The organism is Acinetobacter sp. ESL0695 (genome assembly GCF_029392135.1).
GTDB lineage: Bacteria > Pseudomonadota > Gammaproteobacteria > Pseudomonadales > Moraxellaceae > Acinetobacter > Acinetobacter pollinis.
In genome coordinates, this window is sequence record NZ_CP113932.1 from 692,058 (window position 1) to 749,728 (window position 57,671).

Annotated in this window: 50 protein-coding genes (2 of these 50 cut by a window edge); 26 read left to right on the plus strand and 24 right to left on the minus strand. The window is 36.6% G+C overall.

What is annotated here, in order from left to right; genetic code table 11:
* Nucleotides 1-481: the 5' portion of a DeoR/GlpR family DNA-binding transcription regulator gene (locus OZX61_RS03320; protein ID WP_277095302.1), read on the minus strand. 278 nt of this gene lie to the left of the window's left edge; 481 of the gene's 759 nt are visible here — the first part of the coding sequence; it begins with the start codon at nt 479-481; its stop codon lies off the left edge, out of view.
* 168 nt (nt 482-649) lie between these two features.
* Here OZX61_RS03320 and OZX61_RS03325 point away from each other — a divergent pair, with 168 nt between their 5' ends.
* The 3 genes from OZX61_RS03325 to OZX61_RS03335 all read left to right on the plus strand — a co-directional run bounded on the left by OZX61_RS03325 (nt 650) and on the right by OZX61_RS03335 (nt 3,718).
* Nucleotides 650-1,999, plus strand: a complete 1,350-nt coding sequence (locus tag OZX61_RS03325; RefSeq protein WP_277095303.1) for an aspartate aminotransferase family protein — start codon at nt 650-652, stop codon at nt 1,997-1,999.
* Nucleotides 2,000-2,291: 292 nt separating this feature from the next.
* Complete coding sequence (locus OZX61_RS03330) at nt 2,292-2,885, plus strand: LysE family transporter (protein WP_277095304.1); 594 nt, start codon at nt 2,292-2,294, stop codon at nt 2,883-2,885.
* 47 nt (nt 2,886-2,932) lie between these two features.
* A complete protein-coding gene (locus OZX61_RS03335) occupies nt 2,933-3,718 on the plus strand; it encodes an alpha/beta hydrolase (protein ID WP_277095305.1) in 786 nt (261 codons plus the stop codon).
* Here OZX61_RS03335 and OZX61_RS03340 read toward each other — a convergent pair.
* Nucleotides 3,715-4,701: an aldo/keto reductase gene (locus OZX61_RS03340; RefSeq protein ID WP_277095306.1), complete on the minus strand. Its 987-nt coding sequence runs from the start codon at nt 4,699-4,701 to the stop codon at nt 3,715-3,717. The two genes, OZX61_RS03335 and OZX61_RS03340, sit on opposite strands and share 4 nt — an antisense overlap.
* A 95-nt stretch (nt 4,702-4,796) precedes the next feature.
* On the opposite strand from OZX61_RS03340, the gene OZX61_RS03345 reads away from it, so the two are divergent.
* On the plus strand, nt 4,797-5,702 hold the full coding sequence (locus OZX61_RS03345; protein ID WP_277095307.1) for a LysR family transcriptional regulator: 906 nt from the start codon (nt 4,797-4,799) through the stop codon (nt 5,700-5,702).
* Here OZX61_RS03345 and OZX61_RS03350 read toward each other — a convergent pair.
* The gene (locus OZX61_RS03350; protein WP_277095308.1) at nt 5,683-6,726 is read right to left on the minus strand and encodes an AraC family transcriptional regulator; all 1,044 of its coding nucleotides are present in this window, start codon (nt 6,724-6,726) and stop codon (nt 5,683-5,685) included. The genes OZX61_RS03345 and OZX61_RS03350 overlap by 20 nt on opposite strands.
* Nucleotides 6,727-6,791: 65 nt before the next feature.
* Complete coding sequence (locus tag OZX61_RS03355) at nt 6,792-7,793, minus strand: phosphotransferase (protein ID WP_277095309.1); 1,002 nt, start codon at nt 7,791-7,793, stop codon at nt 6,792-6,794.
* 171 nt (nt 7,794-7,964) lie between these two features.
* On the opposite strand from OZX61_RS03355, the gene eat reads away from it, so the two are divergent.
* Nucleotides 7,965-9,341: an ethanolamine permease gene (gene eat, locus OZX61_RS03360; RefSeq protein WP_277095310.1), complete on the plus strand. Its 1,377-nt coding sequence runs from the start codon at nt 7,965-7,967 to the stop codon at nt 9,339-9,341.
* 49 nt (nt 9,342-9,390) lie between these two features.
* On the opposite strand, the gene OZX61_RS03365 is transcribed toward eat, so the two are convergent.
* Both OZX61_RS03365 and OZX61_RS03370 read right to left on the minus strand, forming a co-directional pair.
* Complete coding sequence (locus tag OZX61_RS03365; RefSeq protein WP_195770595.1) at nt 9,391-10,167, minus strand: DUF481 domain-containing protein; 777 nt, start codon at nt 10,165-10,167, stop codon at nt 9,391-9,393.
* Between the two features lie 234 nt (nt 10,168-10,401).
* Complete coding sequence (locus tag OZX61_RS03370; protein WP_195770594.1) at nt 10,402-11,229, minus strand: SDR family oxidoreductase; 828 nt, start codon at nt 11,227-11,229, stop codon at nt 10,402-10,404.
* A gap of 235 nt (nt 11,230-11,464) precedes the next feature.
* On the opposite strand from OZX61_RS03370, the gene OZX61_RS03375 reads away from it, so the two are divergent.
* Nucleotides 11,465-12,532, plus strand: a complete 1,068-nt coding sequence (locus tag OZX61_RS03375) for a 4-phosphoerythronate dehydrogenase (RefSeq protein ID WP_277095311.1) — start codon at nt 11,465-11,467, stop codon at nt 12,530-12,532.
* Nucleotides 12,532-13,506 carry an EF-P lysine aminoacylase EpmA gene (gene epmA, locus OZX61_RS03380; protein WP_277095312.1) on the plus strand — a complete coding sequence of 325 codons (975 nt, stop codon included), beginning with the start codon at nt 12,532-12,534 and terminating at the stop codon, nt 13,504-13,506. The genes OZX61_RS03375 and epmA overlap by 1 nt, the downstream gene beginning before the upstream one ends.
* Before the next feature lie 71 nt (nt 13,507-13,577).
* Here epmA and OZX61_RS03385 read toward each other — a convergent pair whose 3' ends face one another.
* From OZX61_RS03385 to OZX61_RS03405, 5 genes are all read right to left on the minus strand, one after another.
* A complete protein-coding gene (locus OZX61_RS03385; RefSeq protein ID WP_277095313.1) occupies nt 13,578-14,822 on the minus strand; it encodes a multifunctional CCA addition/repair protein in 1,245 nt (414 codons plus the stop codon).
* Nucleotides 14,823-14,908: 86 nt separating this feature from the next.
* The gene (locus tag OZX61_RS03390; RefSeq protein WP_277095314.1) at nt 14,909-17,182 is read right to left on the minus strand and encodes an NADP-dependent malic enzyme; all 2,274 of its coding nucleotides are present in this window, start codon (nt 17,180-17,182) and stop codon (nt 14,909-14,911) included.
* 156 nt (nt 17,183-17,338) lie between these two features.
* On the minus strand, nt 17,339-20,191 hold the full coding sequence (locus OZX61_RS03395; RefSeq protein ID WP_277095315.1) for a GGDEF domain-containing phosphodiesterase: 2,853 nt from the start codon (nt 20,189-20,191) through the stop codon (nt 17,339-17,341).
* 100 nt (nt 20,192-20,291) lie between these two features.
* A complete protein-coding gene (locus tag OZX61_RS03400) occupies nt 20,292-21,017 on the minus strand; it encodes a 16S rRNA (uracil(1498)-N(3))-methyltransferase (protein WP_277095316.1) in 726 nt (241 codons plus the stop codon).
* A gap of 237 nt (nt 21,018-21,254) precedes the next feature.
* Complete coding sequence (locus OZX61_RS03405; RefSeq protein WP_277095317.1) at nt 21,255-22,406, minus strand: heparan-alpha-glucosaminide N-acetyltransferase domain-containing protein; 1,152 nt, start codon at nt 22,404-22,406, stop codon at nt 21,255-21,257.
* Nucleotides 22,407-22,566: 160 nt separating this feature from the next.
* On the opposite strand from OZX61_RS03405, the gene OZX61_RS03410 reads away from it, so the two are divergent.
* Nucleotides 22,567-23,016, plus strand: a complete 450-nt coding sequence (locus OZX61_RS03410; RefSeq protein ID WP_277095318.1) for a GNAT family N-acetyltransferase — start codon at nt 22,567-22,569, stop codon at nt 23,014-23,016.
* A 49-nt stretch (nt 23,017-23,065) separates the two neighbouring features.
* On the opposite strand, the gene OZX61_RS03415 is transcribed toward OZX61_RS03410, so the two are convergent.
* The gene (locus OZX61_RS03415) at nt 23,066-23,668 is read right to left on the minus strand and encodes a peptidoglycan amidohydrolase family protein (RefSeq protein WP_277095319.1); all 603 of its coding nucleotides are present in this window, start codon (nt 23,666-23,668) and stop codon (nt 23,066-23,068) included.
* Between the two features lie 363 nt (nt 23,669-24,031).
* Between OZX61_RS03415 and OZX61_RS03420 the strand changes: the two genes are divergently transcribed.
* Both OZX61_RS03420 and OZX61_RS03425 read left to right on the plus strand, forming a co-directional pair.
* Nucleotides 24,032-25,342, plus strand: coding sequence for an MFS transporter (locus OZX61_RS03420; protein ID WP_277095320.1), 1,311 nt, complete (start codon nt 24,032-24,034; stop codon nt 25,340-25,342).
* 41 nt (nt 25,343-25,383) lie between these two features.
* Complete coding sequence (locus OZX61_RS03425; RefSeq protein WP_277095321.1) at nt 25,384-26,724, plus strand: amidase family protein; 1,341 nt, start codon at nt 25,384-25,386, stop codon at nt 26,722-26,724.
* A 46-nt stretch (nt 26,725-26,770) separates the two neighbouring features.
* Here OZX61_RS03425 and lipA read toward each other — a convergent pair whose 3' ends face one another.
* Entirely contained in the window at nt 26,771-27,784 is a 1,014-nt protein-coding gene (lipA, locus tag OZX61_RS03430; RefSeq protein WP_195770583.1) for a lipoyl synthase, read from the minus strand.
* 209 nt (nt 27,785-27,993) lie between these two features.
* Between lipA and sthA the strand changes: the two genes are divergently transcribed.
* From sthA to OZX61_RS03450, 4 genes are all read left to right on the plus strand, one after another.
* Nucleotides 27,994-29,409: a Si-specific NAD(P)(+) transhydrogenase gene (sthA, locus tag OZX61_RS03435; RefSeq protein WP_277095322.1), complete on the plus strand. Its 1,416-nt coding sequence runs from the start codon at nt 27,994-27,996 to the stop codon at nt 29,407-29,409.
* Nucleotides 29,410-29,737: 328 nt separating this feature from the next.
* On the plus strand, nt 29,738-30,250 hold the full coding sequence (locus tag OZX61_RS03440; RefSeq protein ID WP_277095323.1) for a DUF4334 domain-containing protein: 513 nt from the start codon (nt 29,738-29,740) through the stop codon (nt 30,248-30,250).
* A 187-nt stretch (nt 30,251-30,437) separates the two neighbouring features.
* Nucleotides 30,438-30,935, plus strand: a complete 498-nt coding sequence (gene dps, locus OZX61_RS03445) for a DNA starvation/stationary phase protection protein Dps (RefSeq protein ID WP_195770580.1) — start codon at nt 30,438-30,440, stop codon at nt 30,933-30,935.
* A 148-nt stretch (nt 30,936-31,083) separates the two neighbouring features.
* Complete coding sequence (locus tag OZX61_RS03450) at nt 31,084-31,338, plus strand: hypothetical protein (RefSeq protein WP_277095325.1); 255 nt, start codon at nt 31,084-31,086, stop codon at nt 31,336-31,338.
* 2 nt (nt 31,339-31,340) lie between these two features.
* On the opposite strand, the gene rsmD is transcribed toward OZX61_RS03450, so the two are convergent.
* The 3 genes from rsmD to gdhA form a co-directional block, all read right to left on the minus strand.
* The gene (gene rsmD, locus OZX61_RS03455) at nt 31,341-31,895 is read right to left on the minus strand and encodes a 16S rRNA (guanine(966)-N(2))-methyltransferase RsmD (RefSeq protein ID WP_277095326.1); all 555 of its coding nucleotides are present in this window, start codon (nt 31,893-31,895) and stop codon (nt 31,341-31,343) included.
* A 7-nt stretch (nt 31,896-31,902) separates the two neighbouring features.
* Nucleotides 31,903-33,948: a penicillin-binding protein 2 gene (gene mrdA / locus OZX61_RS03460; RefSeq protein WP_195770577.1), complete on the minus strand. Its 2,046-nt coding sequence runs from the start codon at nt 33,946-33,948 to the stop codon at nt 31,903-31,905.
* Between the two features lie 185 nt (nt 33,949-34,133).
* Nucleotides 34,134-35,477, minus strand: coding sequence for an NADP-specific glutamate dehydrogenase (gene gdhA / locus OZX61_RS03465; protein WP_277095327.1), 1,344 nt, complete (start codon nt 35,475-35,477; stop codon nt 34,134-34,136).
* Between the two features lie 383 nt (nt 35,478-35,860).
* Here gdhA and OZX61_RS03470 point away from each other — a divergent pair, with 383 nt between their 5' ends.
* From OZX61_RS03470 to OZX61_RS03480, 3 genes are all read left to right on the plus strand, one after another.
* Nucleotides 35,861-37,177, plus strand: a complete 1,317-nt coding sequence (locus OZX61_RS03470) for a hypothetical protein (RefSeq protein ID WP_195770575.1) — start codon at nt 35,861-35,863, stop codon at nt 37,175-37,177.
* 75 nt (nt 37,178-37,252) lie between these two features.
* Nucleotides 37,253-37,906, plus strand: a complete 654-nt coding sequence (adk, locus tag OZX61_RS03475; protein WP_195770574.1) for an adenylate kinase — start codon at nt 37,253-37,255, stop codon at nt 37,904-37,906.
* 74 nt (nt 37,907-37,980) lie between these two features.
* On the plus strand, nt 37,981-38,151 hold the full coding sequence (locus OZX61_RS03480; RefSeq protein WP_195770573.1) for a hypothetical protein: 171 nt from the start codon (nt 37,981-37,983) through the stop codon (nt 38,149-38,151).
* A 3-nt stretch (nt 38,152-38,154) separates the two neighbouring features.
* Here OZX61_RS03480 and nth read toward each other — a convergent pair whose 3' ends face one another.
* From nth to OZX61_RS03495, 3 genes are all read right to left on the minus strand, one after another.
* Nucleotides 38,155-38,817, minus strand: coding sequence for an endonuclease III (gene nth, locus OZX61_RS03485; protein ID WP_195770572.1), 663 nt, complete (start codon nt 38,815-38,817; stop codon nt 38,155-38,157).
* A complete protein-coding gene (locus OZX61_RS03490) occupies nt 38,814-39,614 on the minus strand; it encodes an RnfABCDGE type electron transport complex subunit B (RefSeq protein ID WP_277095328.1) in 801 nt (266 codons plus the stop codon). Before OZX61_RS03490 ends, nth begins: the two co-directional genes overlap by 4 nt.
* A 121-nt stretch (nt 39,615-39,735) precedes the next feature.
* A complete protein-coding gene (locus tag OZX61_RS03495; RefSeq protein ID WP_277095329.1) occupies nt 39,736-40,515 on the minus strand; it encodes a ferredoxin--NADP reductase in 780 nt (259 codons plus the stop codon).
* Between the two features lie 99 nt (nt 40,516-40,614).
* Here OZX61_RS03495 and tsaA point away from each other — a divergent pair, with 99 nt between their 5' ends.
* Nucleotides 40,615-41,340, plus strand: a complete 726-nt coding sequence (tsaA, locus tag OZX61_RS03500) for a tRNA (N6-threonylcarbamoyladenosine(37)-N6)-methyltransferase TrmO (RefSeq protein WP_277095330.1) — start codon at nt 40,615-40,617, stop codon at nt 41,338-41,340.
* A 172-nt stretch (nt 41,341-41,512) separates the two neighbouring features.
* On the plus strand, nt 41,513-43,288 hold the full coding sequence (locus OZX61_RS03505) for a GspE/PulE family protein (RefSeq protein ID WP_277095331.1): 1,776 nt from the start codon (nt 41,513-41,515) through the stop codon (nt 43,286-43,288).
* Between the two features lie 75 nt (nt 43,289-43,363).
* Here the strand turns inward: OZX61_RS03505 and OZX61_RS03510 are convergent, their stop codons facing one another.
* Nucleotides 43,364-43,534 (minus strand): hemin uptake protein HemP, encoded by a 171-nt coding sequence (locus OZX61_RS03510; protein ID WP_023273815.1) that lies wholly within the window; start codon nt 43,532-43,534, stop codon nt 43,364-43,366.
* A 153-nt stretch (nt 43,535-43,687) separates the two neighbouring features.
* Between OZX61_RS03510 and OZX61_RS03515 the strand changes: the two genes are divergently transcribed.
* Complete coding sequence (locus tag OZX61_RS03515) at nt 43,688-44,575, plus strand: thiamine phosphate synthase (protein WP_277095332.1); 888 nt, start codon at nt 43,688-43,690, stop codon at nt 44,573-44,575.
* On the opposite strand, the gene OZX61_RS03520 is transcribed toward OZX61_RS03515, so the two are convergent.
* Together OZX61_RS03520 and mrcB are read right to left on the minus strand one after the other, a co-directional pair.
* Nucleotides 44,572-45,267 (minus strand): hypothetical protein, encoded by a 696-nt coding sequence (locus OZX61_RS03520; RefSeq protein WP_277095333.1) that lies wholly within the window; start codon nt 45,265-45,267, stop codon nt 44,572-44,574. The two genes, OZX61_RS03515 and OZX61_RS03520, sit on opposite strands and share 4 nt — an antisense overlap.
* Nucleotides 45,268-45,283: 16 nt before the next feature.
* Entirely contained in the window at nt 45,284-47,671 is a 2,388-nt protein-coding gene (gene mrcB, locus OZX61_RS03525) for a penicillin-binding protein 1B (RefSeq protein WP_277095334.1), read from the minus strand.
* Between the two features lie 190 nt (nt 47,672-47,861).
* On the opposite strand from mrcB, the gene OZX61_RS03530 reads away from it, so the two are divergent.
* Nucleotides 47,862-48,773: an NAD(+) kinase gene (locus tag OZX61_RS03530; protein WP_277095335.1), complete on the plus strand. Its 912-nt coding sequence runs from the start codon at nt 47,862-47,864 to the stop codon at nt 48,771-48,773.
* Entirely contained in the window at nt 48,770-49,027 is a 258-nt protein-coding gene (locus OZX61_RS03535; protein ID WP_195770563.1) for a DUF1315 family protein, read from the plus strand. The genes OZX61_RS03530 and OZX61_RS03535 overlap by 4 nt, the downstream gene beginning before the upstream one ends.
* Here the strand turns inward: OZX61_RS03535 and OZX61_RS03540 are convergent.
* Entirely contained in the window at nt 49,024-50,025 is a 1,002-nt protein-coding gene (locus OZX61_RS03540; RefSeq protein ID WP_277095336.1) for a glycosyl transferase family protein, read from the minus strand. The two genes, OZX61_RS03535 and OZX61_RS03540, sit on opposite strands and share 4 nt — an antisense overlap.
* Before the next feature lie 59 nt (nt 50,026-50,084).
* Complete coding sequence (locus tag OZX61_RS03545) at nt 50,085-50,996, minus strand: alpha/beta hydrolase-fold protein (RefSeq protein ID WP_277095337.1); 912 nt, start codon at nt 50,994-50,996, stop codon at nt 50,085-50,087.
* 160 nt (nt 50,997-51,156) lie between these two features.
* On the opposite strand from OZX61_RS03545, the gene pheA reads away from it, so the two are divergent.
* The 4 genes from pheA to OZX61_RS03565 form a co-directional block, all read left to right on the plus strand.
* On the plus strand, nt 51,157-52,263 hold the full coding sequence (gene pheA, locus OZX61_RS03550; protein ID WP_195770560.1) for a prephenate dehydratase: 1,107 nt from the start codon (nt 51,157-51,159) through the stop codon (nt 52,261-52,263).
* 65 nt (nt 52,264-52,328) lie between these two features.
* On the plus strand, nt 52,329-54,575 hold the full coding sequence (locus OZX61_RS03555; RefSeq protein ID WP_277095338.1) for a bifunctional prephenate dehydrogenase/3-phosphoshikimate 1-carboxyvinyltransferase: 2,247 nt from the start codon (nt 52,329-52,331) through the stop codon (nt 54,573-54,575).
* Nucleotides 54,576-54,753: 178 nt separating this feature from the next.
* Complete coding sequence (locus OZX61_RS03560; RefSeq protein WP_277095339.1) at nt 54,754-56,940, plus strand: TonB-dependent siderophore receptor; 2,187 nt, start codon at nt 54,754-54,756, stop codon at nt 56,938-56,940.
* 217 nt (nt 56,941-57,157) lie between these two features.
* Nucleotides 57,158-57,671 carry the start of a TonB-dependent siderophore receptor gene (locus OZX61_RS03565; RefSeq protein ID WP_277095340.1) on the plus strand. Its footprint extends 1,598 nt past the window's final position, so 514 of the gene's 2,112 nt are visible here — the first part of the coding sequence; it begins with the start codon at nt 57,158-57,160; its stop codon lies off the right edge, out of view.

Sequence of the window (57,671 nt, forward strand, 5' to 3'; positions counted from 1 at the left end):
GCTCACCTTGTGTTTGAGGCCGTTGGAAAATTTTTCCTCCCAAAAGAATAATTTCATGTTTTGCGGTAGTATTGTCTTGATTAGCCACCGTTAAATTAAAAACAGCTTGCAAACTATTGGTAATGATTGTTAGGCCTGAAAAATATCTTAGTTCATCTGCAAGAATAGAAGTTGTGCTACCCGCATCTAAAAAAATAGTGAGTCCAGGTTTTAAATGCTGTAACACTGCACGCGCAATATTTCTTTTTTCTTTAACCATTTGTGATTGACGAATCGTTAAAGGTGCTTCAGCAGTTACTTCATCTAGACATGTAATACCACCATGAACCCGTTTGAGTAGACCTAGTTTTTCTAGTTCTACAATATCTCTTCTGGCAGTTTCTCTAGAGATGTCTAATTCTTGCATAACACGTTCAGTGCTTAGATTTTTTAAGCTAGACAGAAGTCCAAGAATTCTTTGCTGCCGTTCTTGTTGTAGCATAATTTTCAAAATCTCAAAATATCTACTGCAAATCATACTGTCTCTACAGCATAAAATCGATCTTTTTTGTGTATAAAAAAGTATTTGTGTATTTTGTTGCATTTTATTAAAACTATATTTATATTGGAATGATTGAAAAACAATCTAAAGTGACAGCAGGTGAACTCGATGGTTACACGATCAACAATTATGGATACAAATAGTTTTCGAGCTGAGCATGCCGCTGCGCTTGATCATGAAACAAAAGCATTAACAGAAAAGAGAGGTGAGGTATTAGGCGAATCTTATCGTTTATTTTATAGAAATCCCGTACATCTTGTGAAAGGAAAGGGACAGTATTTGTGGGATGCAAAAGGTACGAAGTATCTTGATGTTTATAATAATGTTGCAAGTATTGGCCATTGCCATCCACGTGTTATTGAAGCTGTAACTGCACAAATGCAATGTTTAAATACACATACTCGATATTTACATGAAAATATTTTAAGCTACAGCGAAAATATATTAAAAACAATGCCTTCTGAGATAGATAGAGCAATGTATATGTGTACAGGTTCTGAAGCAAATGATTTAGCCATTCGTGTGGCACGTGAATATACAGGAGGGACTGGTATTATTGTTTCGCAAGAATCGTATCATGGTACCAGTGAGTTAACTTCTGGATGTTCACCTGCTTTGGGCACAGGACAAGTATTGGCCAACACAACAAGATGTGTACCTGCACCAGATCAATATCGCATTGTTACTGAAGATCTTGGACATTGGTTTGCAGATCAAATACAACGACAAATTGACGATATGCGTGCAAATGGAATTCAGTTTGCAGGATTTCTAGCCGATTCTATTTTCTCATCTGATGGTGTAATGTCTCATCCGATTGGTTTTCTGAAACAAGCAGTAGATGTTGTGCATAGAAACGGCGGTGTTTTTATTGCTGATGAGGTTCAACCAGGCTTTGGTCGAACTGGGGATGCATTTTGGGGCTTTGAGCGCCATGGCGTTGTACCAGATATCATAACAACAGGGAAACCAATGGGAAATGGTATTCCGGTGTCTGGACTATTTGCTAAACATGAGGTTTTATCTGCATTTAGCGATCAAATTCCATATTTTAATACATTCGGAGGTAATCCTGTATCTATGGCTGCAGCACAAGCTGTTTTAGATATTATACAGGAAGAGAAATTACAAGAGCATAGCGAAGAGGTTGGAGCAGTACTTAAGAAAGAACTTACGTATTTAATGAATAAACATGAATGCATAGGGGATGTACGGGGTGCTGGGTTGTTTATAGGATTTGAGTTAGTTACAGATAGAAATACCAAAAAACCTAATAAAAAACTCGCATTGAATGTCATTGAAGAGTTACGTAATCAACATCATATTTTGACTTCTGTAGCGGGACCTCATGGAAATGTATTGAAGTTACGTCCACCACTTGCATTTCAATATAGTGATATTGATTGGTTAGTAAATGCATTAGATCAGACATTATCTAATGTGAGAGTGTTTGATTAGTGTAATAAATATATTTCGAAAATGTGCATAAAGTATCATCTGATATTTGAATTTTGCTTTATTTTTATTCAACTGATGACAGCAATCTTCATTGATAACGTGGATTGCTTTTACTTAAAAGAATATCTTTTTTGAAAAAATAAGATATTGATATATAAATAAATTATTATTTTTTTTGTACTAAAAAATAATGCGAAAAAGATTATTTTATATATTTTCTTACATTTATAGGCTCGACAAAAGATACCAACTCAGTGATTAATAATAACAATCCAATAACGAAAAATATCGTATGATTACATTATTGTTTATTGGTTTGGTGGTCACAATTTTATTGACTCCCGGCCCAACAAATACATTACTAGCCTCGTCTGGTATTTATAGTGGCATTAAAAAATCTTGTAACTTAATTCCTTCTGAGGCATTGGGTTATCTCATTTCTATTTCCCTATGGGGTGTTCTAATACATTCTGTTTCAGCGACCGTACCATGGTTACCTGCTGTTTTGAAACTGATTAGCGCATGTTATATTTTTTATTTAGCCATTAAATTATGGCGTACTTCATCTGTCAGTCAAGAATTTACACAGCCTACAATTACACCTAAAACTTTATTTGTTGCAACACTCTTAAATCCAAAAGGATTATTATTTGCTTCGGCAATTTTTCCGCAGGCGGCTTGGACAAGTTTAGCTACTTATGGTTTACATATGTCAGCATTCATAATGCTTATTCTACCAATTGCATTTTTTTGGATTTGCGTCGGTTCTGTATTGGTATCAAATAAAATTGCTTGGTTAAATCAACAAAATTTACAGCGTACCGCATCCATTATTTTAATGAGCTTTTCGTTGCCATTAAGCTATTCTGCAATTACAGCAATTTAAAAACAGAGTCTACGGACTCTTTTTTAAGTTTTTAGAGAACACATAAAATGAAGAATAAAAAATCAATAATATTAATTCATGGTACATGGTGTAATGGAAACAGCTGGAGCAGTGACTTCATTGAGGCATTGGAATCTTTAGGCTTAACTGTATATACACCTAATTTAAGATACCATGATTTACCTTTAGTGGAAGGCGCAACAAAAATAGCTTCTTTGAGTCTCACAGATTATGTGAATGACTTGGTTGCTTTACTTCGTACTTTTTCCGAACCTGTTTATATATTAGGGCATTCGCTTGGAGGTCTGATCGCACAACTTTTGGTTGCTCGTGAACCTGAGCGGTGTCATGGACTAATATTATTGGGTCCTGCGCCCATGGCTGGGATATATGCACTTTATCCCACGATGATTCAAGCCTTTTATAAACATTTTATACAGTGGAAGTTTTGGAAAAAGCCTCTTATGCCGAACAAAACTACATTAGATCGGTATTGTATGAATTTACAGACTCAGAAAGTGAGAGATCAGTTTTACAATCATCTGGTTGCAGAATCGGGGCGAGCATATGCTGAAATGGCTTTATGGTTTTTTGACGCTAAAAAAGCTGCATATGTAGATACGAAAGTATTATTTGCACCAGTTTTGGTAATTAGTGGCAGTGAAGATAAGGTTGTCGTGTCTTCAATTGCAAAGGCCACTGCAAAAAAATACAAGCATGCAACTTATATTCTTTTGCAGGGTGCAGATCATATGTATATGATGGGGCATTCTTTATCTAAAACCATAAGCTATATTCAGACATGGCTAGAACAGCATAGATCTATTCATTAAACATCAATCATTTGAAGTTCTTTTTCATTATAGCGTGTACCTGAAATGTATTGTGGTTGAAAAATATTATCAATTTTTTGTATGTCTTCTTCCTCTATTATAATTTCACTTGCAGCAATATTGTCTTGTAAATGATTTATTTTACGAATTCCTGGAATAGGCACAAGATGCTCATATTTATGAAGCATCCACGCCAAAGCAAGCTGTGCATTTGAGCAATGATAAAATTTTGAAATGAGTTCTAGTGCTTCAATTAAATGCTGATTTTGCTTTATAGCTTCATCTTGAAATCTGGGTAAATTTTTTCTGAAATCGTGATTTTGTAAGGTTTCCATTTGAAGTTTACCTGTAAGAAAACCACGACCGAGTGGGCTGTATGGAACAAAACCTATATTTAAAGCAGTACATGTGGGTAATATTTTATGCTCAGCTTCCCTTGACCATAAAGAGTATTCGCTTTGTACAGCAGTAACTGGGTGAATCGCATGTGCTGTACGTAAAGTTTTTTCCGAAACTTCACATAATCCGATATGTTTTATTTTACCTTCATGAATTAAGTCGGCCATTGTTCCAATGACATCTTCAATAGGAATATTAGGGTCAACACGGTGCTGATAAAAAAGATCAATACTGTCACGTCCTAACCGCTTTAGGCTTTCTTCTGCTACTTTTCTAATATTTTTAGGATGGCTTGTTAAACCTGATATTTGTTCAATTCCTGATTTTGTAGGATCAAGTTGGAAACCGAATTTGGTTGCAATAAGTACATCTTTATGATTTCTTAATGCTTTATTCAGTAGTATTTCATTGGTGAAGGGACCATATACTTCGGCTGTATCAAAAAAATTTATTCCCAGATCTACGGCTTTATGCAGTATGTAAATTGCTTCTTTTTCTTCGAGTCCTCCATAAGATGAACTCATACCCATACAACCCATACCAATGCTAGAGATTTCTAAATTTCCAATTTGACGTTTTTTCATTGTTTATTTCCATAATTATGTTTTATTAAAGTACGTCTTGAAGGTTTTGTTTACAATTGAGTTAAATTAAATGGATTATTAAAAATAATTAAAGAATGAATAGTGCGCCTGAGTTTTCTCAAATCCAAGTTTTTATTGTCGTTGCTAAACATCTCAGTTTTGTACAAGCATCTAAAATATTAAATGTTACACCGCCTGCAGTTACTTTGGCGGTAAGTAATTTAGAACGCCGTTTATCTATAAGGTTATTTCATCGCTCTACACGTAGTGTGTCATTGACATTGGAGGGGGAAATTCTTTTAGAGAAAATGCTACCCATCTATGAAAATTATCTGTCAGCCTTTGAACAATTTACGACGAGTGAGCATGAGCCCAAAGGGAGGGTGAAAGTTAGTATTCCTCGTATTGTACAAGAATTATTTTTTGCAAAAATCTTTCTTCCTTTTAAAAAAAAGTATCCAAAAATTCATCTTGAAATCCTTGTTTCTGATGGTTTCGTGAATATTGTTGAGGAAGGTTTTGATTTTGGTATACGCTTTTATGAGTCTATTCCTCAAGACATGATAGCGATTCGTTTTGGTCGTGAGGTTGTAATGAGACCCTTTGCATCACCTAGTTTTTTAGAGCGATACGGTAGACCAAAAAGTATTGATGAGCTTTCAAAATTTAATTGTATACAGCGAAAATTTCCAAGTAGTGTGTATTATGCATGGGAATTTTTTGATGGAGAAAAATATATTAACAAAAGAACGAAGGGAAATTTATCAGTAAATACAGATAAAATGATGATAGAAGCGGCTTTAAATCATCTGGGAATTATTTATGTTTATGATAGTTTAGTGATTGATTATGAGAAAAATGGCTTGCTAGAGCCTATTTTAAATCAATACCAGTACCCACATGAGCCATTTTATCTGTACTACTCAAGTCGAGAAAATCTTTCTCATGCTTCACGCTGTTTCATTGACTGGGTAAAAAAAATTAGTGACGCCACTGCCTAGGGGTAATATGAAACCATCGCTTAAATGCTCTAGAAAATGCACTTAATTCAGAATAACCTAAGAGAAATGCAATCTCTGAAATTTGTATATGAGGTTGTTTAATATAGTTTTCAGCCATTTCACAGCGAACGCTGTCAACCAGTTTTGTAAAATTTGTGCCTTCGCTTTTAAGTTTACGTATGAAACAGGTAGTCGACATATGAAGATCATTTGCAATACGATCTAAACATGGTTCTCCCTTACTCAATGAAATTTGTATGCGTGAACGTGCCTGATTAACAATATCTTGCCGTTGCTGATTTTGATTTAATAATTTTAAAGTATCTTGAATGACTTTGAGCAAAATTGGATCGGCATCTGGCATTTTGACATAAGTATCAGATTTTTTAATTAAAATGGAGTTATAAGGTTGCTCAAAGTAAACAGGTGCATTAAATAGTTTACGGTGTTCCTGCCATTGAATAGGTCGTGCATGTTCAAAATGAACAGCCCGTGGTGAGTAATTTTGTCCCAATACGCCACGAATGACATTCATAAGCATACCTAAAGTAAGTTCTGCATCTTGTCGTCTGCATAGTATGGCACCGTGCTGTACTTGATAGTCAATGCGCCAACAATCTTGATGCTCGACAAATTGCATTAGTGTATCTTTTTGGTGAAAATGGAAGTAATTTGCGATATTTCTGAGTGCTGATGCTAAGTCTGGAGAGCATAACCCAATATAGCCAATCAGTCCTAAGGACTTAGGTTGAAACTGTTGGCCATATTCAAGCCCGAAATTATCACATCCAGAAAGAAAAGCAGCTTGTTCAAGCATTTGACAATAATTAGGTAATTGAATGCTTAGCGTAGGACTGTTTAATAGGTCTGGGTGAACACCATTGGTATCAAAGATATAGGCTGCATCTGCTCCTTTGTGTAAAATGAATTCATTAAGACCTGTTGCAGCAGCAGCCAACACCCCTAGATTCCCAGATTGGGTTTCAAAATGGGGAGTCTCTGCAATTGGGCGCATATAAATCATAATGAGGTGCTCTTGTCTTTATCTATAGTGAATAAAGCAAGATATATACCAATTCATAGTATATTTTATGCTGCACCTAGTGGCATCGCATTGTCACTTTTTAAATATTGTTTACATAATCTTATGGTTTCATTAACCCATTCATTTCCTAAACTTTTTGTCATTTCCGTATATGCATGTGAACCTGTCCATGCCAACATTTGAATTCGTCTTTGCATAATAAAACTTGGAATGAGGGCATATTCTAATTGACTAATATGAGCATTTTTTTCGTAACCATTTAACCACTGATCTACCCATTCTGGTGCATTAGGTAAGTGTTCATTAAAGCTAAGGGCGGCTGCTAAGTCATGCATAAACCAACTTAAACCGCAATCATCGAAATCAATTACACCGACCTGGTTGTTTTTTAATAAAAGGTTAGTAAGTCGCAAGTCTGCATGAATAAGTCCATAATATTGTGGAGATTTATCTAACTGATTCAGTTGATGTCCAATTTGAGAGACAGTTTCTTGAATTACTAGTTTATCTGTAGCAGTTAAACTGTTTACACTTGCCCAATTTCCCCAGTGTCCTTCTGAACCAATCATTGTTTCATGATTCCAAACAATACGATTGAACTGTTCAGGTCTTTTCCACATTTTACTGTGTTGGTGTAGTTGAGCAGTAATAGAACCCAGTTGTTTGAATGCTTGAGGATCAACATCTGTTGTTGGCATATCGCCTTGAACCCAATGAAATAAAACGGTATGTCTTTCAATGTTTGGTGCACAGCAGAGTGTAAGTACATATTCATTGTTTTGATTTGCAATAGGTTCTGGTACAGATATGCCTTCATTATTGAGTGCTTCGAGCCAAAGTAATTCACTATTTATATTTTCCTTAGAATGATAATTTGGTCGATGAATACGAAGTGCATATTTAGAATGAGAGGTATAAATGACAAAGGTTGCATTTTCAGACTGACACAACAATTTAAGCGTACCTTGATATTGTGGCTCATATTGCTTCATTGCTGATTCTGCCAATAGGTACAGGGTTTGTGTATCTAATATTTCATTTTGCATGTTGAACTCACATTGATATTTATAGATGACTTACAGCGTATGTGAGTTTGATTTTGTTTGACTTGACAATACGCACTAAAAAAATAGGCTTTACTGTCAAGTTTTAAATGAAATGACCACGCAATATACATATGGACGGTGTGTAAATATCTATATCTAAGGAAGTCGGTTATGAATCAAAAACTGAAACCAACACTGGGAACATTTCATTTGTGGGGAATCGCAGTCGGGTTGGTAATTTCCGGTGAATATTTCGGTTGGAGTTATGGGTGGGGAGTTGCTGGAACATTAGGATTCTTAGTCACTACCTTAATTATTGCGACAATGTACACTTGTTTTATCTTTAGCTTTACTGAGTTAACCACAGCTATTCCTCATGCAGGGGGACCTTTTGCATATAGCCGAAAAGCTTTTGGAGATACAGGTGGGTTTATTGCTGGAATTGCAACACTTATAGAATTTGTGTTTGCACCTCCTGCTATTGCGATGGCAATTGGTGCATATTTAAATGTACAGTATCCTGATTTAAATCCTAAATATGCGGCTGTAGCTGCGTACTTTATTTTCATGGGTTTAAATATTGTAGGTGTGCAGATTGCCGCAACATTTGAGCTAGTCGTAACAATTTTAGCAGTCATTGAATTGTTGGTTTTTGTTGGGGTTGTTCAACCGAGTTTTAGCTTTTCTAATTTCGTTTTAAATGGATGGGCAGGGCAAGCTCATTTTAGTTTAGACTCAGTATCTGGTATTTTTGCAGCAATTCCTTTTGCAATTTGGTTCTTTCTTGCCATAGAAGGTGCTGCAATGGCGGCAGAAGAAGCAAAAGATCCGAAAAAAACGATTCCAAGAGCATACATTAGCGGTATCTTTACCCTTGTCAGTCTTGCACTAATGGTTATGATTTTTGCAGGCGGTGTAGGCGATTGGAGTAAGTTATCTAATATTAATGATCCATTACCACAAGCAATGCGTGCTGTTGTTGGGCATAACTCTGCATGGATGCACATGCTAGTATGGATTGGATTATTTGGGTTGGTTGCAAGTTTTCATGGGATTATTTTAGGATATTCGCGTCAAATTTATGCACTTGGTAGGGCGGGATTTTTACCGCAAGGTTTAGCTAAATTATCCCGTTTTCATACTCCTTATCGTGCAATTATTGCAGGTGGTATTGTCGGTATTATTGCAATTTTTAGTGATAATATTATTCAAATTCAGGGCATGACACTAACAGCAGCCATTGTAACAATGGCTTGTTTCGGTGCATTATTAATGTACATTATGAGTATGCTGAGTTTATTTAAACTCCGTAAGAGTGCACCTGAACTAGAGCGCTCATTTTTAGCACCAGGCTATCCTATTATTCCAGCTATTGCCTTAGTCATTGCAACCATTTGCTTCTTATCTATGTTTTACTTTAACTTTACGATTGGAAAAATTTTCATTGGCTTTCTGGTTGTAAGCTATATTTATTTTTTAATGACGAAACGACAAAGAGCAATGAGTGAAGAGGCACAACTCACAGATAAAGGGATTGATATCGCATAGGTTTACCTATAAAAAAGGATGCTTAAGCATCCTTTTTTTATTAAATATTTTAGTACTTATAGTTAAGACCAAGCGAAAGTAAAGAGTCTCTACTGTTGCCAATATCTGCTTGAATATCTTTAATGTTATAACTTGCAGATGCTGCAAAGTGCTTTGTTAGATCAGTTGTAAGCGCCGTTCTTGAGCGGAATGTACGAGAATCTTGACCAAACTCATAGCCTAGATCTTGGTTGAAACGTACAGATGGCGTAATTTTATATTCGTAAAATGCTGCCAGTGTACCTACGAGTTCGTTTGTTGTATCTTGAGGTTCTACTTTCTCTTTACTAAAACGATAACCTGCACCAATTTCAGTAGAAAGAGATTGGCGGTCATCTTTTAGAATGTTAATTCCTAGACCACCTGTTGCACTAATTTGATAGTCAAAAGCACTGCTTAGATCTTTTTCAGCAGTTAATTTACCAAATTGATAGATTGTATCTGAACTGCTGTGAGAAAGTTTCCCAGCCAATAAATAGCGTTCGATATTGTTTGTTGCATTGTCGTCATGTGTACTTACTGCACTTGCAATAACTTCTTGACCCCAAATACCAGCTTGACGTTGAAATAATATACGCGCTGTTAAGTTTGTTTTATTGGTTGAACTACCATCTGTTGTTTTACTATTGTTGAAAAGGTATCCAATATCACCTTCTAAACGGAAAGGTTTGTCATTATCGACCTTAATTGTATTTGCCCCACCTGTACGCGTTGGTCCAAGATCAGCAGCGAAAAGTGATGAGCCTGCTAAAGTTGTTAAAATACCAATAATAATTCTCTTATGCATTTTAATCTCGTATTTTGATTTTGTTTGAGTAAAGATCATGAAATCTTTGAGTAATTGTGCTGTCATCTAAACCAATAAGCAAAAAAAATTACACAACTGATACATAGGTAGCTGAATTTTCTATTTATGAATAACTGAATAATAAATATACAATTATTGTGATCCAAGTTATACATATAAAAAAACGCTGTATGTCGTTAGAGACATACAGCATTTAATGATATTTGGGACAAACTAGCCGTTAACCATAATACCGCCATTAATATGCAGTGTTTGGCCAGTAACATAAGAGCCATCTTCACTTGCAAGGAAAACGAATCCTGGGCCAACTTCATGTGGTACGCCATAACGTTGCATAGAGGTGTCTTTACCCAAGTCATCTAACTTCGACTTATCTACATCGCTCCATGTACCTTGAATTGGTGTAAGGATCGGCCCCGGTGCAATTGCATTGACACGAATACCCTGATGTGCAACTTGGTTAGATAGTGCACGTGTAAAGCTGATCATTGCACCTTTAGTTGATGAATAGTCTACTAATTCTTTTAATCCGATATAAGCATTTACAGAAGCGACATTAATGATTGAGTCGCCATCTTTAAACTGTGGTAAGAAAATTTTACTTAGATAGAACATGGCATCTAAGTTAATATTAAACGTTTTTTTCCATTGTTCATCGGAAATATCTGCAAGATTGTTTTTCGGAAATTGTGCACCAGCGTTATTTACAAGTACGTCCACTTTTCCAAAATCACGTAATACATTGTTTGCAAATTCTTGAGTTTTTTCTTTGTCCCCAAGATCTACTTCATAGACGCGGCAAGTTCTTCCAAGTTTTTCAACCCAAGCTTTTAAAGAGGCAGCCTGTTCTTGCGAAGAAGTATAGCTCGTAATTGCAAGATCAGCCCCTTCAGTCGCTGCATGCATAGACATTGCACGACCAATACCTGTGCCCCCACCAGTAATTACAACTACTTTTCCTGCAAGCTTGCCTGTGCCTTTGTAGCTCTCACGAATAAAGTTTGTAACTTGTTCAACGCTTCTTAAATCAGGATTAGACATGAATGTCCTCCGTTATCATTTTCATTTAAAGTGTTATTTTGACTATAAAAATCTTTAAACCATTGAATGAGAAATAGTTTGAAGAATATTTATAAAATCGTTTTTTGCTATATAAACTCAAATATTAGTATAAAGGGTTCTCTAAAAAATTGGTGAGTTGTTAAAAAAACGAAACAATAGATTTATAGGTGGTTTATGATGGGGCATTCATATTTAAAATTTTAGGTGATGCTCAATGAAAATTGTTGCAGATGAGAACCTTGCTTTTGCATCATATTTTTTTTCAGATATTGCTGAAATTCAGTTACATGCAGGAAGGACATTACAAGCAGCCGATGTATTAGATAGCAATGCTTTGCTGGTGAGATCAGTCACCAACGTAAATAAAGTATTACTTGAGGGAAGTGATGTCAATTTTGTGGGAAGTGCAACGATTGGTACTGACCATTTAGATATTGATTATTTAAATGAAAAAAATATTCAGTGGGCAAATGCTGCGGGTTGTAATGCTCAAGCTGTTGCAGAATATGTAATTACAGCATTACTTCATTTAGATATAAAACGATTAGATGCAGAAGAAAATTTTACTTTAGGTATTGTCGGTTTGGGTAATGTAGGGCGTCGCTTATCTCATGTAGCTCAAAAGCTAGGTTGGAATGTGATTGCTTATGATCCTTTTGTACAATTGGAAACTGTTCAACAAGTATCATTTTCCGAGTTGGTACAAAACTCTAATGCCATTTCAATTCATGTACCTTTAACCAAAGTAGGTGAGTATCCAACCTATCATTTATTTAATAAAGACGTTTTTCGTCAGTTGCCCAAAGAAACGATTTTAATTAATAGTGCGCGTGGTTCTGTTATTTCTGAAGAAGCTTTGCTTGAAGATATAAAAAAGATAGGACGTTCGGTTGTACTCGATGTATTTGAATATGAGCCGAAGATTACGAAAGTGTTATTGGATCATGTTTCTTTAGTAACACCACATATTGCTGGTTATAGTCTGGAAGGTAAGGCACGTGGAACACAAATGGTATATGACGCATTTTGTAACCACTATCAAATGACACCAAATAAAGACTTTAGAACACAACTTCCTAAGTGTGAACAATATTTTAAACAGTCAGATGATTTAAAAGATGTCTTAAGAGCACATATATTTAAAATATATCCAATTTTAGAAGATGATCGTAGACTGCGTACTTGTTTAAAAGACGGTTTAATTGATCAACAAAGTTTTGATGAATTACGTAAAAATTATCCTCTACGCCGTGAATGGTCATCACATGGAGCACAAATATAATGACATTACATTATGCACCTACATGTGATCTTCAAGCATTAAGAGTACGCGCGAAAATGTATAACCAAATTCGTCAATTTTTTAATGAAAGAGATGTACTTGAGGTTGAAACTCCTGTGCTTTCTTCAGCAGGCGTAACGGATGTTCATTTGGCATCGATTTGTGCGCATAGAAATTTAGGCGGAAAACTGAATCACCATTATTTACAAACCTCTCCTGAGTTTGCCATGAAGCGTCTATTGGCCAGTGGTAGTGGGGCAATTTACCAAATTTGTAAAGTTTTTAGGGACGATGAACATGGCAAAAAACACAATAGTGAATTTACCATGTTAGAGTGGTATCGGCCTCATTTTTCGCTGAAAGATTTAATGCATGAGACTGCCGATTTACTACAAGTTTGTTTGTCTGACAAGTTTACAGAAATTAGACCAATTGTTTTAAGTTATAAACATGCTTTTCAGGATCGTTTAGACTTAAACCCTTTAAAAGCAACATTGCAAGAGTTAAGGGAAACAACGAAAAGAGTAGGTATTCATATTGATTTAGGGGACGACCGCCTAGCATACATAGATTTATTATTTTCCCATATTGTAGAGCCAAGTTTAGGTTTTGATACCCCTATTTTTTTAACAGATTTTCCACCAGAAATGGCCTCTTTGGCTAAGACGCGTATAGATGAAGATGGTGAAGAAGTTGCTGCTAGATTTGAGGTTTATATAGAAGGCTTAGAGTTGGCAAATGCATATGATGAATTAGTGGATGCAGAAGTATTACGTCGTCGTTTTGCAGAAGACAATAATGCACGTGAGAAAGAAGGACTAGTACGAATGCCCATCGATGAATACTTACTGGCAGCTTTACCTAATATGCCACCATGTGCAGGAATAGCGCTTGGTATCGACCGTCTATTAATGGTTGCACAAAGTAAGTTTAAAATTTCAGATGTCATCACATTTCCTGCGGAAATTGCTTAAGCTCCTCAAATATTCAATAAAACAGATCTAATTTGAAATGATTAGATCTGTTTTTTCAGCAATACACCAATTTATGGCTGAGCTTGTTTTGCAAGGAATGATGCTTTTAAGGTCTCTAATGCTTCAATACGGTAAGTAATTAGCATTTCACCAATGTCAGGGCCTTTAATATCTTTAGGGAGGTCACTGGCTTTGATTTGACGTACGCACTGAATTGCTTTGCGCATATATTCTGCTTGAGGGTAAGGTCTATTTTCTAAACCAAGTCGCCCACGTGCATCGCATTCGCATGCTTGAATAAACTCTTCTACTTTTTCAGGACGTCTTAAAACATCTAAACGTTGTAATAAGCGCCAGAGTGTACCTGGCTTGAGCGTTAGCGCCTGATGGCACATTAAATGTTCTTTACATACTGAAATTGCTAATTTTTTTGTATTGGTTGGAACTTTTAAGCGTTCACAAAGTTCAGTCACGGGTTTTACACCACGTGCCTCGTGCATAATATGTCGAGGTAGAACATCTTTGGGTGTGAGTGCTTTACCTAGGTCATGTACCAGTACAGCAAATCGTACATCTAAGCTATATTCATTTTTACAAGCTTGTTGTAAAGACATCAGTGTATGAATACCACAGTCAATCTCTGGGTGATATTCAGGGCGCTGTGGGATACCAAATAATGCATCTATTTCTGGGAAAAGCACGTTGAGTGCATCACATTCACGTAAAATTTCAAAATAAACATCTGCATTTTTTTCCAATAGCGCTCGGGATGTTTCTTTCCATACACGCTCAGGCGTGAGACTTTCTAGCTCTCCAGAGTGTGCTAATTGGCGCATAAGAGCAAGTGTTTCTGGCGCAATGGTAAAGCCATAGCTTGAATAACGTGCAGCAAAGCGGGCAATTCTTAATACACGTAAAGGGTCTTCTACGAATGCATCTGAAACATGACGAAGAATTTTATGCTCAATATCATATTGACCACGGTAAGGATCGTAGATTTGACCTGTGGCCTCGTCTTGAGCAATTGCATTAATGGTCAGATCACGCCGTAGTAAATCTTGTTCTAATGTAATATTTGAGTCGGTAATGAACTCAAACCCATGATAACCACGACCTTGCTTTCTTTCAGTTCGTGCCAGCGCATACTCTTCTTTGGTTTGAGGATGTAGAAAAACAGGGAAGTCTTTCCCTACGGGCTGATATCCTTGTTCAATCAACTGTTCAGGAGTTGCACCAACAACGACATAATCTTTTTCTTGATATGGGTGGCCAAGAAGCTGATCTCTGACAGCGCCACCAACTAAATAAACACGCATGAAAAAACCTCTATTCTTAGCATCATCATGCATCAGAATAGAGGTTTGTACAAGTCTGAAATTCAAACCTTTTTAGGTGAAATGTATTATTCGCCTTGTTGCTGTTGAATTTCTGTCACTGTTACTGCTGTCATATTTACTAAACGACGTGTTGTTGCTGTTGGTGTTAAAATATGAACAGGTTTTGCAGCACCTAAAAGAATAGGGCCTACAGTCACATTGTTACCTGCAGTTGACTTTAATAAATTAAAGGCAATATTTGCCGCATCTAAGTTTGGCATAATAAGTAGGTTTGCTGAACCTTTATAGCGTGAATTTGGGAATGCAAAATGACGAATATTTTCATCTAATGCAGCATCCCCATGCATTTCACCTTCTACAATCAGTTCAGGCGCACGCTCAGAAAGTAGTGCATAAACTTTACGCATTTTTTGTGCACTTTCGTCAGTCTGATTGCTACCAAAACTAGAGTGTGATAAAAGTGCAATACGTGGTTCTATACCAAAACGACGAACTTCTTCTGCAGCCATGATCGTCATTTCTGTCAATTGTTCTGCATTTGGATTGGTATTTACATAAGTATCTGCGATAAACAAATTACGATCGCCAAGCATGAGTGCATTGAGTGTAAAGAAGTTATTCATGCCTTCTTTTAGTCCAATGATATTGCTAACAAACTCTAAATGACGCTCGTAACTGCTATATGTACCGCAAAGCATACCGTCGGCTTTACCTGTTTTTACAAGCATAGAAGCAATAATGGTTGAACGACGGCGAGCTTCACGTTGTGCATACTCGACAGTAACACCCTTACGCTTCATTACATCGTGATAGTCTTTCCAGAACTCTTCATACTGCGGGTTGTTTTCTTGATCTACGATTTCAATGTTAATGCCATTGTGTAAACGTAAGCCAAGTTTTTGAATGTTCGCTTCAATGACTGCAGTACGACCTACTAAAATTGGACGTGCAATCCCTTCGTCAACAACGACTTGAGCAGCACGAAGAATACGTACGTCTTCACCTTCTGCATATGCAATACGTTTAGGTGCTTTCTTAGCCTGTGCAAAAATAGGCTTCATAATGAAAGCTGTATTGTATACAAACTCAGAAAGTTTTTGATGATATGTGTTCATATCTTCGATCGGGCGAGTTGCTACGCCTGAGTCCATCGCTGCTTGTGCAACAGCAGGCGCGATTTCTAGAATAAGACGTTGATCTAAAGGTCCCGGAATGAGATAGTCACGACCAAAAGCAGTTGGTTTTTCACCATAAGTGGTTGTGTCTGCTTCTACATGTGCCATACGTGCAATCGCATGTACGCATGCAACCTTCATTTCTTCATTGATTGTGGTTGCACCTACATCCAATGCACCACGGAAAATGTAAGGGAAACAAAGCGCGTTATTCACTTGGTTTGGATAGTCAGAGCGTCCTGTTGCCATAATGACATCTGAACGAACTTCGTGTGCATGTTCTGGTAAAATTTCAGGATCTGGATTGGCTAAAGCGAAGATAATTGGATCTTCAGCCATTTTCTTCACCATGTCTTGCGTTAAGATACCTGCTGCTGAAAGTCCTAAGAACATATCTGCATTTTCGATGACTTCATGCAATTTTGTTTCAGGAATATCTTGCATATAGCGCTGTTTAGAGGCATCTAAGTTTTCTCTAGACGTAGTGATCAGACCACGCGAGTCAGCAACAATAATATTTTCTTTTTTTGCACCTAATGCGCAAAGTAAGTCGAGGCAAGATAACGCTGCTGCGCCAGCACCTGATGCAATAATCTTTAAAGATTCAATTTTTTTGCCGTTCAGCTCTAATGCATTGAGTAATGCTGCACCAACAATAATACTTGTGCCATGTTGATCGTCATGGAACACAGGGATTTTCATACGTTCGCGTAGTTTTTTCTCAATATAGAAGCACTCTGGTGCCTTAATATCTTCTAAGTTAATCCCACCAAAAGTCGGCTCTAATGCTGCAACAATATCTACAATTTTATCAGGATCATTTTCATCAATTTCGATATCGAAAACATCGACACCTGCAAATTTTTTAAATAAAACCCCTTTACCTTCCATGACAGGTTTAGAAGCCAGTGGGCCAATATTACCAAGTCCTAGTACAGCCGTACCGTTACTGATAACGGCAACTAGATTACCACGTGCCGTGTATTTTGCAGCTGTAGATGGATCACGTGCGATTTCTAAGCAAGGTTCCGCAACACCTGGAGAGTAAGCAAGGGCTAAATCACGTTGGTTGCTGAGCTGTTTGCTTGGCGTAACGCTGATTTTTCCCGGTGTTGGAAATTCGTGATAATTTAAAGCTTGCTGTTTAAGTGTTTGATCGTCCATTTGAATCTCTTTAGTACAGTTTAATCCAGTGATCTAAGCCGCGCTGGAATATATACGATTTGAATATAGCATTAGTTAAAGCTTTAGCACAGCGATAAAGATACTAAAACTTGAAGTATAAATGACGATAAATAGACTTGCCTATGGCAAATTAAGTTACTGTTCTGACAAAAAGTGTTTTAAATAGTCGCTCGCATTGTTAGGTGATAAAGGCTTGGAGTAGATATAACCTTGTACAATATCGCATTCTTTTTGTCTAAAAAATTCGAGTTGCTCTTTTGTTTCTACGCCTTCAGCTACAATTTTCAGATCCATTGCTTTACCCATAGCAATAATCGCATTTAGAATTGCTTTCTGCGAAATTTGATCCATATTTTGTATAAATTGGCGATCTATTTTAATAATATCGAATGGAAATTCGGTTAAGTAAGCCAGTGAAGAGTAACCTGTTCCAAAATCATCTAAAGAGAGTGCAATATGCCTTTGCTTGAGTTGTTGAAGTAATGACTGAACATACAGTGTTTTTTCAATAAGTGATGATTCTGTAATTTCCAATTCAAGATATTTGCCATCTACCTGATATTTTTCAAGGAAAGTATCAATAATGTGTAAAAGTTGGCCTCTATAAAGTTGTTGCGGGTCTACATTAATAGAAATAGTAACAGGTGGAAGTCCTTCGAGTTCCCATGCTTTAAGTTGTTTTATAGACGCTTCAATAACATATCTACCAATATCTGAAATAAGGCTGGTCTGCTTGGCAAATGGTAAAAAATATGCAGGCGAAAGGAGCCCTTGTCTTGGATGGTTCCAACGAATAAGTGCTTCAAATCCAGAAATAATATGCTCTTTTAAATGAATTTTAGGTTGATAATAAACTTCTAACTCACCATTTTTAATAGCTTGTCTGAGTTCATTTTCTAAATTAAGATCTTGAATGTATGAACCATTTTTCTCTTGTGCGTAATACTGGACAGTATTGCCACCTAAATGTTGAGCTTGTCTAAGTGCATGGCTTGCATGATGGTTTAATTGATCAAAATCTAACGCATGCTCTGGATAAAGCGTAACACCAAGCGATACAGTTAAAATAAGTTCTTGCTCTTCAAAGGAGAATGGCTGTGCAAATCCAGCAATAATATCTCCACACAGTTGCTGAATACTTGGTCTTAAATGATTTAACTCATAGACAATTGCAAATTCTTCACGGTTTAGGTAAGCAATCATGAAAGCATGAGGATTAAGTGTCTTCAGCCTTTTTGCAACATGACGTAATAGCATTCCTGTTATTTTATTACCTAAGAACTCTTCGAGTGCATGAAATCTATCTATCGATAAATAAATAATCGCAACTTTCTTAATATTTTCACGGTGTGTTATTAGAAACTGATACAGCTTATAGTTGTAATAAAAGCGGTTAGGGAGCTGTGTAGTAACGTCATAGTTTTCAAGATAGTCTAGACGCTGTTCTTGCTGTTTATAATCTGTAAGATCTGAAATGATACCAATGTATTGAATAATATGTTCATCACGATCTTTAATCGCATGAATGTGGCATCGAATGCTAATTCTTTTACCAGACATAAATGTTTCTTCAAACTCTCCTTTGAACTGAGAATTTTTGAGTAATTCATCGGTAATGGAGTAATGAAGGCTACGTTGCTGTGTGTGATAATCATCTGTAATATCGAAAAGACCTCGACCAATAATTTGGTTCTTACTTAACCCTGTTATAGTACAAAAAAATGGATTGGCATCTGTATAATTTAAATTGGCATCCAATGTGATAATTCCAACATCAATATGCTGTGTAATCTGCACAGATTGCTCAATACGGTCTTGGTTGCGTTTTTCTTTTTCGATATTCTTGAAGATACCGAGCATTGTAATCGGTTCTTGAGTTTTCGTATGCGTACGAGTAACTTGTCCAACCAATGCGCCCCAAACCCATTGATTCTTATATTTAATGCGACATCGGCATTCAAAAAAATTCCTTTGCTTTGTAAAGTGTTTAGTAAGTTGGCTCACAAGGTTTTTTAAATCATTGACATGCACGATTTCAGATAATTGCATGGAAATAGTTGCATCATTTTGTAACTTGGAGAAAAACTGATTATTCACCTCTAGTGTGCTTTCTAAAATATTCCATTCCCATGTGTGTATAGCAGAAGTTCGATGGGTCAACTCCATGATAAAGCACTGTTTTTCAAAAAGTTGGTTGTAGTCATAAACATGCTGTTTCATGCCATGAATATATTGATTGATCAGATTTTCATTTTTTTGAGAAAGCTCTTTTTCTAAAGAATAGCTGGTATTGAGTTGTAAAGATAACTTCTGATTTATGCTTTGTAGTTTCTTTAATTTATTGTTGTGATACGTGGTTAAATTTTTTTGCTCAAGCATTCTCTTTGTGTGTTTTTTATGACCACGATTTACGCTAATTGCACATAAACAGACCATCATAAAAATGAAGTTGAGAGATACTGGAATAAAGGAATTACTAGGAGCTTCTTGTGTCGGTTGTATGAGTAGGATTGGAAAACACGTTGGCAAGACGACAAGAAAAAAATAAACCAACCGCTGTGTTAAATAGCTTAAAGATGATAGCAACACTGCTACGAGCAAAATAAGTACAATATAAAATATATCATGTACTTGAAGGTATTGGTGATGTAAGGGGATATAAATATATAATGTATATATAAGTAACCCTAAGCAGATACCAATACTTAGGCATATTATTTTATGAATAAAATAAAGATTTTGTGTATCAAACTGTTTTTTTAAACTAATTCTTATTCCAAGTAAACTTAAAAGTAATATAAAAAAATTAATTGAAATAGAGAAATTAATACAGTTGATATAATCTGGAAATCTAAAATTAAAATTAACCGCAATAAATATATTTACAATTAAAATGCTGTAAATAAAAGAAATAATAAGACGTGAAGAGTATTCAACTTGGTATGCTATTATTTCTTTTTGCTGTATATCATTTTGTCTAAATGACATTGCATATCCATAAGTAATAAGAGTATTAGTATTTATATTCTTCAATCGCGTATTATATTATTACCGAGCTTGAGAATATTTTTTTCTAATATCTACCTTATTATATTTCACCTTTAAAAGTAAAGTTTAAAATTGACAATGCGACAACAGGTGCGGTTTCTGTGCGCAAAACACGCTCTCCAATACACCAATTTTGAAAACCGTAAGTATTGGCTTGTAGAATTTCTGATTCAGAAAGCCCACCTTCTGGACCAATCAATAATGCAATCTGAGGCTTTTCTTGATCAAGTACTTGTTTTTGTTCTTTATTCGGCGCCAATACAAGACGGGTCGGTGGCAGTGGTTGTTCAAACCAATCATTTAAAGAGATAGGCGATAATACTTGTGGTACTTTGTTAAGCCCACATTGTTCGCATGCTGCAATTGCTACAGCTTGCCAATGGTCTATTTTCTTCTGATCTCTATCGTATTTCAAACGCATTTCACAGCGTTCACTTGTGAGAAGCTGAATAGTATGCACGCCTAACTCTACAGCTTTTTGAATAGCATAGTCCATTCGATCTCCCTTAGACATTACCTGTCCTAGAAGCGCCTGAAAGTTTGGCGTACGGTCATCTGCTAAATAAGTTTGAATCTGAACAAAAGCGTTCTTCTTATTTATTTCTACGAGCTCAACTGTATATTCTCCACCTTGACCATTGAAAAATATGGCTTGTTCCCCAACTTTTGCACGTAAAACACGTACCCAATGATGAAAAACCGTTTCTGTAAGTTCAATACGCTCACCTAAGTTTAATGTTGTATCGATATAAAAACGGTTACTCATAAGCTTTGAAACTCTGAAATATTAAGAAATATAGATAAAGATAATTCAAATAGTCAGCATACTGAATATTTGGTGTTTATAGTATAAAAATGTATGTGAGCTACGCTACCTCTAAAGGAGCGTTCGCACAACTTTAGTACAACCTTATATTTAGATAGAGTACTATAAATAAACATTTAGAGTGAAATGTATGAATCGCTTTAAAGAGTGCCACAAGAACACTCTTTAAAGACGGGTTTAAAAGTATTTTAAAAATGTAATGTGTTTATTTTGGTGTTTAAAGTGCGAAAAGGCCTTTACAGCAGGATAAAGCGCAATCGAAAGTAAAATACTGGTGATCCAAACCGAGCTGATATGACTGAAACCAAAGTATTTTTCATGATTTAAACCAAAGATACTTACGCAAATAAGATAAAGTAGTTTAAGTACAAATAAATGTAAAATATAGAAAAACATAGGTACAGAACCAAAAGTAATTAAGGGTTTTAGCCAGTTTTTATGTTCAAATTTTTCTAAAAATAGCAGGATAAGCAGTCCTATACCACCATTCCATAGAATAAAAAATAATGAAGGTGGATATTTCGTTAAGTTGAAAAAACTCATAAAAGTTTCTAAGGCTGTTGGCATATATTGCCATGAGTGATCACCATAAATGTTGATAAGCCTAAGAACAATAAATAGAAGAATACTAACAATAGCAGTGGTAAGAATATTTTTTCTGCGGTGCACTTGAGTAATATGCTTTTGGAACCATGTTCGTCCGAAGCAATATCCTATCAATATAAGTCCAATCCATGGTAATACAGGATAGGTTGTACGAATACGTAATCCATTTTCAAAGTTAATCCATCCTCGTTGGTGAAGAATATTCCAAAATGATTGTAGAATTTGGTTTTGAAATGTTACTGGATCAAGAAGATTATGCCCAAAAATAATAATTAATGCGATGAACCATTGCCATAGACGAGGTAAAGCAATAAGCCCTGCAAGACAGACCATACTAATTCCTATAGCCCAAATAACTTGTAAATAAATAGTTTGAGGGGGGAACTGTCCAGTCCATGCAAAATTAACTAATGTGAGCTCTAAAGCGATAAGAAATATTCCACGTTTTAATAAAAAAGATTGTGTCATCTTTAGGTTATTATTTTTTTGTTGGTATAAATATGCTGAAAGCCCAGTAAGTAATACAAAAACAGGTGCACATATATGAGCCAAAGTTCGACTCAAAAAGAGCATGGGCTCTGTTTCACTAATGACCATTGGATCGGGTACTTGATGATGTAAAAAAAAAGTTTCTCTTACGTGGTCGAGCATCATAATGAGAATGACAAAACCGCGAAGTGCATCTATAGCATATAGACGCTGTGAAAGTTGTTTGACTGACATGAGAAAAGTATAAATATACAAATAATATGTTATAAGATAACATAACACTATCTCTAATCCTATTTTATTTTTATATTCTAAATATTAAGCTATTGAAAATAATATATATTTAATCTACTGTAAGGAATTAACGAAAAATATAAATGAGACCAATACACCAATGCATACATTTGAAATAGAGAGCGAAAAAGATATTCATGATTTAGCTGAGTTATTTAATGCATATAGAGTGTTTTATAAGCAAGAAGACAATTTAGAAATTGCAAAAGCGTTTATAAAAGCACGATTAAAAAATAATGATTCAAAGTTTATTATTTATAAAAATGAGCAGGGTAAAGTAGTTGGTTTTATTCAGTTATATCCTATATTTTCTTCTGTTTCGATGAAAAAAGCATGGATTTTAAACGATTTATATGTAGATAGCTTATTTCGTAGACAAGGAATTGCTGAGTATTTAATGACACAAGCGATTCAATTGGCTAATACAACTGATGCAAAATTTCTAATGTTAGAAACGTGTGTCAGTAATACATCAGCACAGCGTCTTTATAAGAAGATGGGTTTTGCTGAGGATAAAGAAACATTATTTATGACATACAACTGTCAATAAAAGACAAAAGAAGTGCTATCTGCTTTTGTCTTTTATATTCTAAAACTGATTAGATTAAGCGATAGTACTTGTACGTTGCATTGCCACTATATACAGCATAACTATTTTGTCTAAAGTCAGAAACCCAATCTGAACCTGTATAGCCTGCAATATGACCGTATTCGTGAGATCGAGTACGACCAATAATATAGATATCACCTTTGCGTGGACTATCAAATGCCGGTGAAATTTGTCTATAGCCAATTTTTTCTAAGGTATGCCCCCAATCCGCAGCTGCAACAGGATGGTTTGTAACATTTGCTCCTGCAGATTCTAGCGCTAGTCGAACATGTCTAGCACATTTTTCTGTACTTTTACGACGTGCATTCACAGCCAATGTATGAGTAAACTTATTTACATTAATATGGTTATGACTGGCTTTGTTAGGTTGAACTTTTGCATTAAAGGTATGTTGATGCGCTCTCTTTTTCGCAGATTTTACGGTGTGTTTAGCAACAACCGTTTTTTTTGCTTTAGAGTGCGTAGAAGTGTGTTGCTTTTGCTTATGTTTACCACTGTTCTTACTTTTAGTGGCAGACGCGTGAGTATGGGCAACAATATGTGTAGGAGCACTATGATGAACGTGATCTTGGTGATGCGTATGGTGAATCATTGCAAAAACATTCCCGGTAACACATGGTACGGAGCAGAGGATTTCGTACCCAGCTAAGTTAAGGTTTATGGAATACTATAACATTGCTCAGAGACAAGCCATCTTAAATTGACCAAAAGAGAAAAAATGACGTTACAAAATGTTAAGGGTTTTATAATATAAAAAAAATATATATTAATTATTCAAATAATCTTTTAAAAAACAAAGTCTAATGCAATCTTACAGACTGTTATGTCTATTATATATAACTAAATTATATAAGAAAAAAAATGAGAGTAATATCTGGCATTTATATTGCATCGTATTTATTTAGAGAATATCACTATGTGTTGTAAAAATTAAATAGATAAAAAGAGGTGTGTAATGAAAGGAGATACAAAGTATCGTTACTCAATATTTATGCTTTTATTCACACTTATTCTAATTAACTATATTGATCGTGGTGCATTGCCATTCGCAATTAATGATATCGCCGTAGAATATGCTTTATCTAAAGTACAGATTGGTGCGGTACTCGGATATTTTGGATTTGGTTACCTAATTGGTGCACTTATAGGTGGTGGTCTTGCAGATCGCTTTGGAACTAAAAGAGTGTGGTTGTTTTTTGGTTTAGCATGGTCTGTTATTGAAATATTAACTGCATGGGCGGGAAATATCGGTACATTCTTCTTTGGTTCTGCACTAATGGGATTTGCTATGTTCAGGGTTTTATTTGGTATAGCAGAAGGGCCAGCATATCCATTATTAAATAAATCCATTTCCAATTGGTCTCCTAAAAGTGAACGCAGTTTTTCTTTGAGTTTGGGATTACTCAGTACACAGGTAGCTGGGTTGTTGACCGCACCAATTGCAGTTTTTCTTTTAATGTCAACACACAGCTGGCGAACAATGTTTATTGTTCTTGGTATTATTTCATTTGTATTTATGATTATTTTTTATTTTGTATTCCAAGATTTACCTGAAAATCATAAGAAAGTCACTGCAAATGAGTTAGCAGAAATTCAAAAAGATCGAGTAGATCATGCTGAAAAATTACCATGGTGGGCATTCTTTCAAAATCGTACATTAATATTAAATGCTTTTGGCTATTTTGCATTTTTGTATGTCACTTTCACAATTATGTCTTGGGGGCCTAAGTATCTACAAGATACCTTTCATTATAATCTGAACGCACTGTGGTATATGGCAATGATCCCATGGGTTGGATCAACAGTTACTGTTGTGCTTGGTGGATATGTGAGTGATTATTTATATCAAAAATACAGTTTAAAGATTGCTCGTAATACTTTTGCTGCTGTCATGCTGGCTTTAACGGCGATTTGCTTTGCAGTGGTGCCTTTAATGCATACAGCAACTACAATTATTATTTTTATCGCATTAGGTAATGCATGTAATGCCATGATTAATAATATCTATTATTCAGTAATTATGGATGTTTCTCCTTATCAAAATATTGGGGTTTTCTCAGGCGTTACACTTGCGATTGGAAATATCTCAGCTATTGTCTCACCCTTACTTTCTGGTTGGCTTGCACAATACTATTCATATCATGCTATTTTTTATGCAACGGCTTGTGTTGCTGGCTTGAGTGTATGTTGTATGGCAATGCTACAGCCTCATAAAAAAATTCAAGTGGATCTACCACAGAAACAAACTATTCCTGCCACTCATTGAAAGGTAAGGAAACCTATTCATTTTCTACTTTGGAGTAAATCGTGAAGGACTTACAAGATGCAATTTCAATCGCAATACAGTTTCAAAAAAGAACGCTTAATCCTGTTCAAGCTTTAGAAAATGCATTTGAAAAAATTCAGCATACAGAAAGTGTATATATAGAATGCTGTGAAAAACGTGCTTATCGTGAGGCGAAGGCTGCCAAAGAAAGATGGGATGCAGGACAACCACTCTCAATTTTCGATGGTATTCCAATATCATGGAAAGATTTATTTAATATTCAAGGGTATAAAACAACTGCAGGTTCGCCAGTTTTAAATGAAAGTGAAATAAAAACTTCAGATGCGAGTATGGTGGCGACATTAACACAACAAGGGATGGTAAATGTTGGTAAAACAAACTTATCAGAGTTTGCTTATTCTGGTTTAGGTTTAAATCCATATTTTGGTCATCCTAAAAATATATATGACCAAACATGTGTTTCGGGTGGATCATCTTCAGGTGCTGCAATTTCGGTAGGTGTTGGTACCGTACCGATTGCGATGGGCTCAGATACAGCAGGTTCTATTCGCATACCGGCTGCGTTCAATGGTCTGGTTGGATATAGAAGTAGTTATACGCGTTATGCAAAAGATGGCGTATTTGAGCTTGCCAAAACTTTAGATACTTTAGGGCCTTTGGCATTAACCGTACGTGATTGTAAAGCATTAGATAATTTGCTGCTTGGAAAGAAAAGTTTTGATATACCTCAGGTGCAGGTTAAGCCACAGCAGTTAAGTTTTGTTGTCGATGAGCGTGTATTTTCTCATCCTCAAACGTGTGAAGATGTAAAAAATAATTTTGCTCAAAGTGTAGAGAAACTTAAAGAGCAAGGTTGCTTAGTAGAATATCGTCCAATTGATGCTTTTCAACAAAGTTTAGATTTGGTTGATGATGGATTATGGTTGGGTGCTGCTGAAGCATTCACTTTACATGAAAAATTACTTGATTCATCTGATGCCGAAAAAATGGATCAGTACATTCGTGCTAGATTAGAAACAGCACGCCATTTTCCTGCTTCTAAGCAAATTAAATTGTATTTCTTAAAGCAACAACTACAGCAAAAAATTCGTGCTGAACTTGATGGTTCTTTATTGTTAACGCCAACCGTAATGCATACTGCACCTAGGCTTGCACCTTTATTAGACAGTGAAGAAACATTTTTTAGCTGGAATAAGCGTAGTTTGCGTTTAACTATGCCCGGAAGTTTTTTAGATACGCCTGCAATTACAGTGCCCAATGGCTTTTGTAAACAGGGATTACCGACGGGATTACTTATTTCCTCATATTCTGGAGATGATGAAGCGGTATTTCGCGCAGCACATTTTTTTGAAGGGTTATAAGTTTGTTCAAAGGTGACTAAATACGGGATTTAGTCACCTTTTAAAATTAAGCTTCGATCGCTTGTACAGCAATTTTTTTCGCAGGATCCACTTTTCTGCGAACTTGTGGTACAGGCTCGCCGTAGTATTGACGATCTGCAAAGTAACTTGACCGTACCATAGGTGCAGACCAAATGTTTCTAAATCCAAGTTTGCGACCATGCTCTGCATAGCGCTCAAACTCTTCTGGAGTTACGAAACGTTCAAGTGCAGCATGTTCCTTAGATGGTTGTAAGTACTGACCAATTGTTACGTAGTCGACACCATGCGCATGTAAATCATCTAGTAAAGAAATGACCTCTTCTTCAGTTTCTCCAATACCTACCATTAATCCGCATTTCGTTGGAATATCTGGACGCATTTCTTTAAAGCGTTGCAGTAATGTTAAAGAGTGTTGGTAGTCAGAGCCAGGACGCATGGCTTTATACAGGCGAGGTACGGTTTCAATATTATGGTTAAACACATCAGGTGGGCATGCTGCCATAATATCGAGTGCAACATCCATACGACCTCTGAAATCGGGAACTAAAATTTCTAACAGCGTATTTGGACTGAGGGCACGTGCTTCTTTAATACAATCTACAAAATGCTGTGCACCACCATCAAGTAGATCGTCTCGATCGACAGAGGTAATTACCGCATATTTGAGGTGCAGGTTTGCAATTGTTTCTGCCATATGGCGTGGTTCATCTGCATCTAAGGCATTTGGTCGACCATGTGCAACATCACAAAATGGGCAGCGACGAGTACAAATATCGCCCATAATCATAAAGGTTGCTGTACCACCACCAAAACATTCAGGTAGGTTGGGACATGCTGCCTCTTCACAAACGGTATGCAGTTTTTGTGCGCGTAAAGTCGTTTTTATACGCTGAACTTCTTCAGGTGCTGTCATTTTTACCCGAATCCAGTCAGGCTTACGTGGCACTTCAACCGTAGGAATCACTTTTACAGGAATTCTAGCGACTTTATCAGCGCCGCGAAGTTTTACCCCCTGTTCTGGCTTACGGTTTTTCGTCATTTTCAACATTTCCACTGTTTGACAATTTTTAAATGGCTCTTTGCTATACAGTAGCATTATAACGAAAAATGTGCCATTGCGTAGAGTAATAGAGATTTGTTAAAGAAATGAAAAATAACGGTGTATAACTTGGTGAAAATAACGCAAAGTAGCATCTCAAAGAACCTGAATTACGCTAAAATAATCCAAAACAATGGAAGGAGAGGTATATGTCACGTAAGAAAGAAGTGATTAGAGGGAATTTTAGTCAATACGATGCCATTGTCTTAGGTTCAGGTCCTGCAGGTGAAGGTGCAGCAATGAAATTGACCAAATCTGGCAAGCGCGTTGCGATTGTGGATATGCGTGGTCAATTGGGAGGAAATTGTACGCATGTAGGCACAATTCCAAGTAAAGCTTTACGTCAGACCGTTTCAAGCATTATGCGTTATCAGCGCGATCCGATGTTTCAAAAAGTAGGTGAATGGAAAAATTTCACCATGAAACAGGTTTTAAGCCATGCACATCGAGTTATTCAAAAGCAAGTAGCGACACATAGTCGTTTTTATGATCGCAACAATATTGATGTATTTTATGGTCGTGCTTATATTCAAGATAAAAATACGGTCGTTGTATTTACACCAGATGGTGTGAAAGAGACCATTTTATTTACGGAGCTTGTGATTGCGACAGGAAGTCGTCCATATCATCCACAAGGTTTAGATTTTAATCATCCTCGTGTATTTGATTCAGATAAAATTTTAGACTTAGATTATACCATCAAGAAAATTATTATTTATGGTGCAGGCGTGATTGGTTGTGAGTATGCCTCTATTTTTATCGGTTTGAATCATAAAGTCGATTTAATTAATACCCAGCCAAAGCTACTGAGTTATTTAGATGCAGAAATTTCAGATGCCTTGTCTTATCATCTTCGTGAACAAGGCGTGCTTATTCGACATAATGAGCAAATTGACCACTTAGAAACAGCTGATGATTATGTCATTTTATATTTACAAAGCGGTAAAAAAATTAAGGCTGACGCAATTTTGTGGTGTAATGGCCGTTCAGGAAATACGGATGGTTTAGGGCTTGAAAATGTTGGCTTAACGCCAAATAGTCGAGGTCAGCTTTCAGTGAACGATCAATATCAGACCTCAGTTGAACATATTTATGCTGCGGGTGATGTTGTGGGATGGCCATCACTTGCATCTGCTGCATATGACCAAGGGCGTTGCGCTGGCTCCAATATGAGCGGTGAAGAAAATGTAAAACCTGTAACGGATATTCCAACGGGTATTTATACAATTCCTGAAATTTCATGTTTTGGAAAAAGTGAACAAGAATTGACAGAAGAAAAAGTGCCTTATGAAGTTGGGCAATCATCATTTCGTCATTTGGCGCGTGCACAAATTACAGGTGATACAGTGGGCGAGCTTAAAATACTTTTCCACCGTGACAGTTTAGAAATTCTAGGAATACATTGTTTTGGTAATAATGCAGCTGAGATTATTCATATTGGTCAAGCCATTATGCAAAGTCAAAATAACTCACTTAAATATTTTGTGGAAACTACATTTAACTATCCAACAATGGCAGAGGCATATCGAGTTGCAGCCTTAAATGGATTGAATCGTCTTTTTTAAATTATTTGAATTGAATATAGAGGATTTTCTAAAATCCTCTATATTCATTGTTAAATAGAATGTTTAACTCTTAAATTGCTTATCATTTAGTATAAAAATAAACAAATAAATCACACAAAATTTCAAATATTTTTTATAAGCTATATTTCATATATAAACGCCCCAGTTTATTCATTATAAGAATAGAAAAATTTTAAGCTATAGGTATTAGTGGTGATCTGCACTAATGATGTCTTACCTTCAGGTCGTTATGGAAGATAAAATAAAGTCAAAACTATTAATTTTTAAGACTTTATGAGTATGAATAATTAAATAATAGAGGATAAAAATGAATCAGAAAACAGCATATACTGATCAATTTAATCAGTTAAAAGATAAGTCTTACGAATCTGCTGATGAGTTAATCGCATTTTTTGATACCTTGCCTGAAATATCGATAGAGAATATTTATGGTAAATGGAAATCAGAGTTGCTAAATGGTCCATGGGATGTTGATTTCCCAATAAAAATCAAGTCTTTTGGTAAGTGGTTTAGAAGTAAATTCGATATCGATCCAGTTATTTGCTACAACGAGCATGGGGAATTATTTTCCAATAAGAAGGTAATGCATGGAAGTGCAAGTTTATGGAATATAGATTTTAGGGGTAAAACATCGGCTACACTTGTTTATGATCACGTGCCACTATTTGGACATTTTCGTCAAGTAGATGAAAATATAGTAATGGGCGTAATGAGTGGTAAACCTTTTGAGGGTTCGCCTGAACATCTTCACAAAGATGGCAATTGCGTTTTCTATTTAGAAAGAATTCAGGAATTTCCTGCAAAGTTTGTAGAATCATAATTTAAATAGATATAGTTAGGGTCACTCAAAATTTGAAACTCTAACTATAATTTTTTAATACAATATTTTGCTAACGATTGTTACTGCTTTGTTTTAATATGAAACATAAGCTCGATACAGCGTAAAAGTTGAGCTATTTTATAACCATAACGATTTTAAATTCCATTGTTCTATACAAGAGGATACTATGACAACAAAGACGAAAACATTAGGTCGCGTTTACACACGTAATAACCTTGACGAAAAAATTAAAGAATCTACATTAAAAATTTTGAATCAAATTCTATCGAATCTGATTGATTTATCTTTAATTACAAAACAAGCCCACTGGAATATGCGTGGTAGCAACTTTATTGCTGTGCATGAAATGTTAGATACATTTAGAACATCTATTATTGCACACCTAGACAATGTTGCTGAACGTGCGGTGCAAATTGGCGGTACTGCACTAGGCACGACCCAAGTTGTAGGTAAAGACTCTCAGCTCAAAGCATATCCGACTGATGTGTATGATGTGCAGGATCACCTTGTACAGCTTGCAGACCGTTATGCTGTTGTGGCTAACCACCTTCGCGCTACAACCGAGGAAATTGAAGACCCAATTTCTGAAGATATTATTCATGCTGCACTTGAAGACTTAGATCAGTATCTTTGGTTTATTGAAGCGAATATTGAAAAAAATTAAGATCTACCTAAATAAAAAACCAGCTTAATTGCTGGTTTTTTTTATCTGTGTCTATTTAAAAAACAACTATAAATGATTACGGATTATTCACAATCATTAAAATAAATTCAGGCAAACTGATTGATATTCAATATGCAATGATTGACTTATGAAACATTTTTGGATTTTTATCCTATGTTTATTATCAGTTGCAGGATGTATTGTGGTACCGATTCATGCTGGTGCTGTGCAAACACAGGTATATAGTGATTTTCCACACCTTATTAATTCTACATTAGATAATGGGTATTTTGATGACGATGGTTTAGAGCATCAACCACCGTCACCTCATAACATGCATGAGACCATGATGCGTCTCAAGCTATTTAAAGATCGAGAAAAAATAGAAGGTGAAGATGATTAATTTTAATCATTATGCTTTCTATATAGCCCAGCTTGTACAGTCCCTGCTTTAGTTTCTTTAATTTTTTCCCAAGATACTGGTAGTCGAATTTGTGCCAATGGTCGATCGGCTTCAATGTAAATAAAAGCTTCTGGTTTAAGTAGAGGATCAATTAAATGGGATAAATCTTCCCAAAGTTCTAGACTATAGGGTGGGTCTAAGAAAACAACATCAAATGCCTTTTTTAACTTGGGGAGTACATCTTCAGCAGTGCTGAGATGGAGGTTACATTTATCTTGAATATTTAGTGTTTGAATATTCTCCTGCAAAAACTGTGCTTGCTTTTTATTGGGCTCAATGAGTGTAACATGTGATGCACCGCGAGAAAGTGCTTCGAATGCTAAGGCGCCAGAACCTGTACAAGTATCTAAAACCACAGCATTTTGAATATCCCACATTAGCCAATTAAACAGTGTCTCTCTTACACGGTCTGGGGTAGGCCTTAATCCATAAATAGAAGCAAATTGAAGTTGTCGACGTTTCCATTCTCCACCAATAATACGCAATTGATTTTTCATACTTTATCTATTCACTAATATCTGTGTCTGGTACATCACCTGTTGCTCGGCTTGAAGCGGCTGGGGTAGATGTTGGTTTAACGAGGTTTGCAACAGGACTGCTACTTGAAATGGCATTCGGATCTGCCTCAAGCATTCTTCCTGCACTTGGTAGCTGACCCGGTTTGAGCCCCGCTGTCATTAATCCACCATTAATTTGCTGTGCTGTGGGTTTAATTGGGTTGGTTTTTCTTTGCACCATCCAGTAGTCAAATACAGGTTTGGCAATATGTGCAGCAGCACCGCCATGTCGACCATTCTCCCAAATCACTGCAATTGCAATTTCAGGATTTTCAGCAGGTGCAAAGCCAACAAAAAGTCCATGATCGTATTCACGTTGTGTAAGTAACGCTTCATTATACTTTTTACCCTGAGCAATACTTTTGACTTGGGCGGTTCCTGTTTTACCTGCAATTTGGTATGCATTGGTTTTAATGCTTCGACCTGTACCGTGGTTAATCACATCAACCATTGCGTCACGCATTTTTAACCAATCATCTTGTGTACCATTAAACTGAACCATACCGTCTGTATCATTATGGATCGGGTGAGGCAGTGCACCTTTAACTGACGAAAGCACGTGTGGTGTAATATGTTTACCTTGATTTGATAAAATAGCGATGGCCATGGCCAGTTGTACAGGTGTAGCAGTAAATGCGCCTTGGCCAATACTGACAGAAATTGTTTCACCACGAAGCCATTTAGACTTATAGTTTTTCATTTTCCATTCAGGGTTTGGATAGATTCCAGCGCTTTCACTTGGTAAATCTAATCCAGTCTTTGCGCCAAAACCAAATTGACGCATCCATTCGTTCATATGCTCAATGCCCATTTGGTTAGCTAAAATATAAAAATAGGTATCACAAGATTCTTGAATTGCCTTATTCATATTTACTAAACCATGGCCCGTCTTTTTCCAGTCGCGGAATTTATGAGGGTCGCCAGGTAATTGAAAATAGCCTGGGTCATGAATTGCAGTAGACCAATCTACAACACCATAATTAATACCACCTAATCCTTCGACAGGTTTAATGGTTGAACCAGGGGGGTAGGTTCCTTGTACTGCACGGTTGTATAAAGGCTGGTCTAAGTTGTCGCGTAAAGCGGCGTAGTCTTTGCCACTGATGCCTGTAACAAACAGGTTTGGATTAAAACTTGGGCTTGAAACCAGTGCCAAAATTTCACCTGTTTTTGGGTTAATTGCAACAACAGCACCACGTCTTCCTGCAAGCTGCTCAGATGCAACCACCTGTAAGCCATAATCAATAGAGAGGTACAGGTCATCGCCCTGAGCAGGTTCTTTTCGTCCTAAATGCCTTAAAATATTGCCATGCGCATCCGCTTCTACAGCTTCATTTCCCGGAATACCATGAAGTAAATTTTCATAATATCGTTCTACGCCACTTTTACCAATCAAATTGGTACCTGCATAAGTATCTTTATTAATGCTTTTGAGTTCTTTATCGTTAATTCGCCCAACGTACCCAATAATATGAGCGAAGAGTTCGCCATATGGGTAATAGCGAGTCATCTGGGTTTCAATTTGTACACCAGGAAATTGATACTTTGCTTCGCTAAAGCGAGCAATTTCAGCCTCATTAATATTTAGTTTAAGTGCAACACGCTCTGTTTTTTTTGCAGTTTTAATACGTGTGTTGAACTTTTCAATGTCATCTTCCGACAAATCTAAAATGGGTTTTAAGCGTTCGACAGTCTCGTCAATATCATCTACATCGGCCTTGCTTAATGTGGCTGTAAAAACGGGATAGTTATCTGCGAGCAGAATGCCATTTCGGTCGTAAATATAACCACGAGTTGGAGCAATAGGCTGTAATCTAATACGATTGTTGTCAGAAGCTGTTGAAAAGTCTTTATAGTGAACAACTTGAAGATAAAAATATCGAGCAATCAGTACACAAAAACAAAAAAGTACCAGTCCAACAGCAATAAATATACGGTTTCGGTAAATGCGTCTTTCTTGTTGTACGTTTTTTAAAGGAAAATGTTGCTTCATATAGACGGCATCAGCACGAGGTCGAGTTTAAAACGTGTTATTTTAACCGAAGCTTGATATGAATAAAGACTCTATTCACGTTATTATGTAACTTATTTTCTATATTTTTCTATAAAAATAATCTTTTATCGTATCTTATAGAACACAAAAAGTTCGCAACGATAAATTATCGTTGCGAGTAGGAATTAAAATACACCTTGTGCCAGCATTGCATCAGCAACTTTAACAAATCCGGCAATATTAGCGCCATCAACATAGTTGACGAATCCATTCTCTTTTGTGCCATATTTGACACAGTTATTATGAATCTCGTGCATAATATTTTTTAAGCGTGCATCAACTTCATCCTGTGACCATGACAAGCGAATTGCATTTTGTGACATTTCAAAGCCAGATGTTGCAACTCCTCCTGCATTAGATGCTTTGCCTGGTGCATAGAGTACTTGTGCTTCAATAAATTTTTCTACTGCATCTAAATTGCATGGCATATTTGCACCTTCTGCGACACAGATAACGCCATTTTTAATTAATTGCTCAGCATCTTCACCTGTGAGCTCATTTTGTGTTGCACAAGGTAACGCAATATCTACAGGGATATGCCAAGGGGTCTGCTTCTCAAAATATTGAAAATTATATTGCTGCGCAAAATCTGAAATACGTCCGCGCATTTCATTTTTTATGGTCATAACAGCTTTAAGCAGTTCTAATGTAAAACCATCTGGAATATAAACTGTTCCGTTTGAATCGGAAAGAGTGACTACTTTCGCTCCCAGTGAAATTGCTTTTTCAGCAGCAAACTGAGCTACATTTCCTGATCCTGAAATGGAAACAATTTTATCTTTAAAATTCTGCTGCTTTGTTTTTAGCATTTCTTCCGCGAAATATACTGTACCGTACCCAGTAGCCTCAGGGCGGATGAGACTACCGCCGAATGAAATTCCTTTGCCAGTAAAAACAGCCGAAGTATCGTTACTTAGCTTTTTCATCATACCTGCCATGTAACCAACTTCACGTCCGCCTACACCAATATCTCCAGCTGGAATATCTGTATTTGGCCCCAAGTGACGATATAATTCAACAATAAGTGCCTGACAAAAGCGCATAATTTCATTATCTGATTTTCCTTTTGGATCAAAATCAGAACCGCCTTTACCCCCACCCATAGGTAGTGTAGTCAGTGCATTTTTAAAAATTTGCTCGAAACCTAAAAACTTTAAAATAGATTGATTTACAGAAGGGTGAAAGCGCATACCTCCTTTAAATGGTCCAAGTGCTGAATTGTATTGCACTCTAAATGCGCGATTCACTTGTGTTTCACCTTGATCATCTACCCAAGCAACTCGGAATTGAATAACGCGCTCCGGTTCTACTAGACGGTCAAGTAATCCTTGTTTGGTATATTGAGGATTTTTCTCAATAAAAGGCCATAAACTGGTCATCACTTCTTCTACAGCCTGTAAAAACTCTGGCTGATAGGGATTACGTTGTTCTACAGTAGCTAAGAATGCTTGAAGGTTATTGTATTTCAAGGGACTGATCCTTATTTTTAAGTCATGTTTAATTTAATATCTCGATACGATAAAAAGCAACATGCGCTTTGAAATGGAGCATATTAAAAGGTAGGTAAGTTAATATCATATGATTTATATTGAATATATAATATTTTAGGATAATCCAGTTGGCTAGACCTTAAATTAAATAGTCTATCTATCGAAATAGATTTTTGTTTGTCTTTTCATGCTTATATTTGTGCTTCGGCACAGGTTGCATGCTAATATATAATTTATGCATAAAATAATATTTTACGCTTTATGCGTGCCGTTTTTTCATATATCCAGCTTAGATATTTGAAGATAAAGTTCTTCCAGTCAGGTTAAAAGAATCTGGTAAGTAAACAACTAGAGAGTGTTTCATGTTTGAGTATTTAAGTCATCTGTGGCAATTATTCTTGCTCCGTCCAGACCATTTGGCGGTGCTAAGTATTATCCCAGTGACTGCTTTTGTAACATGGGCACATGTTTGGATGGCACTACGTATGGTGTTTTATCCAATACACTTTTGGGGAATACACATTGGACGATTACCTTTGGGTTGGCAAGGAATTGTTCCACGAAAGGCTGGCAGAATTTCAGGAATTATTACAGACAATACGCTAAAAAAAATAGGTTCACTCAGTGAGTTTTTAGATGCCATGGATCCAGATGAAATGGCAAATATCATTGGGAAGCAAGTCGATGCACAGCTTGAGAATCTTATTGATGAAGTCATGCATGAGCGCAATGCTGTTCTATGGGAGAATCTTCCTTACTCGATTAAACGCCGTATTTATGAACATGCGCATAAGCAATTACCTTCTGTTTTACATGATCTTGTCATTGATCTGACATCTCATGTTGAATCTTTAGTTGATATGCGAGATATGGTTGTTCATCAGATGGAAAATGACCGTCGTTTAATGGTTCGCATGTTCTTAAAAGTTGGTTCAAAAGAAATTAATTTTATTTGGCATATTAGTGCATTAATAGGATGCTTCTTTGGTCTTATTCAAATGTTGGTTTGGTTTATTGTACCATGGCATTGGACAGTACCTTTTTGGGCTGCAATTTGGGGGCTTTTAACGAATTGGATTGCAATTTGGATGGTATTTAATCCTATTTATCCGCATTATGTTCGTTATCCTCAGTTTTTTAGACGAACAAAGAATCATACATTTCCATGGTTTGTTCCTGTTATACCAAGAGTAGGTACATACAATATTCAAGGTGCTTTTATGAAGCGTCAAGAAGAAGTATCAGATGTATTTGCTAAGGTTGTTACAGAAGAACTTATTACATTAAAAACAATTATGATGGAAATGATGTATGGGGATAAAAAAGATAAAACGCGTCAAATTGTAAAAAAACATATTCATCCAATTATGGATACACCATTAGTGCGTACAACTTTACAGCTTTCATTAGGCCCAAAAGAGTATGCAAAGTTAAAAACAGACTTGATTGACCGCTCAATAGAAATTACGATGGTGCCTGTTTGTGATCCTGCATTCAATGCAAGTCGCGCCCGTAAGATATTTAAAATGTTTCGAGATCGTATTCGTGATCTCACACCGCACGAATTTCAGAATTTACTTCGTCCTGCTTTTAAAGAGGATGAGTGGATTTTAATCGTGTTGGGAGGGGTAACTGGTTTTATCGCTGGTACAATACATCTTTTTGTTGCTTTTTTATAAGACCATATCAGTACTTTTTAATATTTATGAAGTATGTTGATTTGGTAAAAATTTTGTTAAATGAGGATTTATTAGATGCGCATTATTTTACTCGGACCACCTGGAGCAGGTAAAGGTACACAAGCTCAGTTGATCTGTAAGCGCTATGATATCCCACAAATTTCAACTGGTGATATGCTCCGTGCTGCAATCCGTGAAGGAACTGAACTCGGCCTAAAAGCAAAAAGCGTGATGGAATCTGGTGGTTTAGTTTCAGATGAGCTTATTTTGGGATTAGTAAAAGAACGTATTGCGCAACCTGATTGTGTTAATGGTTGTATTTTTGACGGATTCCCTCGTACGATTCCACAAGCTGAAGCATTAGAAAATGAAGGTATTGCAATTGATCATGTGATTGAAATTGAAGTACCTGATGAAGAAATTGTAAAGCGTTTATCGGGTCGTCGTCAGCATCCTGCTTCTGGACGTGTATATCATGTTGAATATAATCCACCAAAAGTAGAAGGCAAAGATGATGTTACAGGTGAAGACCTAGTACAGCGTCAAGATGACCAAGAGGAAACTATCCGCAAACGCTTAACAGCATATCATGCTGAAACCGCACAATTGGTAGGCTTTTATCAATCTAGAGCGACTGCAGCAGAACAAGCAGCAACTTACAACAAGTTGAATGGTTTACGTCCAATTGATCAAGTGCAACAAGAATTATTTGCAATTTTAGATAAATAATTTGACTAAGATGTATTTTGATTAAACAAAGGCCCGAAACGATAAAAGGGCCTTTGTTTTTTAAGGAAAAGTAAATGAAGATTGCATTAATTGGTCTAGTAATTCTAAGTATTCTGATACTACTTGCATTATTGTGGCAGAGTAAAAAAATGCTAAGTGAAGTGATGAAGGAAAATAAAACGAGACCGAAGCAGCCTAGACCTCGTCAATTACATCCAAAGTTAAAAAAGGATGAAAATACTTAAAATCTAGTGGGGTGCACCAAATTCGAACCGCTCAGACCAGTTACAGACATCTGAAACAACGCATTCATTGCACTTTGGTTTACGTGCCACACAGCAATATCGTCCATGTAGAATAAGCCAATGGTGTGCATCTATTATAAATTCCTTGGGAATCACTTTAATCAGGCGTTGCTCAACTTCAAGTACATTTTTACCTACCGCTAGTCCTGTGCGATTACCTAAACGAAAAATATGTGTATCTACTGCCATGGTCGGTTGGCCAAATGCAGTGTTTAAAACAACGTTTGCCGTTTTTCGACCCACACCCGGTAGTGCTTCTAGTGCTTTACGTGTGTTGGGAACTTCGCTGTCATGCTGTTCGATGAGAATTTTACAGGTTTTAATGACATTTTCTGCTTTTGAGTTATATAAACCAATTGTTTTTATATATACCTTAAGACCTTCTACACCCAGTGCATAAATACTTTCAGGAGTATTGGCAACGGGATAAAGCTTATCCGTCGCTTTATTCACACTCACATCTGTGGCCTGCGCAGAGAGCATAACTGCAATAAGTAGTTCAAATGCTGAGGTGTAGTTGAGCTCAGTTTGAGGATGTGGGCGCTGTGCTTGTAAACGTGTAAAGAATGTCTGAACTTGTTTTCGTGTCATATTTTTTGTAGTCATACACTCATACCTTGTAGATCGTTTAATTCAGCTTCTAACGTTTTCAGTTGAATGCGTTTCTTTTCATCTTCACGAACGCTGAGTTGCTTTTCTAGCTTTTTAATTTGAGTACGTAGACGCGCAAGTTGAATTGTGGTTTTGGCATCTATATTTAGACCAGTTTCTGTTGTTTTGCACTGGACTTCAACGATGGGAACGCTTTTAACATGTTTAGAGAAATCTGCAAATAAAGTAGTATCAATCTCTGCACGTACAATAGGGCCACGTCTTTCTAAACGTCTTTTCTCTTCGCGGGTAATATGTGAGTAATAACGATTGCGTAAGTTATCTTGTAATCCAATTTGCTCTTGGGCTGAGGGCAATAGATTATGATCTTCAACAAGGTCGATACAGTCTACAGGACAGGGTGGAATACACAATTCACATCCTGTACATAAGTCTGTGAAAATGGTGTGCATGAGTTTACCACTACCAACAATTGCATCGACTGGGCATGCACTGATACATTTTGTACATCCAATACATTCCTCTTCACGAATAATTGCTTTCATTCGCTGAGGACGACCATCTTGTTGTATTGGCCATACACTTTCTTCAGCCTGTAAAATAGGTCGATTGAGCAAATTTGCTAGTTGATCTGCAACGGGCTGACCACCAGGAATACATTTATTAGCAGCTTCACCTTCCGAAATTGCTTTCGCATAGGGTAGGCAACCATCGCGATGACCGCATAGCCCACATTGTGTTTGAGGAAGAAGTGCATCAATTTGCTGGATGAGAGGGAAATTTAAACTCATGTGGCTCGTTAATGTATGTGCAAAACAGGGGATTGTGCAGAAAAATAGCACTTAGGACAAGTCTATTCTCACTAAAAATAAAAAGCCGATGTAGAACATCGGCTTTCTTGTATGAAAAATTTTATTTTTCTACAAAAGCACGTTCGATAACATAGTCACCCATTTCACCCATACGTGGTGACTCTTTTAGACCATGTTCATCTAGTAACGTAGCAACATCTTTTAAGAATGCTGGACTACCACATAGCATTGCTCTATCTGTTTCATGATTGAAGCGAGGTAAACCAATCTTTTCGAATAATTCGCCAGTTTCAATGGCTGTCGTTACACGGCCTTGAGTATGGAACTCTTCACGAGTTACTGTTGGGTAGTAAACAAGCTTTTCTTGCACACCCAACTCTTGGAAGAACTCATGGTTTGGTAACTCATCTAAAATAAGATCTTGGTAGGCAAGCTCACTCACATAGCGTGTACCATGAACCACAATGACTTTCTCAAAACGTTCATATGTTTCAGGATCGCGAATAATAGATAAGAAAGGAGCTAAACCTGTTCCTGAAGACAATAAATAGAGGTTTTTCCCTGGTAGTAAGTCATCATGAACAAGTGTACCTGTTGGTTTTCTTGAAACTAAAATCTCATCGCCAACTTGTACTTTTTGTAAAATTGATGTGAGTGGCCCGTCAGGTACTTTAATTGAGAAGAATTCAAGTTCTTCTTCGTAATTTGCACTTGCGATCGAATAAGCACGCATCAAAGGCTTACCATTCACTTGGAGGCCAATCATGACAAACTGACCATTTTTATAGCGTAAACTTTGGTCACGTGTTGTTTTAAAGCTAAATAATGTGTCATTCCAATGGTGAACGTGAGTGATACGTTCAACGTTAAAAGCAGCCATGTAAAGGTCCAATTATGAATATTAAAAACGGTTTCTATTTTAATCTAAAATTAATCCCTATAAACTGAATATATTTAATTGTCTTTATAAGAAAAAGTGATGAAAGCTTTTGAACCGATTCAATTCCCCGTCATTGGTATGATGCATTCGCCGTTTCGAGAGAAATTTGGTATACCTAGGCAACCCAATTTAGTGAATATTGAAACATATATTCAGTTATGTGCCCCATACAATAATATTTCTGCATTTGAGGGAATCGAAGAATTTAGTCATTTATGGCTATTATGGCATTTTCATGAGAATAAAAACTTAAATCAATCGAGTTTTAGACCACAGGTTAGACCTCCTCGTTTAGGAGGAAATCAGCGAAAAGGGGTTTTTGCCACACGAAGTATGTATAGACCTGCGCCTATAGGGATGTCGGTAGTTCAATTGAATCGAATTGAGTGTGTTGGAAAAGAACTTCGAGTTTATGTTATGGGAAGTGATTTACTCCACGGTACACCTATTTTAGATATTAAACCATATATTCACTATTCTGATGCGATTGATAATGCTCAAAGTGGTTATGCAGATATACAACCTCAGATAAAACCAGTGATTTGGAGTGACAATGCAAGTCAACAATGTCAATCACTCATTGTAGATGGTTTAACAACTTTAAAAATAATTGAGTCGCTTGAACAAGTGCTTGCTTTAGATCCTCGGCCTGCATATCAGCACGATGAACAACGTCTTTATGGTATGAGTTTTGATCAACTAAATGTTCAATTTCAGGTGAAAGAAGAAAATGTTTTTGTTGTGAGTATTTGCACAGTATTTTAGTAAAATTAGTAATAAATCACGTTAATTTTAAATAAATTGATACTTTTCAACCTTGAAAGATATGAGTGTAATGATTAATGTGAATCTTATCTTCCAAATGCTTGAAATTTTGTGCAATTGAAAGCACACATTTAATTACATTTACTCGGCTCATTATTTTTCGGGATTATTTATGTACACTCGTTCGTCAAGTCACCACTATTCTTATTCAATTGATTTACAGTGGTGCTTAGAGCATTTAATGCAAGATGGTTTAGTGAGTGAACGAGATAAGATTCTCATTCAAACAACCCATCGTAAAAAAGAACATTTGAGTTTACACCCTCTCCAGTGGATTTCTGAATTTAACTTATCAAATCAACAGAATACTTCGCAAAAATTAAACTTGGTTAATCTATGCCAATGGCTAGCCAAGAAAGCAAATATTCCATTATTTATTATTGATCCTTTAAAATCCGATGTTGAATCTTTAACAAAGATTATGTCTGAAGAGTTTGCAATTCATAACAACTTACTTGCAGTTGATGTGAATGATGATGAAGTAACGATTGGTACTGATCAACCGTTCATGACAGATTGGATAAGAAGTTTAGAACATATTGTTAAACCCAAAAAAATTAAACTTGCATTATTAACGCCTGAACAACTCAGACGATATTTGGTTGAATATTATCAGGTAAGTCGAGCTGTTTTTTCTTCTGAAAAGAACCAAAAAAATGAAAATAGGGCTGTTGAATCTCTACTTCAAATTGGAGATATGCAGAATCAAAATCCTGATGCAAATGATCAACATATTGTAAAACTTGTAGATTGGGTTTTGCAGTTTGCGTTTGAGCAGGGCGCCAGTGATATTCACTTAGAGCCAAGAAAAGAAAAAGGAAAAGTGAGGTTCCGTATCGATGGTGTACTCAATACGATTTATCAAATGCCAGCAAATACCTTAAATGCGGTAATTGCACGTATTAAGATTTTAGGTCGTATGAATGTAGCAGAGAAGAGAAAACCACAAGATGGGCGACTAAAAACCCGTACACCACGAGGTGTAGAAACAGAGTTGCGTTTAGCAACTTTACCAACAGCTTTGGGCGAGAAAATGGTACTGAGGGTATTTGACCCTGAAGTATTGGTAAGAGACTTCCAGCAATTAGGCTTTGATGAAAAGCTTATGGATCAGTGGAAAACGTTAACCAGCAATACGCATGGTATTATCTTGGTTACAGGACCTACAGGTTCGGGTAAAACTACAACCCTTTATTCATCTTTAAAGAAGTTGGCAACGGATGATGTGAACGTATGTACCATTGAAGACCCAATTGAGATGCAAGAAGATAGCTTTAACCAAATGCAAGTCAATGCCAATATTGATTTAGGCTTTGCAGATGGAATTCGTGCACTTATGCGACAAGATCCAGATATTGTCATGATTGGTGAGATTCGAGATAAAGATACAGCAGATATGGCAATTCAAGCGGCACTCACGGGGCATTTGGTTTTATCTACACTTCACACGAATGATGCACCATCAAGTTTAACGAGATTACATGATTTGGGTATTCAACCATTTTTAAGCTCTGCGACACTCTTAGGTGTATTAGCTCAGCGATTGGTTAGAAGATTATGTTCGTGCAAAAAGGAAGTACCTATTAATGAGCCTGAATGGGAGCAACTCACAGCAGGTTATGAAATTGAAAAACCTAGTCGCTTATACGAGCCTGTAGGGTGTGATACATGTAGACATACAGGATATAAAGGCCGTGTAGGATTATATGAATTTATGCCAATGTCGTTTTCATTGAAACAACTGGTAAGCGATAATGCAAAACTCTCTGATATTAAAGAACAAGCCAAGAAAGAAGGTGTTGAGCCATTACGTATAGCTGGTGCTCGACAGGTCTTACTAGGTACGACTTCAATAGAGGAAGTACTTCGAGTTGTGCCTTTAAGTTAAAGTTCTAAAAGCAGTAATTACACGTGTATATTACTGCTTTCCCACGTTATTTTACGCTACTCGTAATCCGTAATTTTATTTTGTTAATATCAGACGATTGTTACGAGTTAGTCTTAAGCGATATTCCTCTCCCGCATGCATAATGCGAATTTCACGACCTAAAGCAAATAAATTATTCGAATGAAGCATTGGCAGGTTTTGGTTTGATTCTGTGCTGCGAGTAAATAAGTTAAACGGTGCGTTCATTTCTAATTCTCCGTGGAGTTGAGAAGTTGGCTAATGTTTTAAATGATAATCATTATCGAATAATACTGTCAATTATAATTTGTGCTTTTTTATAAAAAACTTTGAACCAGTTACAATATGTAAAATTTGTCGAGAATGATGGAGTATTACAATATGAGCAAGACTGAAGTCAAAGTTGCCATTGGATTGCTTTTTTCACATGGTCGCGTGTTAGTTGGCTGGAGAGATAAACAACAACATCAAGGAAACAAAAATGAATTTCCAGGTGGCAAGATAGAACATCACGAAACCCCTATATCTGCTTGTAAGCGTGAGATTTTTGAAGAAGTAGGTATTGAAGTTGATGAGTGGTTTGCGTGGGATGAAATTTATCATGAGTATGATGATATTATTGTTCGTCTATATTTATTTTACAGTTTTATTCCAGATCAGCTTCTAGGCAGTATTCAAGATACATGGACATGGTATTCTCGGTCTGATCTAACCTCATTAAACTTTCCTAAAGCAAACGATATCATTTTAGAAAGATTACTGTGGCCTCATTATATTAAAATTAGTCATGAATGCATGGATGTTTATCATCTGCCGTCAGATCGAATTGTATATTTAAGAGACGCAAATTTTGATGAAATAAACGATTTAGAAGAGATATATTTAAATAAAATAATTGTAAATATAGAAATTGCCAAGAATTTAGATTTAGATAAACAAAAAAAACTGAATGCGATTCATATTAAACAGAGTCAACTTGCCAGTTTAACAAAAAAAGATTTAGTCATGGGGTGTCGCTATATTGCTGCATGTCATGACTTAGAAAGTATAAGTATGGCACAGCGTATAGGGTGTGAGGCTATTTTTATTAGTCCTGTACAAAAAACGAATACCCATATCAACGCTCAGCCACTGGGATGGAGTAACTTTCAAAGTTTGACAAAAGTAACACATGCTTTGGTTTTTGCATTAGGAGGATTAACACCGAATGACCTAAAAACCGCACAAGATTTTCAGGCCTACGGTGTTGCAGGTGTATCAGCGTTTTAGTTTAAGTTGTTTATTGCCGCTTCTGCTTTGTTTACTAAATCATTGTTATGTTGCTGTTGAGCAGACTTAGAAATAACCTGCCAAAATTGCTTTTTGGTTGTTTTATCTGGTGCGAAAATCATACCTCTTTGTGCAAGAGATTGGGCTTGTGAAAACTGTTTTTTCTGCAAAGCAATTCTTGAAAGCATGACATAGCTTCCTGAAGCTTGTGGTGCTATTCGCTGAGCTAGAATCGCTAAATGTTCGGCTTTGTCTAGTTGCTGTTGTTGATAAGCAATTTGTGACTGGTTAATTAAATTACGAAAAGCAGGTGGCTGTGCATTGCTGACTGTAATTGTATTACTAATCGGTTGTTGAGGTTTTGGTGTAGGTAATGGAGCCTGTGGCTGTGGCTGTGGCTGTGGCTGTGGCTGTGGCTGTGGCTGTGGCTGTGGCTGTGGCTGTGGCTGTGGCTGTGGCTGTGGCTGTGGAATAGGCATAGATTCATGCTTAATCTCACCCGGATTATAAGGCGTAGTTGTTACACCAGTATTCGGTTGTTTGACTTGAGTCGGTGGAGTCATCGGCTCAGCGTCAATTTTAGGTGCTGTTGTTGTTCTTGTTGGTTGCTGACTATGGTGTAAGCTTGGAAGTTGGCTACATCCCACCATACCGAGTAGCATTAAGCTACTCGTTAATAATTTTAATCTCATTTATGTTCTCCAAAAATTAATTATAACTACCCGATGAAATCACCTGTGGTGGCGAAGTAGGGGCAGCATTATTATTAGAACGATCTTCGGTCGTTTGCTGAATAAGATTTTCCAAAGGATCATCTGAAGATGTAGCTGGTGCAGATGCATTGCTGTCTGGTATGAATTGATTTGGCATTGCACATGATGTTGATTGTGTTGGTACATGTCCGGCTAAAAGAGGAATATACATAGCGTTACTACAACCTTGAGCAGAAAGGTTACCTGTAGCTACGTCAATCCATTGCCACTGCACATCATCAGGCTGGGTTAAATTTACGGGTTGCTGATGCAATTGCTTCATTACATTCGTCCATACCGGTAAAGCACCTGATGAACCTGTTAATCCAGTAATTTTATTATTGTCTAGACCTAACCAAACAACAGCAACATAGTTGCCAGAATAACCTGCAAACCATGAGTCTCGTGCATCATTTGTTGTACCAGATTTTCCTGCAAGATTTAGATTGCTTGGTAAACTCCGATAAGCAGCTTGTCCTGTACCTGAGCGCATAACTTGTTGCAATCCGTAGTTTAAGACGTAAGCAGCTGCAGGATCGATAGTTTGTTGTACATTTAAGCCATAGCGGTCGAGTACTTTACCATTTTGGTCAACCACCGCACGAATAGATTTAGTTGGATATTTAAACCCACCTGTCGCAAAGTTTCCATAGATACTAAGCACTTCCATTGGCGACATATTAATAGCACCAAGAAATGTTGAAGGATAAGATGGAATATCACTGGTTACGCCAAACTTACGTAAGTTATTTATAAATGCAGGCACACCAAATTCTTGACCCATGCGTACTGCTGCAAGGTTATAGGAGTGTTCTAGGGCTTGTACCATAGGTACCATACCATGTTCACCACCACCATAGTTTTTAGGTGTCCAAGTTTTACCATTTGCACTAATACTAATTGAACTATCTGGAATTAAGCTTGCCCAGTTATAACGACCTGATTCAATGGCATTAATATAAATTGCTGGTTTCAGTAGAGAACCCACTTGACGTTTTGCATCAATCGTACGGTTAAACCCTGTAAAATCTTGCGATGAACCAACGGCTGCAACAAGCTCACCATTATCTGGTCGTTGAATAAGTACCGCACCTTGTAAATCGTTTAATGCACGTGGATTGCGTTTTGTAAGATTTTCAACACTATCTTTAAACGCATTTTGAACATTGGTTTGTGCTACGGGGTCTAATGTCGTAAAGATTCTGAGTCCTTGGTTTGTTAGGTCTGAATCTTGATATTCAGCACGCAGTTGACGGCGTACAATATCCATGAAATCTGGGAATTTTGTTGGCCCTAGAGACGGTTTGTCAATAACACCAAGTGGGCGAGCAACTTCTGTATCGTACTGTTGCTGTGTAATATAGCCTGTAGTAAGCATATTATTGAGTACGACATTACGTCTTTCTTTTGCACGCTCTGGATTACGCCATGGATTATATAAAGATGGCCCTTGAACTAGACCAACCAAGAAGGCTTGTTGCGAAATATTAAGCTCACGTAGTGGTAGACCAAAGTAAAATTGTGATGCAAGACCGTAGCCATTAATGGAATAGTTACCGTTTTGACCTAAATGTACTTCATTTAGATAGGTTTCTAATATCTCTGATTTGCTGTAATGCATTTCTAACAGAAAAGCCATTAACGCTTCATTAATTTTACGTTTATACGTTTGTTCAGGCGATAAGAAAAAGTTTTTAACCAATTGTTGGGTAAGGGTAGATCCCCCTTGTCTGCGTCCACCTGTGATATTACTGAAAATAGCACGTCCCGTACCACGAACGGAAATCCCATGGTGTGTATAGAAGTCACGGTCTTCTGTTGCAATTAATGCATTAATAAGAGGTTGAGGTACATTTTGTAATTTTATGAGTACACGGTCTTCATTATGCTGGGGGTAAATACCACCAATCAGTAATGGTTCGAGACGAGTCATACCTGTTTCAGAAGGTTTTGTTGTTCTAACATTTACAATTTCATCTTGTGCAAATGCTAAGTCAAGAACTTGCTCTGGTTCATTACTGTCGCCGAAGTCAAAACCACGTGTATGTACTAAAACATTGTTCCCTTTTAGGACATATGAACCTGGATGCTCATAGTTATCTGCTTTATGATAACCGAGCATGTTTAGCTCTTGAATTAAGTTGGCTTCACTGACAGGAGCCTGATTATAAATTTCTAATGGTCGCGCATAGACTTTTGCAGGAATATCCCAACGTTGCCCCTCAAATTTTGAGCGGATAACATTATCTAAACGAATAATATAGAAACTAAAGGCAATACAACCAACAATGACTAGTATCAAAAAGATGACTAGAAAAAAACTAAGACCACGTTGCGACTTCATAAAAAGTGATAAGCTATCCGAGACAAACCCTATAATCATGCGAATGTTTTTCACATTTTGCAATAATTATTGCGGTAACGATACAAAAAAATATCCGAGAAAACAGGAAGCAACCCATCATGTTGCAACATGTTTTTGATGAAATGTACATGTTATTATAAAGTTATTCTTGTACGGAGCGCTGAATTTAGTGAAGATTTCCCATAAGTCGTTTCGCAACATTGGACTCATTGGTAGACCAGACAAATCTGCTGTAGTAAGTACATTGTGTTTAATTCATGACCATTTAATTAAATTGGGTTTACATCCTATTTTTGATGAAGAAACAGCACAGCTTGTACCTTATCAAGATTGTCAAATGGTCAGTCGAAAAATGATGGGTGAGGTTGCAGACTTAGTAATTGTGGTTGGAGGAGATGGGTCTCTACTACATGCTGCACGTGCACTGGTAAAACATAATACACCTGTTGTAGGTGTGAACCGAGGTCGATTGGGCTTTTTGACAGATATTAAGCCTTCAGATGTTTTGGCAAAATTAGACCAAGTTTTACAAGGAAAATTTTTATTAGATCGTCGGTTTTTATTAGAATTAGAAATTCGTGCAGAAGATGAGATTTTATATCAAGCAATTGCTTTAAATGATATCGTGCTACATTCTGGAAAGTCTGTGCATATGATTGATTTTGAACTTGAAATAGATAGCCATTTTGTCTATAGACAACATAGCGATGGGTTAATTATTGCCACACCAACAGGTTCTACAGCATATGCATTGTCTGGAGGAGGCCCTATTATCCATCCAAGTATGGAAGCAATTTCATTGGTACCCATGCATCCCCATACATTGTCTTCACGTCCTATTATCGTCGGCGATCAAAGTGAGATTAAAATTACAGCGAGAGAGTCACGTTGGATGCCGATGGTGAGTGCCGATGGTCAACCGAGTGTTTCATTAAACGATGGTGAGTCGCTACATATCCGTAAGTATCCATTTAAGTTGAATTTATTGCATCCACCTGGATATGATTTTTATATGGCATGTCGTACGAAGTTAGGATGGAATCAAGATTTTGAAGCATTACAGCAACAGGAAGATGAATGAATATAGAGCAAATGTTATCTGTTTTAGATGCTGATATTGTAAAGCGGTTAAAAACAGCTGTAGAAATTGGAAAATGGCCAAATGGTATTGTACTTTCCAAAGAGCAAAGAGAAACATGCATGCAAGCTGTACTGGCTTGGGAATATACCCATTTACCAGAAGATGAACGGACAGGTTATATCGATAAGGGTAAGAAAAAGGAAGGAGATGTTTGTGATGACGACTCATCTCCAAGACCGATTCGATTCACTTAAGTTTGTTGTCTATTTTTCCATAAGTGTGTTGCTGTTTGCATTGCTTCTGCAAAGCTTTCAGCTTTTTGCATCGTATATAGTGCAATGCCTATAGTTTCAATAATTGCCATTTCACCATAGGGGTGTGTGGCTCTACCTTCCCAGACGTCTTTAAAGAAAGCGAGATCTAGAAATTCTTCTGTTGGACTACGGTCAGGGGTGAGTTTAGGAAGTTCATGTTCATAAATTTGACCATTTTTGATACCGCAAATAAGTGTTTTTGCATCTGGATTTCGTTCAAACTCTCCGCCTTCACCTTTAATAACAGCACTGTTTTGATACCCTAAATTTAACGCAGCATGTTGATGTGAGTTTCGATAGGCAGGATGAAAAATAGATTGTAGTGTGGCTTTTGCATTAAATGGATTAATAAGGCGAGCAAGTGTATGAATGGGTGAGCGAAGACCCATGACATTTCTCAATTGAATCAGGTCGTTTAGGGTAGGTGAAAGCTGTTCTAAAGGAAGGTAAGCAAATGATCGTTGATTGAGTTGTTGTTCGATATCTGCTTGTGTGTGACAGATAGGGAAACCAAGATATTCAAGAACTTCTTCTGTATACACTCGATTGATAGTATGACCTGATGCACCATGCATAAAAATACGATAGCCATAATGTGCCAGTGTAAGTGCAGAAAGAATAAACCAAGGATAATGCTTGCGTTTTCCAGCATAAGATGGCCAGTCTAAATCTACATTTATTGGTGAAAATTCAAGTTTATCTTTGGTGGCTTGAACGAAACCTGTCAGCTCATCAATTGATTCTTCTTTAACCCGAAGTAACATCAAAAAAGCACCAACTTGAACATCTAGCACTTCTTTTTCTAAGATTAAACGAAAAGCATTGTAGGCTTCTTCTTGGGTAAGTGAGCGTGAACCTGTCTTGCCTTTGCCAATAATACGAATGTATTGTGCAAAAGGATGTTCTAAATCTTTGTATAAGTTGCGCTTAGTATTCATAAATAAGATTTTTCTGCAGAATCTACTTTTAATATATCAGTTTCAGTTCTGAGAAGTCATTATTGTGGATCAAGTTGTTCATGACATGCTACTAGAGAATTACAACTTGTGAGTAAAATGGCTTTGGGAAGTGTTGAATAAAGATTCATAATATGTTGGTCGCCAGGTTGTATATATGTCCAGGTATTGTCTGTATTTTTTAAAGTTGAAAATAGCTTATCTCTCATCTCTTTTGCATGATGAACTGTATCTCCGCTGGGTCCAGCACCTTCATTTGAACCAAAAGTAATCATAAGCATTTGATTATTTTTTAATTTAAAAGGTTTGTTGATGGTTTCATATTGGTTAAACCAAATGGAGGGGCTGGCAGCAATAAATCGATTAAATAAATGATTTTTTTGAGATAGTAGGTTCAAAACAAATAAACCACCTAGCGAATGACCATAAATGGCTTGAGCTTTAGTATTAATAAAATATTCATGTTCAATACGAGGTTGAAGCTCTTTTTCGATAAATTTACTAAATAGTTGTGCACCACCAAATACGGTAGGTGGACGAGCATATTGTTGAGTATTAGGTGTGGGAGTATAGTCTAATGCTCTTTGTACAGTATTAAATCCATTTTTTGTACTGATGTAACCAATTGAAACGAGGGCGACGGGAGTGGTATTTGCTGAAGATTTAGATGAGGTCGTTAAAATATTTGTAAGCGTTTTGGCACTCTCTATAACAGCATTGCCATCAAGTAAATAGAGGACATGGTAGCCTTCGGAAGGTAAGTTTGAGCTAGGGGGAAAATAGATATCAATTTGATATTGTTGATGTGTATATGCTGAAAGCATATTAAAAGAAGTACTTTGCGTACTTTTTCTTGTAATTTGCATAGGGTCTTGGGCGTAACTCATTGGAGTAAGACTGAATAAGCCACATAAAAATAATGTGTTAAGTCTATGCTTTTTAGGAGAGTTCATATTATTCTTAAATTGTGTTTTTATAAAAGATAATCATTTTCATTATTAAAGTCCAATAAAAACATCATTCGAATTTTTAGTGAATGCAAATAGCACTTCTGATTTGAATATGGTTATACTTGCATGAATGCTTATTTATATATGTGTGGGATGATTTCAAATGGGTCATGACGGTCAAAAGAAAACTTCTTTAAATTTAGATCAAATTCGTTCAGATATTGATGGTGTTGATCAGCAAATTCATGCTTTGATTAATCGCCGTGCATCTTTAGCAGAAGCAGTTGCACATGCTAAGTTTGCAGAAGAAGATAACCCATTGTTTTATCGTCCTGAGCGTGAAGCACAGGTGTTGCGTAAGGTTATGGAAAGAAATGAAGGTCCATTGTCTGATGCAACGGTAGCACGCTTATTTCGTGAAATTATGTCTGCATGTTTGGCGTTAGAGGCACCACAGAGTATTGCATTTTTAGGGCCTGAAGGAACGTTTACCCAAGCTGCTGCCTTAAAACATTTTGGACAAGACGCGGTAGTACGTCCAGTAACAACCATTGATGAAATTTTTCGTGAAGTCGAAGCTGGAATTGCACACTACGGTGTAGTACCTGTAGAAAACTCATCTGAGGGTGTGGTTAATCATACGTTGGATTGTTTTAAATCTTCACATTTAAATGTGATTGGTGAAGTAGAGCTAAGAATACATCATCAATTTTTAGTCTCTGAGCACACGCGCAAAGACAGCATTAAGCAAATTTATGCGCATCAACAAGCATTGGCACAATGCCGTCAATGGCTAGAAGCAAATTATCCTGGTGTAGAGTGTGTGGCTTTAAGTTCAAATGCGGAGGCAGCTCGCCGTATTCGTAGTGAATGGCATTCTGCTGCAATTGCTTCTGATGTGGCTGCAAGTACCTATGGTTTAGAAATTCTACATAACAATATTGAAGATAATCCTGAGAATACAACAAGGTTTCTTGTGATCGGTCGTGAAAAGATTCCACAAAGTGGCAATGACAAAACTTCTTTACTTATTTCAGCCCATAACCGTTCGGGCGCTTTGCTTGAAATTTTAGAGCCTTTTTCGAAACACCGTATTAGTTTAACGAGTATAGAAACACGACCAGACCTACATGAAAAATGGACGTATATCTTCTTTATTGATTTAGAAGGTCATATTGATCAAGAAAATGTAAAGGCAGCGATTGATGAAATTAGACCATTGGCGAAAGAACTTCGCATTTTAGGTTCTTATCCACTTGCTGTAATTTAAGATAAAGTCTGTGTTAGAAAGTATAGGATATTCATGGTGTGGGTAAAAATTTCGGGTGCAATCACATGACACCTGTATTATTTGAAAAAGTTGCTTTTATTGGCTTGGGATTAATTGGATCTAGCCTAGCACGTGTCATTCATGCGAAAAAACTAGCAAAGCTTGTTGTTGCATCGACAAGATCTGAGAAAACTTTGGAAGATGCGAAAGCATTAGGTTTAATTGAAGCAGGATATACCGATGCAATTGACGCTGTAAAAGGTGCAGATTTGGTTGTTCTTGCACTACCTGTACGTGCCACAGCACATATTTTAAGTACGATTCAGCCTTATTTAAATGCAAATGTTATTCTTACAGATGTAGGTAGCACCAAAGCAAATGTTGTTGAGGCGGCAAAAGCAGTATTTGGAGAGGCATTACCTGAAGGGTTTGTGCCAGGTCATCCGATTGCAGGTAGTGAAAACACAGGGGTGCATGCAGGAAAAGCTGATTTGTTCGCACACCATAAAGTGATTTTAACACCTTTGGAAACGAGTGCGCCGTGGGCTGTTGCAAAGCTTACACAACTTTGGAAAGCTGCAGATGCCGAAGTCATTTGTATGGATGTTCAAAAGCACGATGAAGTACTTGCACATACCAGTCATTTGCCACATTTAATGGCATTTAATTTAGTAGAGCAACTTGCAAGTCGTGAAGATAATTTAGATATATTTCGTTATGCGGCGGGTGGGTTTAGAGATTTTTCACGCATAGCCGCATCTGATCCCCAAATGTGGCATGACATTTTCTTCTCAAATAAAAAGTCTATCTTGGATGCCGTAGATGGATTTGATGCTCAATTAAAAGTTATTCGCCGTATTATCGAACAAGATGATTCTCAGGCATTAATGGGGCTGTTAGAGCATGCCCAAGCCGCCAGACAGCATTTTAATCATATGCTCACAAAAAAGACAGTGATGGAGAACGTATCAGTGACTCAGAAATTTACAATTTTGCCTAAAGATCATCAGTTTAAGGGGACTTTTTCCATACCGGGAGATAAGTCGGTTTCACATCGTTCAATTATGTTTGGTGCAATCGCAGAAGGGACAACACAAGTTACGGGGTTCCTTGAAGGTGAAGATGCATTGGCTACATTACAGTCTTTTAAAGACATGGGTGTAAAAATTGAAGGACCAGAAAATGGTCATGTTACGATTCATGGTGTGGGAATGTCTGGACTGAAAGCACCAGAAAAAGCACTTTATATGGGTAACTCAGGTACAAGTATGCGTTTACTTTCAGGCATGCTTGCTGCACAACAGTTTGATACAGTCATGACTGGAGACGCTTCTTTATCTAAGCGTCCGATGGAGCGTATTGCTAAACCACTGCGTTTAATGGGTGCACAGATTCAGACTACAGGTGAAAAAGGTACACCTCCTGTAAGTATTACAGGTAAACAGAATTTAAAAGGTATTCAGTATGATTTGCCAATGGCATCTGCACAGGTAAAGTCAGGTATTTTACTCGCTGGCCTTTGGGCTGAGGGTGAAACATCAGTAACTGAGCCGGAACCAACACGCGACCATACAGAGCGTATGCTTCGTGCATTTGGTTATGAAGTAAAAACTGAAGGAAATAGAATTAGTTTAGTCGGTGGTGGAAAATTAGTTGGTACGAACATTCAAGTGCCTTCAGATATTTCATCTGCTGCATTTTTCATGGTAGGTGCGGCTATTTGTAAAGATTCAGATATTACACTTGAAGCGGTTGGTATTAATCCAACAAGAACAGGTGTTATTGAAATTTTAAAACAGATGGGTGCAGATATTACTGTTCTAAATGAGCGGATTGCAGGCGGTGAACCAATTGCAGATATTCGTATTCGTGGAACACAAACTCTAAAAGGAATACATATTCCTGAAGATCAGGTACCTTTAGCAATTGATGAATTTCCTGCACTCTTTGTTGCGGCATCTTGCGCTGAAGGACAAACTGTACTTACAGGTGCAGCAGAGTTACGCGTGAAAGAGTCTGATCGTATTCAAGTCATGGCAGATGGTTTACAAGCTATGGGTATCCAGTGTGAACCTACTCCTGATGGTATTGTCATTGAAGGTAAAGGTAAAACTGGAAATTGGGATCCTATTTTTAAGGGTGCAGAAATTCAATCTCATCACGATCACCGTATTGCAATGAGTTTTAGTATTGCAGGTTTGCGTGCAAGTGAAGCAATTACTATTCATGGTACAGAAACAGTAGCAACAAGTTTTCCTACATTCACACAGCTAACGAATGAAGCTGGTTTTAGTATTCAAACATTAGACTAAGTTTCTTGTAAAAAAAGCCAGTTAAGTACTGGCTTTTTTTAATTAGATATTATATTAAAATAAAAAATATATTAAATACAATTATTTACTTTGAAAATAATATGAAAATTACTATACATACACGAAGTGAATATATATTATTCACATTTGTTAATAATTATCATTTAATGAAATAAATATGGGCTATTCTATTTTCTCTAAGCGGAACCAACTAAACTTTTGTATTATATTGGCAATGTACATTCCATTGTCGGCCATGGCTGATGATACACAGAACTTACCAAGTATTAGCCTAAAAGCTGAAAGTAAAAAAATAAAAACTAGTTACACTATCGAAAAAAGTAAAAGTGCGACAAAGTTAAATTTATCTTTAAAAGATACCCCTCAATCGGTCGCTGTAATTACTCAGCAGCAAATACAAGATGAGAATTTGCGTGATACCTATGATGTACTTAATCAAGCTTCAGGTGTTCAGATTCAGCGTTATGGCGCAAAGGGTGCAATAGGAAATGGAGGTGAATATGCAATGTATTATGCTCGTGGTCAACAGATTGTAAATTACCAAATTGATGGTGTAATGACAGCACCACCTATAGATTCAAAGTCAGGTTCTGCATTAAGTAATTTAGATACATCAATTTTTGAAAATGTAACGATTGTGAAAGGTGCAACAGGACTAGTCAATGGTGCTGGATATCCAAGTGCAAGTATTAATCTTAATAGAAAACATGCAGATAGTCTTGAGCCTAAAGGTTTTGCAAAAGTAAGTTATGGTTCATGGAACAATGTAAGATCAGAGTTTGATGTACAAAGCGCATTAAATAAAGAAGGTAATATTAGAGGTAGAGCCGTTGCAGCTTATGAGGAAGGAGATTCTTGGAAATCTTGGGGGAATTATAAAAAAGCAAATTTATATGGTGTAATTGATAGTGATATTAGTGATCAAACACATTTTTCCATAGGTGGTTTAGTCAGTCGAAATCGTAGTGATGGTTTAAGTGTCCATGGTTTGGATATGTATGGTTATGATTATTCATCTAATCCATATTCACCTAGTTTTAATGCAGCTCCACGTTGGGCATACAATCAGATTGATACGTTTAATATATTTTCTGAATTAGAGCATCATTTTAGTGAAAACTGGAAAATAAATTTACATTATGACTATTTAAAACAGAAGATAGATGCAATTTATGGAGTTATTGGAACATCTCCTAAATATAAAGCTGACTATGCTAATTTTGTATCTAATCATACTCAATCGAATCCTGAAGAAAGCTCTATAGATTTAGCATTAATCGGTTCATATCAATTATTTGGACGCCAGCATGAGTTAATGTTTGGGGCTAGCTATCAGAATATCGAAAATGATGCAAATACATATAAGGCGGTAGGAGCAATTACTTCGGTAAAACCATCTGTATGGGATGGGTATATTGCAGCACCTCAATTTATAAAAAATGGTGTACAGAATTTAAACTATAAGCAGACAGGTTATTATGTAGCCACAAGGCTAAATCCTTTAGATCATCTACATGTTATTGTAGGAACAAGACTTTCTGATTATATTGCAGAATCTTATACAACATCCGCTGGTTATAATAAAATCAGTACTTATCATAAAATTACGCCTTATGCTGGTTTAACTTATGATCTTACAGATGATTTAACAGCATACGCCAGTTATACTGAAATATTCTTGCCACAGTCACAAAGGGACTACGCTTATAAACTATTAGCTCCTCAAGAAGGAAAGAGCTATGAGGCAGGTTTGAAAGCCGCCTTTTATGACAATAGACTCAATATAAGTGGTGCATATTTTCAATCTAAAATGGATCATGTTGCTTTACAATCTGGTAAATATGTAGCTTCTGATGCGCCAGTTGTTGAAGGATTAATAACAGCAGGATCTAATTATTATACTTCTTCAAATGGCATAAAAACTCAAGGATTTGAGATAGAGCTAGGAGGAGAAGTTTTACCCAACCTAAACGTTCAAGCAGGGTATTCACATGCATCAAGTAAAAAAAGTGGACAGCGCGTAAATACACAGTTGCCAGTAGATCAGTTTAAATTATCTTCAACTTATCAGTTCTCAGGTATGCTTGATAAATTTACTGTGGGTTCAAGTATACGTTGGCAAAGCAAATTTTATTCTGTCGGTATTAATGACTTACAAAGCGCATTATATACACAAAAAGCGTATACAGTGTTAGATCTAATGGCAAAATATCAAATGACTCCCGATCTTTCTTTTACTCTAAATGTGGGTAATTTAACAAATACAAAATATCGCCTAAATTACTGGGCGAATACGTATGGGGACCCAACAAGCTACACGGGATCTCTAACGTATAAATTTTAAACTATAATACCTGTTTCCATATTGGAAGCAGGTTTTTTTAATTGTGATTTAAACCTCAATTTTTATTAAATATATGATTTGATAAAATTTATGAGTAGATTTTTTTTATTTTTATTCCCGAATGTGTCTTGAAAATCCATAATTTAAACAAAAAATGTAGATATAATGATAATTATTTTCATTTGTTATAATTTTGGGTAATTTTCTGATGCAATTTATGAAGAAGCAACTGTGTGTTGCAATAGTTGGAATCTTATATATTCCATTGTCTCATGCAAATGATGCATCTTCTACAGATGTACTTTTGCCAACATTGGCGGTAAAAGCCAATAAAACATCGGCACAAGACAGTTCGGAAAAGACAAAAGCATATACAATTGAAAATACGAGTAGTGCAACCCATTTAAATTTATCTGTAAAAGAAACACCACAAACAATAAATGTGGTTACAAGACAACAATTAGATGACTTTAGTTTAAGAACAACTCGCGATATTTTAAATAATACACCGGGTGTTACGGTTACAGGCCTCGAAACTAATAGAACAACCTATACCGTTCATGGTTTTGATATTTCTAATATTTTATACGATGGTATGGGAATTCCTCAGGTCGATAGCTATAACTATAATAACTCTGATCCAGATAGTTATTTATTTGATCGTGTTGAAATTATTAAAGGCGCAGATGCACTCACGAATGGATTAGGCGATCCGGGTGCAACAATTAATT

What these genes read in the sequence shown, in the direction of transcription:
- mrdA (WP_195770577.1), bottom strand. Translation starts at nt 33,948, where the DNA reads ATGAAGCAACATTTTCCTTTAAAAAACGTACAACAAGAAAGACGCATT.
- adk (WP_195770574.1), top strand. Translation starts at nt 37,253, where the DNA reads ATGCGCATTATTTTACTCGGACCACCTGGAGCAGGTAAAGGTACACAA.
- OZX61_RS03545 (WP_277095337.1), bottom strand. Translation starts at nt 50,996, where the DNA reads ATGAACTCTCCTAAAAAGCATAGACTTAACACATTATTTTTATGTGGC.
- epmA (WP_277095312.1), top strand. Translation starts at nt 12,532, where the DNA reads ATGACATTACATTATGCACCTACATGTGATCTTCAAGCATTAAGAGTA.
- OZX61_RS03355 (WP_277095309.1), bottom strand. Translation starts at nt 7,793, where the DNA reads ATGCAAAATGAAATATTAGATACACAAACCCTGTACCTATTGGCAGAA.
- OZX61_RS03350 (WP_277095308.1), bottom strand. Translation starts at nt 6,726, where the DNA reads ATGATTTATATGCGCCCAATTGCAGAGACTCCCCATTTTGAAACCCAA.
- OZX61_RS03340 (WP_277095306.1), bottom strand. Translation starts at nt 4,701, where the DNA reads ATGAAAAAACGTCAAATTGGAAATTTAGAAATCTCTAGCATTGGTATG.
- OZX61_RS03390 (WP_277095314.1), bottom strand. Translation starts at nt 17,182, where the DNA reads ATGGACGATCAAACACTTAAACAGCAAGCTTTAAATTATCACGAATTT.
- OZX61_RS03490 (WP_277095328.1), bottom strand. Translation starts at nt 39,614, where the DNA reads ATGAGTTTAAATTTCCCTCTCATCCAGCAAATTGATGCACTTCTTCCT.
- OZX61_RS03405 (WP_277095317.1), bottom strand. Translation starts at nt 22,406, where the DNA reads ATGTCAGTCAAACAACTTTCACAGCGTCTATATGCTATAGATGCACTT.
- OZX61_RS03325 (WP_277095303.1), top strand. Translation starts at nt 650, where the DNA reads ATGGTTACACGATCAACAATTATGGATACAAATAGTTTTCGAGCTGAG.
- OZX61_RS03370 (WP_195770594.1), bottom strand. Translation starts at nt 11,229, where the DNA reads ATGTCTAATCCTGATTTAAGAAGCGTTGAACAAGTTACAAACTTTATT.
- sthA (WP_277095322.1), top strand. Translation starts at nt 27,994, where the DNA reads ATGTCACGTAAGAAAGAAGTGATTAGAGGGAATTTTAGTCAATACGAT.
- OZX61_RS03415 (WP_277095319.1), bottom strand. Translation starts at nt 23,668, where the DNA reads ATGATTCACCATACGCATCACCAAGATCACGTTCATCATAGTGCTCCT.
- OZX61_RS03555 (WP_277095338.1), top strand. Translation starts at nt 52,329, where the DNA reads ATGACACCTGTATTATTTGAAAAAGTTGCTTTTATTGGCTTGGGATTA.
- OZX61_RS03375 (WP_277095311.1), top strand. Translation starts at nt 11,465, where the DNA reads ATGAAAATTGTTGCAGATGAGAACCTTGCTTTTGCATCATATTTTTTT.
- OZX61_RS03520 (WP_277095333.1), bottom strand. Translation starts at nt 45,267, where the DNA reads ATGAGATTAAAATTATTAACGAGTAGCTTAATGCTACTCGGTATGGTG.
- OZX61_RS03440 (WP_277095323.1), top strand. Translation starts at nt 29,738, where the DNA reads ATGAATCAGAAAACAGCATATACTGATCAATTTAATCAGTTAAAAGAT.
- OZX61_RS03335 (WP_277095305.1), top strand. Translation starts at nt 2,933, where the DNA reads ATGAAGAATAAAAAATCAATAATATTAATTCATGGTACATGGTGTAAT.
- dps (WP_195770580.1), top strand. Translation starts at nt 30,438, where the DNA reads ATGACAACAAAGACGAAAACATTAGGTCGCGTTTACACACGTAATAAC.
- rsmD (WP_277095326.1), bottom strand. Translation starts at nt 31,895, where the DNA reads ATGAAAAATCAATTGCGTATTATTGGTGGAGAATGGAAACGTCGACAA.
- OZX61_RS03345 (WP_277095307.1), top strand. Translation starts at nt 4,797, where the DNA reads ATGAATAGTGCGCCTGAGTTTTCTCAAATCCAAGTTTTTATTGTCGTT.
- OZX61_RS03510 (WP_023273815.1), bottom strand. Translation starts at nt 43,534, where the DNA reads ATGAACGCACCGTTTAACTTATTTACTCGCAGCACAGAATCAAACCAA.
- nth (WP_195770572.1), bottom strand. Translation starts at nt 38,817, where the DNA reads ATGACTACAAAAAATATGACACGAAAACAAGTTCAGACATTCTTTACA.
- lipA (WP_195770583.1), bottom strand. Translation starts at nt 27,784, where the DNA reads ATGACGAAAAACCGTAAGCCAGAACAGGGGGTAAAACTTCGCGGCGCT.
- OZX61_RS03495 (WP_277095329.1), bottom strand. Translation starts at nt 40,515, where the DNA reads ATGGCTGCTTTTAACGTTGAACGTATCACTCACGTTCACCATTGGAAT.
- OZX61_RS03420 (WP_277095320.1), top strand. Translation starts at nt 24,032, where the DNA reads ATGAAAGGAGATACAAAGTATCGTTACTCAATATTTATGCTTTTATTC.
- OZX61_RS03330 (WP_277095304.1), top strand. Translation starts at nt 2,292, where the DNA reads ATGATTACATTATTGTTTATTGGTTTGGTGGTCACAATTTTATTGACT.
- pheA (WP_195770560.1), top strand. Translation starts at nt 51,157, where the DNA reads ATGGGTCATGACGGTCAAAAGAAAACTTCTTTAAATTTAGATCAAATT.
- OZX61_RS03470 (WP_195770575.1), top strand. Translation starts at nt 35,861, where the DNA reads ATGTTTGAGTATTTAAGTCATCTGTGGCAATTATTCTTGCTCCGTCCA.
- OZX61_RS03410 (WP_277095318.1), top strand. Translation starts at nt 22,567, where the DNA reads ATGCATACATTTGAAATAGAGAGCGAAAAAGATATTCATGATTTAGCT.
- OZX61_RS03540 (WP_277095336.1), bottom strand. Translation starts at nt 50,025, where the DNA reads ATGAATACTAAGCGCAACTTATACAAAGATTTAGAACATCCTTTTGCA.
- OZX61_RS03365 (WP_195770595.1), bottom strand. Translation starts at nt 10,167, where the DNA reads ATGCATAAGAGAATTATTATTGGTATTTTAACAACTTTAGCAGGCTCA.
- OZX61_RS03400 (WP_277095316.1), bottom strand. Translation starts at nt 21,017, where the DNA reads ATGAGTAACCGTTTTTATATCGATACAACATTAAACTTAGGTGAGCGT.
- tsaA (WP_277095330.1), top strand. Translation starts at nt 40,615, where the DNA reads ATGAAAGCTTTTGAACCGATTCAATTCCCCGTCATTGGTATGATGCAT.
- OZX61_RS03535 (WP_195770563.1), top strand. Translation starts at nt 48,770, where the DNA reads ATGAATATAGAGCAAATGTTATCTGTTTTAGATGCTGATATTGTAAAG.
- mrcB (WP_277095334.1), bottom strand. Translation starts at nt 47,671, where the DNA reads ATGAAGTCGCAACGTGGTCTTAGTTTTTTTCTAGTCATCTTTTTGATA.
- OZX61_RS03505 (WP_277095331.1), top strand. Translation starts at nt 41,513, where the DNA reads ATGTACACTCGTTCGTCAAGTCACCACTATTCTTATTCAATTGATTTA.
- OZX61_RS03515 (WP_277095332.1), top strand. Translation starts at nt 43,688, where the DNA reads ATGAGCAAGACTGAAGTCAAAGTTGCCATTGGATTGCTTTTTTCACAT.
- OZX61_RS03450 (WP_277095325.1), top strand. Translation starts at nt 31,084, where the DNA reads ATGAAACATTTTTGGATTTTTATCCTATGTTTATTATCAGTTGCAGGA.
- OZX61_RS03385 (WP_277095313.1), bottom strand. Translation starts at nt 14,822, where the DNA reads ATGCGTGTTTATTTAGTTGGTGGCGCTGTCAGAGATCAGCTTCTTGGC.
- OZX61_RS03395 (WP_277095315.1), bottom strand. Translation starts at nt 20,191, where the DNA reads ATGTCATTTAGACAAAATGATATACAGCAAAAAGAAATAATAGCATAC.
- eat (WP_277095310.1), top strand. Translation starts at nt 7,965, where the DNA reads ATGAATCAAAAACTGAAACCAACACTGGGAACATTTCATTTGTGGGGA.
- OZX61_RS03480 (WP_195770573.1), top strand. Translation starts at nt 37,981, where the DNA reads ATGAAGATTGCATTAATTGGTCTAGTAATTCTAAGTATTCTGATACTA.
- OZX61_RS03560 (WP_277095339.1), top strand. Translation starts at nt 54,754, where the DNA reads ATGGGCTATTCTATTTTCTCTAAGCGGAACCAACTAAACTTTTGTATT.